The organism is Gottfriedia sp. NPDC058432, assembly GCF_042721555.1.
GTDB lineage: Bacteria > Bacillota > Bacilli > Bacillales > Bacillaceae_G > Gottfriedia.
On the sequence record NZ_JBHXLC010000031.1, the window covers coordinates 1 to 54,430 of the forward strand.

The following is a 54,430-nucleotide window of genomic DNA, read 5'->3' on the forward strand; positions in this document are numbered from 1 at the left end:
TTTTTTATTTTTTATTTAATTCTATAAAAATTAAAATAAAAAAACCTTGTAATTACAAGGTTTTTTAATTATATTTTCTCGACTACTACAGCCGTTCCATAAGCAACAATTTCATTGTTACTCTATTACATCTTATCAACCCGTTAGATTTTCACATCACAAAACCTATCTAATCCGTCCCGAGTACTGGCCCCACCTACGCCAAATACGATGATGGCCACACATGCCATCCAACCTACTATTCAGTATATCAGAAAACGCTTACATTTTCAATATTTAGAATTTTCGTTTAAAATATTTTATAACTCATGTATAACTGACTTTCCTTTTTCCTTCATACATCATCAATTACTTGATAATTTTTGTGTGATACAACTGTTCTGTTTCCTTCAAACACCAATTCCGTTTTATTATCGATTATATTTACAATAACTGTATTTTCATTGACCTTTTCAACAATCCCTTTAATTCCATTCTTAAAAAAGACATGTTCCCCTAATTCAGCTATATTTTTTGCCTTGAATTTCATCTTCTTCTCCCCAATCATCATCATTATTTTTCTTAGTTTTACTTCATTGCTATATTTTGATTTTTCTTATTCACAATTGAAAACGCCTTCATCAATATGTAGATGAACATTAGTTCGTACCAAGTTAGCTAGCTTAAATGATAATACGACTAAATCCTTTTTGTAATTCTAACTTATACAAATAACCTAGTGGACATTTTTTTATTCGTTTCATACAATGATGAAAAATTAAGAAGAATGATTTTAATTACTTTTTCTTTCAAACTACTTTTTTATTATATTACCAAAACTTTAGATATAAATATAGTATTTTTTTGAATACTGAAATTTTAGGAGCGTTTAAAGACATCGATATGGTTATTATAAAATTGACTTCAAGCGAAAAGTAAAGGAGATTAAACAAAATATTCTACGATATTTTAAGCTAATTACCATTTAAAACATTGATCAACTAATACCTGTATCTAAAATTAAATATTAATTCGTTAGAATGGGCATATAAAAGATGGAATTTTAGCTCCACCATTTTTGCTAAACGTCAGTTAGTTCATTTGTTTGACCGTATCACCAAAGTATCAACTAGTTTAGAATCATCACCTTATACAACTAATAAAAATAGTCCGTTAGTAACATTTTTTAAACCATTAAAAAAGTGTAAGAAATTTTTACATCCCTACACTTTTCTTAATTGATTAATTATTTTTGTGACACAGTTATTGTTTTTGGACTTGTCGTAACTTTAAGCCTTGTTTACTAATCACTTCTGTTGATACTGTGTTCGTAGCATTATGGTGGTATTGTAAAAGGTTTCCTTTTTTTACACATATTAAGCTTTTACTTTTGAAGAAGATTCATATAAATCTACCGCTTCATTTACTGTGAATCCTTTATGAACGATGGAATGTATCGCTTGGATCATTGCAAGTGGATGTTGAGATTGCCAAATATTTCTTCCCATATCCACACCAGCTGCACCTTGCTCCATAGCATTATACGTAATTTCTAGTGCTTCACGAATTGTATCAAATTTGGGGCCACCTGCAATAACTATTGGAACCGGGCACTTACTTGTTACCTGTTCAAAGTCGTCGCAGTAATAAGTCTTAACAATATCGGTTCCCATTTCAGCAAGAACTCTTGAAGCTAATGCTAAGAACCTGGCATCCCGTTTTTCAAGCTCTTTTCCAACTGCAGTAATTCCAAGTACAGGTATTCCGTAATCATGAGCATCAGTTACAACTTGAGCTAGATTTGTTACTGTTTGAGTTTCATAGTCAGATCCAATAAAAACCGAAACCCCTACACCAACAACATTATGGCGAATTGCTTCTTTTATTGAAGTAACAATCGTTTCATTCGCTAGATCCTTCCCTAACGTTGTAGGACCGCCCGAAACACGAAGAACCATTGTTTTTTCCGTATTTTTCGGAATACATGCTGCAAGTGTACCTCTTGTTAAATATAGTGAATCCGTGTATGGAAGTAAGTCTCTGACAGTTTCTTCAGGCTTTTCTAAACCTCTTATTGGCCCTAAGAAATAGCCATGATCTATCGCAAGCATTACAGCCCTCTTATTTGGTAAGATTTTGTTTAATCGATTTTGAAATCCCCAGCTCACTATCTATTCACTCCTTAACTTGATTTCTGGATTCTTTATATTCACAACATCTCTTTCCAAAATATGCGGAGATTTAATGAAGAGGGCTTTAAAGATTTTGTCAGTTTGATTGATAAGGTAATGTGCATCTCCTGGTCGGCATTGAATCATATCACCTGGTATTGTAGGAACTTTATTACCATTAATATAGAAATCTATCTGCCCTTCTAGGATATAGAAAATTTCTTCGCAAACTGTATGATAATGGTTTTGGAAGTCTTGACCTGGTTTCAATACAACCACACCAATATCTATATTTGGACCTTTTGTTAAATATTTCGGCCCGTTGTCGCCAAACCGATAATCGAAGTCATTTTCGTGAACTTTCTTCATCCCTTCACACCCTTTCACATTATTCCAGACCAGGTGCCTTCCACATATGCGTGGTTAAACCACGATCAGCAAGTTGAAGCTGTTCTAAATATACACTTCTCCACTTTTCATAGATTTTTAGGTATTGTTTATGATTTTCATTGTTAGGTATATGCGTCCTCTCCCACTTTACAACTTGTTTAACTGCTTGATGGATATTCTCATAAATTCCTATGCCAATCCCCGCAAATAATGCGGTGCCAAGTGCTGCTGTTTCTTTAACTACAGGTACTTTCACTGGTACTCCAAGGACATCTGCTAGGGTTTGGCTCCAAAGTTTTCCTTTCGAAGCACCACCAGTAAAAATAACTTCACTTGGATAATAATCAGTTTCTTCTTCTATAATCTTTAAGTTTCCTAGTGTGATAAGCGCAGCATTTTCTTGAATCGATTTAAACATTTCTTTTTTACCAGTCTTTAGAGGATCTAGAGTGAGATTAATAAATGATGGAGATGCATGACGCCAAGCGCTATAATTCATCGTATCTGAAAATATAGGAATAATCCCATTTGCCCCAATTGGAACATTTTTTGACTTTTCTTCTAAAATTTCATACGGGTCTCGACCGGTCATTTTTGCTTCTGTTTTTTCCAAATCACAAAATGCATCACGAAACCATCTCATTACAAGCCCGGGGAAAAAAGCAATGGTTTCTAGCTGCCATAATTCAGGCACTGCATGGCAGTTAACCCGTATACGGCCACTTTTGTCAACTAAAGGCTGTTTCACATTGACTTCCTGTTGCCAAAATGATCCACCTGATACAACAGCTTGCCCCGCTTTTACCGCACCAACACCAACAGAAGCCATTTGAGCATCTCCGCCTCCACAAATAACCGGAGTTCCTGAATTCAAACCTGTGTACGCTGCTACTACATCCGTCACGTAACCGATAACGGTACCAGCTTCATTTACCGGAGGAAATAAATTATTTTTTAGTCCGCACATTTTTACTACATCACTTTCCCAATTCCTTTTCTCAATATCAAATATCCCTGTAGTACACCCATTTGAAGGATCCACTTGAAGTTTCCCTGACAATTTATAAAGAATCCAATCATTAATCATTGTCATGTCAGTGGCTTTTTCATAAATGCCTGGTAAATGATTTTTTATCCACAAAAGCCTTGGCAGTGCCCCTAATGCAAACATTTGACCTGTTAACCTATAAATCTTGTATTCTAATTCAGGATCTAATTCCTTTAATGCTTTGACTTCATCCGAAGCTCGAGCATCTACATTTGCACAAGCCCAAATCTCCTTACCCGTTTCATCATAAAGGACAATTCCTTCCCTCATACTCGTTGCACTTATCGCTTTTATTTTTTTACCGTCTACTCCTGTTTCTTCAATAACAGACTTTACACACTGAACGACTAACTTCCAGTTTGTTTCCCAATCAAAATCCATAGATCCTGGATACTTATCATTTGATAAATGGTTCCATTCTATTTGTGAAAACCCAACTTGATTTCCTAATTGATCAAACAAAACAGCGCGAATACTACCAGTACCAGCATCAAATGCCAGAATGTACGCCATTAATTTATTTCACCTCCATATTGAGTAATGAAATAGCTGTAGCTTCATCTGTAATCAACAACGTAATATACTTTCCTTTTATAGCTCTGTATATGGCCTCAATTTTTTTCTCTCCGTCAACCACGGCTATAACATTTAAAACTCTTAGACTCTTCAAGTCCGTTCCGATTAGCCTTTTTGGGTGTGCCAAATCAATAATTTTACCATTTTGATCGTAAAATTGACCTAAAATATCGCTGGCTTCATTCGGTTGTTTAATAAATGTCAGTTCGTTCATGGTCATTTTTTCTTCCTGAATAATCGTGGCATCAGGATAAATACCGACAATACCAACAATGATTTATATTGTGGATTTAGCCACCTCGGAATGTCTTTTATTTTGAAAGTTTAGATAAAAATTTTCCTGTCATTTCTTCGGTTGAAGCCAAAAATGGAGCAGGAATTATATGTATATCCTGAAATTTTTCCAAACCGCCCTTTTTTTGACGGCGATTATGGAGATAGTAAGAACTACCCCATTTAAGATTACAACTGAAATATGACTAAAGGGTTCCATTTTCAAGTATTCAATCGTTCTGGAAACAGCTCTTCTCCAAACTAGGCCAACCATAAATATTTATTTTGAGTTAAGCTCTCTTTATAGTAGTACCAGGCTACTTTTATCAGCATATTTTCCATATAACCTACTTGGCTCATCTACTACTACACACCATAACGAAAGTTTCTCATTAAAAAAATTGTTCACCTGCTTATTAGAAATATATCCGTAATCTTAATAATAAGACCTTACAAAATAAGTTTCCGAATATTCAAATTTTATTTCAGACTGATAATATTTTTGTAATTTGAACAAATATCGACTTAACTTTATTGATTATTTCATTATCAGTAAAAGAAAGAAAACGAAAAATATATTAAGATATTTCAAAAGGAAATCTTTCATTCAAGAACAAAAGTGTTGTTAATGAGGTAATATAAAGTACAAAAAAGGATAGATGTCAGTAGATATTATTACTTAACAACTATCCATTCCCTTATATTCTAATCTTGATTTAAATCCTACATCTTCTTTTTTAATTAAATCAAATTGTTTCTAAACTATTACTTTTTCTAATTTTTTTTGAAGAATTGTCAGAATAAATCTCTCTTCCAATCCAAATAAAAGCAAGGTCCCAAATGAACTGGAGGAAATCTGCTCTTATAGTGAAGAAAGGCGCAAGAGCCACGGCTATCAAGAGGATCATGCTAAAAAGAGGCAATACACGTTCGATAAGGTTACTGATTCCATAATAGAGGAAAAAGAAGTTCATTATGATAAACATGATGCTACCCGCTGATAAAGATGAATGATGAAAGTAAGATACCACCAAAGGGACTGATATAAAACTCATTATCTCACTTTGTGAGGAATTATGAATAGCGTTCCAAAAATCCATTTCGTTGAAGAAAGAATTTCCGGAATAACACAGGTTAAGTAATAGTCCGATAAAAAAGAACAAATGAGAAATGGCCATGTTCCTACTTGGTTTCTTACTGTATGCGTAAAGAAAAACACTAAAGAAACTCAGTAAAATCAGTATATCCCCAGCCAATTCCGCCAATGTGGTTCCGACTCCCACTTCAAACATCATGTTGTTTTCTTCAACCTTTTCCAACTAATACATTTCTACCCTGTGTTTCATTATTGATCAATCCAATCATTTATGTACCCGTGTTCACTTATTTTCAAATTATCACCAGGAGCATAGCCGTCAAATACTTTTGTGGCGATCATTTCTAAATAAATAAATTTCACTGAATCGTCTTTGAATAATATGTAAATTTTGGAAATTGCATTTTTTTGAAAAAAATTAAAAAATTATTAGAAATTCTTACTAAATTGCCCAATATTATTAGAATGTTTTTAATCAAAAAAAATAATATATGGTTAAAAATTAGTACTTTTTTAGTGAAAAATCTAAAATCGCCTCTTTTTTTTGTATATATAACGTCTTCGATAATCAAATTTATCGATTTATATCGAATGCAAAAAAAAACTAATTTTATCAATATTCCCCCAATATACAAAGTATTTCCGTGACAGTATTATAAAAAGAAGGAATTAATATTACGATTATTACAAAAATTCGTAATATTAGAAAGAAAATTTTCGACAAAAAAGAACAAAAGTAAAATGACGGTGAAGTCGAAGGATCAAGATGCTATCAAAAATAAAGAACCTACTAGTTAAAGAAGATAGACGGAGGAAGCATTCATATTAAAGATTTAATACACCATTAATACATTCATTATTTAAGGGGGGCTTTACTATGCAATCAGAACAAGAAAAAATTTCAACGGATTTAAACTGGATAGATTTGTTATTAGAATGCATCGAAATAGGAATAAGCGCTGAACAAGTTAGGGCATTTCTTTATAATTGTAGTACTAAGATTGAGTCAATATAATTTGGCTCAAAAGACTGAATAGAAATCACTAGATTGACAACGGTTTAACATAAAAAAGACCCCTAAATCGCAAAAATATTTTTTACGAAATCAAGGTCGGACTAGAAAATGTTTATTTTAAATAGCAAAAACAGTTTTGAATTAGACATCTGATTTTATGTCCATTTTGTCTGATAATTCTAGGGATTAGTCTTATTTATTTCACAAAGAATCTATTATTTCTAATATTTCTGTGCAATTTAATTAACCGTGATTGGAGGGGGTTCTAACAATTACAATTAAAATTAAAGCTAAATTTCACCCGATGAGCCATACACAGTTCTGGGTTTGCACTTATTTTTCTTTTTTTGTGAAATAAGTAAGTACGAAAGGAATCAGAGGTACTAGCACAATTAATCTAAACCAATTCTCTGATGCAATAAAAAAATACAGAGTTGGAAGTAATAATACAATTCCACTTATTATTAATGATTTCCAAGATTTTTTCCAAAGACCCCATGCACATAGAACTAATCCAGAAAACATTAATACCCAAAAAATGAGACTTATCCAATCGATAACAATTGGAGCAGGTATTTCCGAAGTTCCACTTGCATCATCTACAAAAGTCACATTTCTTATCCTCATTACTCCACCTCATATTAAAAAGAAAAGTTTGATAATAAATATTAAATATAAATATTAAATAGACCTTCTTCCAACAATACCTAATGTCAACACAACGAAAGAATGTAAAACAGTTCTTAATCATCTTCAACTAAAGCAATGCGTTAGTTGTAAATCATTGCTAATTTTTTATTGAAGGAAAACACTCGTTAAGCAAGATCCTTTGCTCTATCGTCTACATTTAATACGACTTTCTTTTCCTGAGATACCTTATCCAACGAGAAATTAGTGTCCTCTAGATGCACAAGTATTTTTTTACAAAGAAAAATGTCCGGCATCCTAAAAGATGCCAGTTTTTTTTACTAGATACGAAAAGCGTTTCTTAATGGGGATTTTTCGTACGGTTTACTTGTAAACATGTCCGCACTTTTTTTATTTATATTTTATTCTATAAACCTTGAAATAAAAAAACCTTGAAATGACAAGGTTTTTTTAATCATATTTTCTCGACTACAACAGCCGTTCCATAAGCGACAATTTCACTCATGTTTTGCCCAATTTCACCTGAATCAAAGCGCATCATGATAATTGCATTTGCATCCATTTCACTAGCATTTTTAGTCATTCGATCCATCGCTTCTTTTCTCGCATCCTCAAGCATTGCAGTGTATTGTTTGATTTCTCCACCAACAAGACTTTTTAGACCGGCTAAAATATCGCCACCTAGTCCTCTACTACGTACAATTACTCCAAATACAGGTCCTTTTACTTCAACTAGTTTATACCCTTCAATATTTTCAGTTGTAACTACGATCATATTGTTCACCTCAAAATTTTTATTCTTTACACAAATAGATTGATTTAATTTTGTGTATTTATTTCAATACCATTTTTAAACATCATTAGTTAAAAATGGAAAATTTGAAACTTATATTGTATTAATTCTATGTAATAGGTTTAAACCCTTTTTACTAAAGTGAAATTCAATTACTTAAAAAATTATTATAAGTTATTACTTGAAGACCGATTTTTCTACTTCAAATGATGGCTTTTCATTTACATCAATAATAAATGCTGATTTTTAATAAACCCCTCTAATGTATGTAAATAAAGTTTTAAATCATTCCTACTTTGAACAATTGGATAAGGATTTTCATAGATTACTCGAAAACTTTTTAATATATTTTCTAATCTTTTCGCAAGTGTTGTTTTACCGCCAACCATTGGGCCTTGGATCGATATAATCTTTCTCATATTATCCCGTACTCACTTTTCGCTAGTATATTCTTATTTCATCATAATATTTTCTTCTTTTAATTACCAACAATTAGTAAATTGGAATATAATAAAATTATATTATCATTTTATTTATAGTTAGTTAAGGAGAATATATGCTTAGAATTTTCATCATAATCGGGGGGGTACTATTATTAGTATTTATTCTATATGGACCAATCCCGAGTTTACTAACACGTTTATTTAAATTCTTTTCTATCCATCAAGTTTCTTCTAAAAGTCAGAAACGGATTGCTTTAACTTTTGATGATGGTCCACATCCAGTTTATACGAATTTACTTTTAGACTTACTCCAAAGTCATTCAATTAAAGTAACTTTTTTTGTATTAGGTTCAGCGGCAGAAAAGTATCCTACGATCATTAAAAGAATACATGAAGATGGTCACTTAATCGGAATACACAATTTTAAACATAAATGTAATTGGTTTCTAAGTCCAAAATACATAAAAAATCAAATCGAAAAGACTGCAAGTATTATTAAGAAAATAACGAACAGTGATCCACTTTATTATCGACCGCCTTGGGGGTTAGTTTCACTACCTCTCCTATTTCAAAAAAAGCTTAAAATTATTTTATGGTCGGTAATGGCAAATGATTGGAGTAGTAAAGAAGGTAGTGATGGCATTTATACTCGTTTGTTAAATCAAACGAAACCAGGATCAATTATTTTATTACATGATAATGGGGATACATTAGGTGCAGATGAAGATGCGCCTATTCATACAATAAAAGCATTAGAAAAATTTATTGAACATTGTTTACAAAACCAATATCAATTTGTTAGGATTGATCATTAGTTATTTATTCATTCAAAACCAAACACCACAAGGAACTCATTACCTTGTGGTGTTTTTTAAGTATTTATAAAGTTTTTAGTCATAAATCTTCTAAGAAATTGAACTAAAAATATCATTGACAATTAATTGTGAACTAAATCCTTTATTTAATGCAGTTAAAGATGATTTCATTTGTTCTAAATGATTTGATTTGAAAAGAATTCGATTTATATAAAAAGTTAATTCATTTAACGACTTTACTGTAACTGAAGCACCAGCATTTTCAAATATTCGGGAATTCTCTTTTTCTTGGCCTGGTGTTGGTTTATATAGAATTGTCGGTAAATTACATGCAATACATTCTGATAATGTAATACCACCCGGCTTCGTAATTAAGAGATCAGATTTTTTATACAAATTACGTATATTATTTACGTATCCAAATACTTGTAGTCGGTCTTCGTATTCTTCATTTAATTTACTTAATTTATTATAAAGTATGCGATTATAGCCACATACTACAGCTACATTAAGCTTTGTTTCAGTAAGTAACTGCTTGGCCATTTTTTCTACGTCCTTTAATAATCCAACTGCCCCAGCAACTATCAAGATTTGATCGTTTGATTTCGATTTACTTGTACCTTCATTCAAGAAATCTATTTCTTTAAATTCTTGGCGAAGAGGTATACCACTTACAAATATTTTCGATAATGAAACGCCTAAATTCACCATTTGATGGATTAATCCTTCCGTTGCTATATAATAGCGATCGATTTCATTATGAATCCATGAACGGTGAATATAATAGTCGGTAACAACTGTATATAATTTACAAGGATGTGATGAATATTTTTTCCATTTTGCTACTGATCCAACTGGAAATGTCGTAATGATAATATCAGGCTTCTCTTTTTGAAGAATACTTTTTATATTCTTTCCGCATAATTCTAAAAGCCTGTCAAAAATAACTGTACTGAATAATTTCTCAGTTCCATAGAAGAACCATTTATAAATTGTTTGGGCATGTTGGAATAATTGCAAATGAATACTTTTTGCAAATACATTTATTGTTGGATATGCTTCTTCATATATATCAATAATTGTTACATCGTTAAGGTTAATATGTTCAAACTCACTTTTTAACGCTTTTGATACTTCTTTATGCCCATTTCCAAAACTCGATGTAACGACAAGTATTTTAGGCTGCAATACCATACTAATCAACCTCTTTTGAATAGACAAATTAATTAAACGAATGTATGAATTAACATTGAGATTACTACTGCAAATGAAAGATAGTAATGCCAGTTTTTATCTTTACGTTTATATCTTAAAAAACCAAATATCCCCAGTGGGACTAAGAGCAAATAAGTTATTACGCCTGAAATATAAACAGCATCTGTTTTCCATTCAAAAAAAGTCATAATCACAGAGTGTACCGTAATTAAAGCAAAAGTAATTAACGAGATTGGGACATGTATTAACTTGCACCATTTCAATAATTTACCTAAGTATTTCTTAAATTGCTTTTTGTCATTTAATTTTTTAAATCTAATTAAAAAATAAAGTGGAAAGAGAATAAATCCCGCAAATACACCTATTCTACCAAGGGATCCCTTATCTTTCGCATACATTTTTAAAGGATTAATTTTATGAAAACCATGTTGTATGCCATTTTGTATATGAGGTCCCAAATTCGTTAATAATTCAGTTCGATGCGAGACTTTCGACCCTGCAATGATAAAAAGAATAATCGAAATTACTAATGCTATATAAATTAATTTTCTCTCATATTTATTTTTTATCCAATTACTAATCATTTTGATTCGTTCCTTTCAAGTATTAAAGGAAAATTGAAGATAGCACTATCCATTTTTTGAATTTCCCCTTTTTTATACAACTAATGTACAAAATAAAAGTGAAAATTTAATGAAAATTGCATTATGTTTTAGTAAAATTGATTAATTTTGTGACAATTTACTTTTCTTACTTAATTTTTTAAGAACATCGATAATGATTGGTATAATTGAAACAAGAATGATTCCAATCGTTAAGATCCCAAAATGATTTTTAACAATTGGAATATTACCAAAAAAGAAACCAATCGAAACCATCAGTCCAACCCATAGTGTTGCTCCGAAAATGTTATATGAAATAAATTTTGTATAGTTCATTTCACCGATTCCTGCTACAAATGGAGCAAATGTCCTAACAATCGGAATAAACCTTGCTAGTACAATAAATTTAGGCCCTTTTTGTTTGTAAAAGTTTTCAGTTTCATGAATATATTTTGTATTTATTTTATTACTCTTACTTAATTTACTTCCGAATTTATTACCTATAAAATAATTTAAAGAATCACCTAAACTAGCTGCGATTATGAAAAGGATTAATAATCCAAAAAAGTTTAATAAATGTAAGGATGCAAGTGCACCTGCTGTAAAAATTAATGAATCTCCTGGTAAAAATGGTGTCACAACAAGTCCCGTTTCCAATAAAATAATGAAAAATAAGATGATATATGTTAATGCCCCATAGTTGTGCACAAAAGTTAATAAATGTTGATCTAAGTGCAATATGAGATCAATAAAATTTTTTATAATCTCCATATACTCTAACTCCCTTAAAATTTTCTCTATATGTTTTTCTTAATTTGAAACAAATTTGAAATCGGAATTTTAATTTTAAAACTGCTACCCTTTCCGAATTCGCTATTAACAATAATTTCTCCATTTAAAGACTCAATAATCGTTTTTGCGATTGATAACCCGAGTCCTGTATTACCTTCATCTCTTGATCTATGCTCTTCTATTCGATAAAACCGATTAAATATTTTGTCTTGTAGTTCTTTTGCAATTCCAATACCATTATCTTTTATTTCATAATAGAAATAGTTTGTTTTTTTTTCTGATCTCACGTAGTAATTTAACGAAATTGTACGGTCCTCATGTGAGTATTTAATCGCATTATCAACAAAGATATTAATCAATTGTTTTAGACTTTCTTGATTTGTTTTAACAATAAATTTTTGTTCATTTAATAGCTGTATTATTTGATTTTTTTCTGATGCTTTATATTGCCATGCTTTTTGAATTTGTTCCGAAAAGACATCAATTCTAAATTCTTCAATATTAACTTTGGCGATTTGTTTCTGGTCAAGTCTTGCAAGAAACAGTAATTGATGGACAAGATTACGCGTATCACTTAATTCCTTTTTTAAATCGGTTAAGGTTTCCTTACCGAAATCAGATAAGCGATCTTGCTCAACGCTTAATACATCTATACCAGCTTGTAATACAGATAACGGTGTTCTAAGTTCGTGTGAAGCATTTTCCACAAATTCTTGTTGTTCTTTATAAGATGAAATAATTGGTTCCATTGCCTGATTTGTAATTTTCTTGCCGAAGTAGTACGCCATAAAACAAAAGATAATTGAGAGTAGAAATGAGATACTGATAAACTGCTTTATTAAATAAATAACTGACGATAAATCTTTACCACTATAAATTGTACCGAGGTAATGATTGGATGAATCATATACCTTTTCTGCAGCAATCATTAAATTTAGTTCTTCTTTATCATGAGGACTAATTCGTTTAATAAATACTTTATTATGATTAGGATTAATCTGTTTTAAAACTTTTTCTATATCTTTTGTATACCCTGGTGATGTTTCATCATAGATTTCAAATCCGTTCTTTTTATTTAAAAAATAATTAAAATAAACATTTTTGCGTTTATGTTTTCTTTGAGTAATATCATCATTTGGACCTAGAGATGCAGCATTCATTTTTACTTCTTTTATTTCTTCCTTTAATACTGTAATTAGATCACTCTTTTGATCTAAATAAATATAAAACGACAATACACTTCCTACTGAAATATTAAATAAAATAATGAAAATCATTAAAATTCTAAGATTGAAAAATGTTAATCGCTTGCTAATTTGATGAAATAATGAGATTTCATTTTTCGATTGTATATCCAACACCTCTAACACTCTTTATATAGGTTTTTTGATATGGTAGATCAATTTTTTTTCTTAGATTTTTTACATACGCTTCAACAGCATTACTTGTTACCTCAGATTCAATTCCCCAAACTCTTTCAAAAATAACTTCCCTAGTAAGCACAATCCCTCTATTTTTTACTAATAAATCAAATAATTGTAATTCTCTTTGAGTCAAAATTATTTGTTCATTACCTCTACTTAAACTAAAATTTGTCCGATTATATGTTAAGTCTTCAATCGTGATTAATTCATCTTGAAGTGGCGCAAAATTTCTTCGATTGAGTACTTTGATTCTTGCGGCAAGTTCACTAAAATCGAATGGTTTAATTAAATAGTCATCCGCTCCAGCTTCTAATCCTTCAACACGATGATTAATACTGTCTCTCGCTGTTAACATTAAGATAGGTCCTTTAAATCCATCTCGTCTTAGCTTTTTGCATATTTCTAAACCACTTATTTCAGGTAACATCCAGTCCAAAATAAGTAAATCAAAATCATAGTGAGTAGCTAAATCCAATGCCTGTTTTCCATTAGTAGTCCATTCGATTTGAAATGGAGTTTGTGTTTTTAACAAATGGGTTGTCATTTTTCCAAGTTTTTGATCGTCTTCAGCAAATAAAATTTTCAAAAGAAGTCTCCTCTATTAAGTTCTTAATCAGGCACTTAATTTCTTTTTCATATTAGATGGTAACTTGTTTATTATTCTTTCGTATATTTTCAATAATATTTTCATTAATGGTTCCGTTAATGATGATGTTTTTAAAACAATAATCGCTACTATACTAGCCAAAATAAATGCACCAATTATATCAAATGGATAATGTACCCCAACAAAGATACGCGAAATACCAACTAAAATCGCCCACACAAGTGAAACCATACCTAAACGATCTTTTCTAAGCAATAAAATAAGAGCTGTAGAAAATACTAATGTTCCATGATCACTTACAAAAGATGAATCCGATGAATGTGAAATCAGTTTCGTCACATGGTGATTCACAAATGGTCGTGCGTGATAATAAAATTGATGGATTATAAAGTTACCGCCTAGTGCTAAAATAAGTGTTAAAGCGATATAAAAAGCTGTATACTTACGCTCGGTACCTTTTTGAATCCATAAATAACATAAAAGTGCTATTACGATTAAAATGGCAGTTTTAGATAAATAAATCATTACATTATCTAATGCCGGCCATTTTCCAGCAAAATTATTTATTAATTTAAATATTGAGTAGTTCATTAAAATTTCCTCCATTTTTTTGATCGGAAATTATTATATAAAAGTTTTATGAAAATTTGATGAAAATTTTGATTGGAAATATGTTTTTCTAATAAAAAAAGACCTATTATAAAATAGATCCTTTTTTCTTAGACTACAGATATTCAAACAATTTAAGTATGTGGGTGATTAAAAAGTGTATAGTTTAGATTCACTGTTTTTTCATTATTTACCTTAAATAAGTTTTAATACAGGTTCACCAAGTACATGTTTAAAAATTACGTCTGCTAATTCTTTTTCTACTTCGAATCTAGAATTTTTTAATAAATCAAACTGACTTCCGTTCAAGATAAAGATCATGCCGAATTGTTTTTCTTCATGCCAATATAAATTACTGATTAATCCGTATGCTTCACCAGCATGTCCAATCATTTCTTTGTAGCCAGGTAAAAAGTCGTGGCTAATATGAAAACCAAGAGCCATTTTACTAAAGAAATGATTATTTTCTTCTCTAGACCATTGAATTGATTTCATTAATTTTGACGTTTTTTGTTCAAGAATTTGGTGCCCATTTAGACTCCCGTTTAACATATGTGCTCGTAAAAACTTACTTAATTCAACTGCAGTTGTTCTTAGTCCACCTTGAGGTTCAAATAATCCTCCATGGTTTCCGATGATGTATTGATCCCAATGAGTTTCCGAATATCCACTTTGCCTAACATCCTCAATTGTTACTTTATATTCGTTCGTATCTTTATTTTTTTCATATAAGTTTGCTAATTCATGGCTTTTATTAATATTTGAATAGGAAAAAGCTACATTCTTCATTTCTAGAGGTTCAAATATATTTTGATTGATATACTCGTCAAAGCGTAAATTAGTGACTTTTTCAATAATTGCACCGCATATGATCGCACCTATATTTGAATACATCCAATGATCTCCTGGTTTCCAATCCCCCCATATTTCTTTCGTAAAATACTTTCCATTTTCATCAAATAATTCTGAAAGTTGTAAAGAAAAATTAGAATGTCCATCTCTAATAAATTTTGCATACACACTATTTGATGCATCGTCTGAGTTAAGTGAAGATGTATGAGTTAAAATTTGTCTCAACGTAATATGAGATTTTGGGAATTTAGGATTTCTTATTTTAAATCCTAAATAATGACTAATATCTTGATCTAAATCTATTATTTTACTTTCAACTAATTGCATGATTGCTGTAGCAGTAAAAAGTTTTGAAATAGAAGCAATTCGAAACATTGTATTTTCCGTAACTAAGTCTCTTGTTTCTAAATTACGAAAACCATACGCATCAGACCAAATTAGTTTATCTTTTATAACGACTGCTGCTTGACACCCGACAATATTAAATTTGTCCATTATTAATTGAATTTCTCCCGATACCATTTCATTTTTTTGTTGTTTCATATTGTTTAGCATTTTAATCTCTCCAATCTATAAATTTCAAGTGAAATTTATGTAAAATACTGTAAATTTTTTATGTAAAAAATTTTTTTTAAATGAAGCGTTTTCAAAGTTATTTTAATATTGTAATACTCCCTACCTGTTGCTAAAATGAATCATAGAAAATGGAATTAAGGGGATAGAATGGATGATTTTGATCGAGGTTTTTGTTTATGCAGGAATTATAGCTGCTAGCATTTCTGGTACTTTAGTTGGTATTCAAAAGAAATTGGACTTATTTGGTGTTGTTTTTTTAGCAGCTTGTACTGCGCTTGGCGGAGGGTTAATTCGTGATATTATTTTAGGTCAAACGGTACCGAATGCTTTTGCAAAACCTCAATACTTTATCGTAAGTACAGTCGTTTCAATTGTAACATGGTTATTTTATCAACGAACAATGCAGTTCCAATCAACTTTAATCATTACTGATGCAATTGGTCTTGGTGTTTTTACTGCAGTTGGTTCATATTCGGCAATTGATCACGGTTTAAAAGGTTCTTTTTTAATTATTTCAATGGGTTTAATCACTGGAATTGGTGGTGGAATTATGCGAGATGTATTCGCAAGAGAAATTCCATTTGTATTCCGAAAAGAAATTTATGCAATCGCAGCAATTATTGGCTCTGTAACAATTTTGTTTACACATGGCGAATTTACTAAACTGCAATCTTTGTATATTTGTTTTCTAATTACAACAGCAATTAGAATTATTGCTGTACGATATAAAGTAAACTTTCCTATTAGAAATGTTAATGATAAATCGTTTTTACTTTAAGCTTAACAAATATGTTAAGCTATTTTTAATGGTCCTAACCAATAATTGATTAGGACCATTTTTATTACTTAGAAACACTATTTGATTCTATGTATTCTTTATATAAAATTTCTTTTTGTACATATTCTTTTAATTCATCAATTACTTCAGTTACTTTTGCAAAAGCTTCAGGCTTCACAATTGTATCATTTTCAAAATCAACAGGGTCTAAAACTAGTTGTTTTGGTAATGCATTTCCATAAACACCACGAATTACTGTTCTCAAACTATTTAAAGCATTAATACCACCTTTTCCTCCACCAGCTACTGCTAATAAAGAAATTGGCTTTTTCTTGAATGGCTCAGAACCTAATAGTTCAACTAGGTTTTTTAAAGCTCCACTCATCGCATTATTGTACTCCGGCGTACAAATAACGATTCCATCTGCTTTAACTAGTAATTCTCTAACTGCTTTAACTGCTTCTATTTCTTTTTGTTCAGCTTCCCCATTATAAAGAGGAATTTGTTCAAATGCTAAATCTAAATTTGTATAATTATTAGATTCCGCGATTTGTTTTGCTAAGAATCTAGTTCGACCATTTGCTCTAGGTGAACCATTTACTACGACGATATTCATTAAAATTCCCCTCACAATTTAAAATCATTGCCATAATTTTGACATTTTTTTTACTAAAGATTTCTTTAAACTACAAAATATAGTATAAATGAAATCTATTTATTTGACTAATATTTTAAACAGAATTTAATGAAAACTTCGATATTGAAAATCTTAATAGGCGTGGAAAATATATTTATTATGAACTTCTTATTAGTAAGGAAGTCTTAGTTTTCTAGCTTTTTACTTCCTCATGTACCCTCTATGAGCAAGGTATTTCCCTATCCATGATTTATTCGATTGATATAACACTAAAGTTTAGTATATACTTATTTGACAGAATATTGAAATTACACTTGGAATGGATGTGATACATATTGGGGAATTTGGCAGTAAATAAAAAGGCGACAATTAGTATCATTATTGCAATGGCTACTTTTGGAACAGTAGGTTTCGTCGCTCCTAAAACGGGCTTAAAAGCCATTGATTTAGTTTTTATTAGATGTGTTTTTGCGAGTATATTTTTATTGTCTGTTTGGTATTTTTCAGGGTTAGCTAAAAAAGAAATATTTAATAAAAAAGATATATCTCTTTCATTATTTAGTGGAATTTTATTAGTTTTAAATTGGGTATTTTTATTTAAGTCATTTGAATATTTATCAGTTACAATTTCAGTTTCAATTTATTACTTAGCTCCCGTTATTTTATTCTTATTAGGTAGTTCAATTTATAAAGAAAAAATTACGCTAGTTCCATTACTTGGTGTTTTAAGTAGTTTTATCGGATCGATCCTTTTATCCGGGATTAATTCTGATTTTACACTTGATAAATTCCTTTCGTCTGGGGTCATTTGGGCATTTCTTGCTGCAATCTTTTATGGATTATTAATGATTGTGAATAAAGGGATTACACAAACAAGTTCATATTTTACGACTTTACTTCAGACAACATTAGGGTTTCTGCTTTTAATTCCTTTTGTTAAATTTGATTCTTTTCAAAACTTGCATTTAGAAAACTGGACTTTTATTTTGATTATTGGATTTGTTCATACAGGCGTTATTTATGCATTATTCTTTGGTAATATTAGATTTTTACCTTCTAATATGATTGCTGTATTAACATTTTTAGATCCTGCAGTTGCAATTGTGTTAGATACAGTCATAACAGGTTTTAAACCAACACCAACCCAAGTTATTGGAATTTTTATGACATTTTTAGGTATCGCTTTAATTTTGCTCCTGAATTCACCGAAAAAGGTATCGCAAAATTCAAATGAAAAAATTGCAAATTAACGTTTATTCAGTTAAAAAGAACTTTAACTTCATTGTCAAACTATACTAAAAGGACTATAATAAAGTCATAAAGAATATACTAAAAAGGGATGTGCTGCGAACACCCCCCTTCCGAGTAGTAATTGGTAAAGTTGCTTTCCTCGGATTCAGTGAAGAAATAATCACCACAACCTTTTCGAGGGGTAGGGTGGTTATTTTTTTTTGCTAATAGAAATGATTATACCGATTATGCTTAAGATTACAGTTGCAGTAGTTTTTTACTATATTATTTCAAACTGAATGTTGCTTAAAGTACTGGTAATAAAGCGTTATTTAAACCTTTTATAAATATAAAAAATCATATATATTTGATTTAATGTTACCATTTTGTAACCACATTTTTAAATTAAAGGACTCTTTATTAGCGTTTGAACCACTTATTCAAAGTCTTTTTTCTCTAACAACACTATTACCAAATGAATATAGGACCCTTTCAGCACTATTACTGGAAAGGTCCTTTTTAATTGGAGTTTTAATGAATCATATTTAAAAAGCACTGCAATAACACATTAATAATATCATGTATGAAACAAAATAGACTGTCCTTATTTGAAATATCGTATTTCAAATAAGGACTCACACTTAACTCTACTAATATAGTAAAGTATTTATTGGATAATATATACAATAAAAATTCAAGGTGGAGATATTGCATGAAAAAATTATTTAAACAAGCTATTGTTACAGCAATAACAGCAGCAATCTTAGGATCAATCATTCCAATAAAGTCTCATGCTGAGGAAATTTCTAAACCAATTAGTGAAAACAATATTAATCAAGTAAACACGCAAACTAGTTTACCAACACCTCCCATTATTCAAGGTAGAGCAGTAAATGATAAGTATCCCCAACTGCCAGCACCAACAGTTGAGGCATTTTCTAATGATGATGGAAATGGGACAGGATACTTAAATGTTTCTTGGAAACCCGTTGAAGGTATAACAAAATATCAGGTAATCTTATTTAATGGTTCAATACACAGTTACTGGGATGTCCCTGCAGATGAAACAACCTGGACAACTAAAGGTAAGCGAATGTTCCCTACTTTAGAACAAATTGAGGCTGGTCAAGTGAATTTTAAACGTGATAATTCTGGGACTGACTTTTTAACCGACCCTTCAGTTCTGTATAAAAGAGCTTTTGAAATTAATGGAGGGTTGAACTATTCAGAAAATAAAAGTTATTATGTTCGTGTAACAGCAGTACATAGTGATGGTGCAAGACCTATTTCATACGCTGTATCTTCTACAATTCCATTATCAACTCCTGAAGTGACTGTATCATCAGTTGAGACTTATACAAAGTTAAAAGGCAGTATTAACTTAGAATGGCAACCTGTAATAGGAGCTACCGGCTATATAATATGGATGTTTAATGGCAAAGAATATGAATCTTTCGACATAGGTAACCAAACAAGTTGGTCGACAAGTAATAAAGGTATTTGGCCAACAAAAGATGATATATTAAATGGAGTTAATAAACTACACAAAGATGGAACTGGGACGGATTTACCTTTAAATCCTTCAGAATTATATTCACTAAATAATTTTAATGTTGAAAATGACTTGAATTATAAAATAAAAGTTAGTGCTTATAACGAATATGGTAATTTCTCTGAGCATTCAACACCAGCAAATATTAATTTAGTATCTGACTTTTTAGAAGAGTATATATTACTTGAAAATAATCAATATAAATTAGAGATTCCACAAAATATACAAAATCAGTTAAGTTCACAAGCTATTAGTTCTGTTAATTCGTATTTAAGTATGATGAACGATGTAATAAACACTAACAACATAGAAAATGTAACGGAAGAAGGATTTACTTTAGAATTAACTGATTCCCAATTATCAAATAAATTAGAACAACAAGGTTTAGATCCTTTAGACACTTTGACAGATAAAAAAGGGGTTACAAAAATCAAATTTCATAAATGGGGTATGGAAATTTGGATGAGTCAAGCACTTGTAAAAACTTTAGGTGGCATAGGTATTGGAGGGGCAGGTATTATGCTTGGCATAGTATTACCTGGTATAGGTGTTTGGGCTGCTTTAATAATTGGATCAATTTATAACGCTTATGTTCTAGACAGAGCAACAGCTTTATATGTAAAACAATGGTACACAGGAAAGAGAGTTGTCTCTAAACAATAAATGAGGTGAATTTTATGAAAAAAAGGTTTAGTACTTTTTTTATGCCCTATAAAAAAATGCCTATTAAAACAAGGTTTTTATATAGAGTTATAGCTATTCCTATTTGGTTAATTTATTTAATAATATTCTGGAATTTAGATTATACCCAAAATGCTAAAATAATTATGTCCTTAATGATTGTTATTTCTTGGTCTATTGTTTTAATTTATGACTATAAAAAATTAAAGAGAGAAACTTAAATTTATTTTAAACAGAAACGTTCATTTAATATGAACGTTTCTGTTTGTAGACAAAGTGGTATTTTACCAACTGTCTACAAGATGAGCTACTGTTTCTAAGTTGTTATCTTAGGTTCTATCATTCCGATGAAGTCTTATTCTGAAGAAATTCCAGCATATATAAAAAAAAGAATATACTAAAAAGGGATGTGCTGCGAACACACCCCTTCCGAGTAGTAATTGGTAAAGTTGCTTTCCTCGGATTCAGTAAAGAAATAATCACCACAACCTTTTCGAGGGGTAGGGTGGTTATTTTTTTTTGCTAATAGAAATGATTATACCGATTATGCTTAAGATTACAGTTGCAGTTATCCCAACACTTTGAATAATTAAATTTGCAATCTCATAACCAGTCACATTCTCACCTCCCTTCTTTACGAAGAAAGGCACCTACCACAACTCTACTCTACCTAATTTTACCATAAGTATATTCAAAATACCAGAATGTATGTTCTGTTTTTGTGATATTTGATTACAACCCATTTCGTCAATTTATGAAGAGTAACCATACCTCAACAGCATTTTTTGAACATAATAAGGGTACTAGAATAATGGATTAATGAAAAACCTTCATTCCTGAAGAACGTTCAATAAGAATCAATTTTACATAATAATTTCAGTATAATAAAAAGAACACTTGTTTTAAGTGCTCCCTAATTTCTGCTATTAATTATTATTAAGTGTAAAATTCCATATAAGTTGGCTATTATCATTCCAACGACAAAAGCACTGCGAAATCGCTAAAATGTAATATTAGCTCAAATTTCGAAATACCATTTTTTAAATTCTTCTATTTTTTCACTTACTTTCTTTCGTAATGAATTCTTTTCTTGAGTGGCTGCCGTTTCTAATAACAGTTGTTGATCTTGTTTTCTTTGTTCTCTCCATTCTTCTAACAGTAAGCTAGTCTGCTTTTCTCGTTGCTTTAATACTTCTTTATGTTGTCGATCCATCTTTTTAGAAAGTCTTTCTTCCATTTCATTCATTAGTTTTTCAATTGTTTGCAACTGGTGTTCATTGTTTATCTGTATTAGGTGCTCTGTTAAGTTTAAAGACTTTTCTTCGACTATCATGTCAGTATGAGGTATTAATCTATTGGTTTGCTCTTTTATCATTCTCGCAGACTTCTCTAACGTCATACCATCATGCTTACTTAATTCAATTAGTTTTTCGAAGATCAAGACATCATAATTTGAATATTGTCGATGTCCTCTACTATTCTTTTTGATTGTATAACCAACATTCTCTAAGATGTCCTGATATTTTCTGAAGGTGCTTGGTTTCAACTCCAACTGTTCTCTTATTTGAGTACTAGTTAATATTACATCTCCGTCTATCATACCCCTCACACTCCTTACAATGCTTATATTCTATACTGGCATGCTATCTCCTTTTTGCATTGCAAAAGGTTTACCGAATTTAGCACCAGAGTTTATTGAAAGAGGAAGTTTTGATAAGCAAATAAATGAACTTTTAGAAAAGAGGACCACAACTTAATTGTGATTCTCTATTTAATTTCTACTAGGATAATTTATTAAAAGTAACGTACATTTGTATGTATGTTATCTTTATATAATCTTGATACATTGTTCTAATTTACAGTTCTATTTTTATACGAATGAAATGATCTAATAGTTTCTTTATTTTTAAAAGAAATATAATAAAAAACTCATTTGTATTTTTACAAATGAGTTTTCAAATCAAATTATTATGCAAAATACAATATTTTAGTTTAAAAGATATGTCATCAAGAATATTACAAATACTGTTAAACCCGCTGATATTTTTAAGTTCCTACCTAAGTTTAAATGATTCATCATATCTCCTACTTTCAATTAAAATATTGGTTGAAATATTATCTATTAATAATATATTTTTAGAAAATTCGTTTTTTCCTACAGAATAATCATACTAAGTATACTGTTTTATTTCCATGTATAAAGTGTGAACATTATTCTATGAAAATTTTTTAACAATTTTAGCTGTTATATTGACACGTATATAAATGCTCCAAAATAAAAAACTCATTTCAAAACAATCTTTGAAAATGAGTTTTTTTATTGTTAATTATTTTGAATCAAACACTGATAAACTGCCATCATATCACGTTTATTGAGTTCTCTTATGCGATTAAATATCAGTATATCTTTAACTTCCTCAGTTAGTAGGTTTTCAGGAACTATTTCACTTACTTTACCAGTGAGCCATGTTTGAACCGCAATGCCCTCAACAAGCTGTTGACGTCCACTCTCATTGATTCCACTAGCTAAACAGCTAACACAAGGTATTGTTAATTTATATACTCCGTCATGTAGATTATCTTCAGAAATTACTTTCTTTCCCTTACAGAACGGACAAGGGTTACTCGCTTTTACTTTATTAATTAGTGTAACGATTTTTTTATAGCCAAATGCTTCATAAACATATGTTAGTTTTTTGAATTTACCATTTGTAAAATATTTGTCAATAATGTCTTCTCTAGTCTCAAATATATCTTTAAAATCAGTTATCGTTACTAAGTTTTTATTACTTACGTCTTCTATATTTGACTCAACACGATCCCAAAACGGTAAGGCATTTTGTAATACTACTTCATATCCAACGAAGCTTGCTTGTTTTATTTCTAGCATTTTTAAAGCAACTTGTTGCTCTCGGGATAGTAAAGAAACTTCTACTGTTAATGTTGTTTCTCCACCAACAATTGATTTTATTTCCTCTAGGACTGGTAGCTGGCCAACTGTTTTAATTACTTGATCTACAGGTTGATTGATGATTTCACGAATATCAAATTTGCCAAACATTAATTTTTTGTGGTGGTTTAATACTGTACCTTCGCAAATAGGGCATATAATTTGCTCTTTGGAAACCTTCATTTGTTCTTTAATAGGAGATTTTGAAATTGACATATATCGTCCAATAATCGTATTAAAACCTTCCCATAATCTTTGCGTCTTTCCAGCTTTATCGTAAAAAGTTTTTTCATAGTATCCATATAAAAAAGTATGCTTTTCTGCTTCTGACATTTCATTAAAACTTTTACTAATGTCTTGTCCAAGTTCATTTTTTATTTCATCAAATAGGAATTGTAATTTAGGATATTGGTAATATTTTAAAACTTCCATTACATCTGAATGTAATAAACCTTCCCAAAAAGGTACTATTTTATCTTGTATGACTACATCAATATCAAACTTTTCAATTACTCTACGGCCAGAGCAGGATGGACAATGATTTTCTTGGTTATAAAAGTCAAAACTTCTTGTGTCTTTATTAGTCGGATGTGAAGCAACGATCTGATTAATAAGTCCGCCGATTTCAAATAAAAATGTATATTGACTATATAAATGTCTTTCTAAATCAATTGCAATTACAGGAAGAATAGCATCAGATTCATATTCTCCATAAATAAGTCGTGCCATCGATGATAAACTTTTTAATATACCACCTTTATAAATGTTTTCTGCATTTTTGAAATAATTTATATTATTTTCTTGTAAATATTGAACTCCCTTTTGTACTTTTAGTGCTGATGAGATATGCGCATGAGGCTTTTCAGAATCCTGTTTTATGTGATTAAAATAATCATCATGACTTATAACTTCAAGATGTTCAACAGGGGTAATCTTTCTTTTCCCAAAATCAACAATATAATCCGAACTGTCTAACATGTATGCATTATGTTCAATCATCATAATAGAAATTGATTCATCTTTTAGAATTTCTCGAACACTATCTATAAATTGATTTAATATATTTTGTGATAATCCTTTTGAAGGTTCATCAAAAATGAATAGTGTATGAGGATTTCTTGAATTAGTAAATAGTTCAGAAACTAAATGTACACATTGAAATTCACCGGTTGATAGTGTTTGTGTTTTTCTTTCAAGAGTAAGATAGCCAAGACCAAGTTTAATTAATAAGCTTAATCGTTTATGAGCAATGTCTTCGTTCGGTAGTTCATCAATGATATCCTCGATTGAACGCAGGAAAATATCATCTATTTCTTCACTATATTTTGTTAACTTTCTTTTTATATCTAGGAATGTAGCAACTGTTGATCGACTCGTAATCGATTGGTTTCGATCTTGACCTACCATCACTAATTTATCTTTTGGGTATCGTTTTAAAAAGTCTTTTGACATACATTCATTTACTAGAGTTGATTTACCACATCCAGATTCGCCAGTAAATGTTACTAGTCTATTTTTAGGGATTTGTATTTCTTGAATTTGGATATTACGACAATGAAGATCTTTAAACTCATAGAACTCTTTTGGCAAACTCTCATTTCTTTCCCAAAGAATCGGTTTAGGTCGTGGTGATTCTTCTACAATTTTCCCACCGTATTTACCACTTCCAGGTCCGAAAAATACTTGATCATCTGTTGCATCTAACACATTGTCGGAATGGTCAATTAACCATATTTGATTTTTAAATCCTAATTCTTTTATCTCGTCTAATATTTTATTTAAAGTATCATGGTCAAGACCAACCGAAATTTCATCGATGATAATAACAGTATTTTCACTAGTTGCCATAAATTCGGCTAAATAAAGTCGAGTTATTTCTCCACCGGATAATGTACCTGTTATTCGATTTAAGGATAAATAACCAATATTCATTTTGATTATATTGTTGAGTAAATGCTGTTTAGCTTCACTAATTTGTAATTCTTCTGCTAGTGATAAGATTGTTTCTACACTTAAGTTATTAATATCTGAAATAGTATGTGGACGATCAAATAACTCAATTGTATATTCTTCAATTTTTTGATTATATCGGTTTCCTTTACACTTTTTACATTCAATATTTTTTGTAATTCCGCGGCCTTTACAATCCGGGCACCAGCCTAATTCATTATTAAATGAAAAAACTTCTGGAGAAAGATTAAACTTTTCTGCAAGACAAACACGAATGTCCTTAAAAACACCAGTATGTGTTCCAAGTGTTGAACGTGGATTCGTAGAAATGGATGATTTGCCAAGGAATAGTACTAATGGCATTTCTTCCATATTAATCGCACTAAAATTTGTTTCCATTATGTTTGGAAATAAATATTGATATTCAGCCTTTGGAAGTAAAGACACTAGTCGTTTCTTCGACTCCTCACCAATTGTTTGACAAAAAGTTGTTTTACCAGAACCAGATAAACCTGCAATTCCCAATGATTGATTCTCAGGTAAAATTGCATCTAATTTATTAATATTATTTGCAATTAATTGGCTTATTTTCAAATTCTTATCCTCTCTTATCTCGTAAAATTCGAATAAATTATGTATGCTCTTTCCTTATATGACCTTTAATTTCTGCAATTATACTTACAATCAATATTTTACCAATTTAAGACAATCCAAGCTATAGATCGTGAATGATAATATGATTTATTTGAGGGATTTCACAAAAATATCAAACAAACCGAAATTTAATTTCTTAATTTTTTTGATTTTTTTGAAATTTTATTTCAAAAACCATAGACAATACTTTCCATTTTTGGTAGTTTTATATTATGTAAGCGCTACTAATTTAATAGAAAGTAAGGTGGAACACTTATGAAGAAAAGAAAACTAGGTAAATATGCGATTGCTGCTACAGTAGGCGCATCACTATTATTTCAACAAATTCAAAATGTTCATGCTGAAACTACTTCACAGTCCCCAATCCCGCCTAAGCATGAGCTGCGAGCAGCTTGGATTGCTTCAGTAGTAAACATAGATTGGCCATCAGCTACAGGCTTATCTGAAATGCAACAAAAATCGGAGTTTATTAAACTACTAGATGATGTGGAAAAGATGGGAATGAATTCAGTTGTCGTCCAAATTAAGCCGACTGCAGATGCTTTTTATCCATCTAATTATGGTCCATGGTCAAAATACTTAACAGGTACACAAGGTAAGGATCCAGGCTACGATCCACTTGCATTTATGGTTGAAGAAGCACATAAACGTAATATTGAATTTCATGCCTGGTTTAATCCGTATCGTATTACAATGCCACGAACTGCACCAGGAGATGCGACTTTAGAGGATTTAAATACTTTAGCAGAAAACCATCCTGCAAGAAAACATCCTGAGTGGGTAATCCCATATGGAAAGCAATTATATTTTGATCCAGGTAATCCTGATGCACGTCAATTTATTATTGATGGGATTATGGAAGTTGTAAAAAAATATGATATTGATGCAGTCCATTTGGATGATTATTTTTATCCATATCGCATCGCAGGTCAAGAATTTCCAGATCAATCCTCGTACGAAAAATATGGTAAACAAAAGTTTGCTAATATTGATGATTGGCGACGAGACAATGTAAATGAGTTCGTCAAAATTCTTCACAATTCAATAAAAGATGAAAAATCTTATGTGAAGTTTGGGATTAGTCCTTTTGGAGTCTGGAGAAACATCGCAAAAGACCCTACTGGTTCAAATACTACTGCTGGACAAACAAATTATGATGATTTATTTGCAGACACAAGGGAATGGATTAATAAAGATTATCTAGATTATATTACTCCGCAAATCTATTGGAATATAGGATTTGAACCTGCTGCGTATGATATACTTGCGAATTGGTGGACGAAGGAAGTAAAAGGTAAGAATATTGATTTATATATTGGACAAGCTGATTACAAAATTAACGATAACAATGCAGCTTGGGCTTTACCTGATGAATTACCAAAACAAATTGCCTTAAATCGTACAATTCCTGAAATCAAAGGTAGTATGCATTTTTCAATTTCGGACTTAAATCGTAATCCACTTGGTATTAAGGATCGTTTAAGCCAGGACTTATATAAAACAAAAGCATTAATTCCTTCAATGCCATGGTTAGATGACCAGGCTCCAAAGAAACCAAAATTCGAAAACGCTCTTCGTACAAAAGATGGAATCCAACTCACTTTGAATACTCACCCTAATGATCAAGATGTTTCCTATTATGTTGTATACCGTTTTGATGGATTACAAAAAGATAGCATAGATGATCCAAGAAACATCTTAACTACCGTTCGTAAATCAGATAATGGCAAAACAACATATCTCGATTCAACAGCAAATATAGATAAAGACTACACATATGAAATAACTGCTGTCGATCGACTTCATAATGAAAGTAAAGAAAGTAATCAAATAAAGGTTAAAGCTAGTAAGAAATAGGTATAATAAAGAGCTTCCAATTCAATATAGGAAGCTCTTTATACTTTTAGTGCTATGTTGCAGATTTCATAATCACTGCTTTTATCATAAAATAACTAATTTCAGTTGGTAATTCATCTTTAATAGGTCGAAGTTTTTCACTTCCAACTGTATTAATCACTTCTTTAATTTGTTTTTCAATATCAAAAGGCACTATTTCATCCCAATCAAAATGATCATCTTCCATTGCACTTTGCAGAATATGGTTTTCAACGGTAGTCGTATTTAATCCTCTCTCTTTTGCAATTTCAGAAATAGTAAGTCCGTTTTGATAAGATTCATATGATATTTTGTGTGAAGGTACTTTATTAATTGTAGTCGCTTTTGGTCTCGTAGTTTCTACTTCAATTTCGTTCTCTTCTTTATATTTCTTGATCACTTCTATAAATTGCATACCAAATTTTTGTTGTTTTTGTAATCCGACACCTTTTGCTTGTAGAAACTCTTCATCAGTTGTAGGGAGTAATTTACATAAATCTCGTAAAGTACTATCTGCAAATACGACAAATGGCGGAACTCCAAGTTCTGTAGCAATTTCTTTACGTAAACTTCGTAGTTGATCAAATAAATTATTATCAACGTTTGTCATTTCAGTAACTTGGATTTCTTCTTTTTTCATTACGTTTATTTTATTTAATAATACTTCTCTTCCCCTATTTGTAACAGTTAACAGTGGGAATTTACCGCTTGTAACGCCAATAAATTGTTCCGATGTTAAATAATCAATTAAATCACCGACACTTTTTAATGTACGATTTTTAAATAAACCGTATGTCGTTAAAGTATGAAAATTTAAGTCTATTAATTTTTTATTCATTGATCCTGTTAGTACGGATGCAACCATCGTTTTACCAAATCTTTCGCCCATTCGGATAATGCAAGATAAAACGATTTGAGCATCAATTGTAATGTCTATTGCAGTCCGCTTGTCAATACAATTACTACACTTACCACAAGCATGGTCACTTTCATCACCGAAGTATTTTAAAATAAATGCTTGTAAACATGTTTCGCAATAACTGTAATCTTTCATAGATTGTAGTTTTGAGATTTCTTGTTTTAGTCGATTAGGTTCGAATGTAGATTGCTCAATTAAAAATCTTTGTATTTGAACATCTTGTGCAGTAAAAAGTAAAATACATTCACTTTCTAATCCATCTCGCCCTGCTCTCCCAGCCTCTTGATAATAGCTTTCCATATTTTTAGGCATTTGGTAATGGATTACATATCTAACATTACTTTTGTCAATTCCCATACCAAATGCATTTGTAGCGACCATTACATGAATATTATCTTGTAAAAATGCATCCTGTTGTTTCGAACGTTCTGCATCGCTTAAGCCTGCATGATATTTACCGACAGAAATGCCAAGGTTTTTTAATTTATTCGTAACATTATCTACTTCTTTTCTAGTTGCGGCGTATATAATACCTGATTCGTTTTTATTTTGATTTATGTAATTACAAATATAATCTAATCGGTTTTGACCTCTAATGACTTTAAAAGATAAATTCTCTCTTTCAAAGCCTGTAATGATTGTCGTTTCCTCAACTATTCCTAGTTGATGACATATATCAGATTTAACTTGTGGAGTTGCTGTTGCAGTAAGTGCCAATATTGTTGGGTTAGTAGGCAATTCTTGTATTAAGTTTTTTATACGTAAGTAACTTGGTCTAAAATCATGTCCCCATGAGGATATACAGTGTGCTTCATCTACTGCTACTAGTAAGATCGGCAATCTTTTTAATTCATTAATAAAGCTTTCTGATTCTAATCGTTCAGGTGCAACATATAGAATTTTGTATTCACCATAGCTTAAATCCATCATTCTTTCATTTACTTCATTATAAGAAAGTGAACTATTAATAAATGTGGAAGGGATACCTACATGGTGCAATGCATCTACCTGGTCTTTCATTAAAGAGATTAAAGGAGAAATGACGAGGGTAACTCCTTGGAGAATTGTCGCTGGAATTTGATAACAGATCGACTTTCCACCACCTGTAGGCATGATACCAGCTGTATGCTTTCCTGATAAAACTCGTTCAATAATTTGTTCTTGTCCAGGTCTAAAATTTTCATATCCAAAATATTTTTTTAAGTTTTCTCTTGCAAGTGTTAACATGCTTGCCTCCTTTTTTATTTTATTTGTACAATTCTATTTTACTATAAAGAAATTGAAGAAAGTAATTTTCTTAAGCCGTTTTCGAAATTTGCATTATCAAGCTTCTGACGTTTTTTTGGTCCCTTCACTCGTCCACCTGCATTTCGAATTTTCTTTGAAACATATCGAGTATGTAAAAGTGAGTCAATATTTTCATTTGTATATTGAAAACCGTTTTGATTTAATACATAAGCTTGCTTTGATAAAACCATTGCAGCAAGACCATAATCTTGAGTAATGACGAGATCCCCGTTTACAACTCGATTTACTAAAGCAAAATCAACTGCATCTGCACCTTGTGAAACAACGATCGTTTCAGCGCCCTCTCTTTGCATTATATGGGCAGTATCACATAATAAAAGAACGTTGATCTTAAATTCTGCTGCAATTTTAATTGTTTCTGAAACTACTGGACAGCCATCTGCATCAATTAAAATTTTCATTTGATTCTTCCTCTTTCAATTGTTCTTTTAAATTAAATAATTCGTTATCTGTTAATTTTCTCCATTTACCTATTTCTAGATTTTCCATATTGATATTCATAATTCGAATTCTTTTTAATTTAATCACTTTAAATCCAAAACTTTTTGCCATTTTCCGAATTTGACGATTTAAGCCCTGCGTTAAAATAATTCGAAATGTATATTCATCTATTTTTTCTACTTTACATTTTTTAGTTAAAACATTTCCAATAAGAACACCATTTGACATGCCATTAATAAAATCAACATCTATTGGCTGATCGACTGTGACAATATACTCCTTTTCATGTCCATGTTCACTATGTAAAATTTTATGTGCAATTGGCCCATCATTTGTAAGAATGATTAATCCTTCAGAATCTTTATCTAATCTACCTATAGGAAAAACTCTCCTTGGATAATTGACAAAATCAATTATATTTCCTTCGACATTTTGTAATCCTGTACAAGTAATTCCTACTGGTTTATTAAGGATGATATAGTCCTTTTCACTCGTTAAGTAAATAACTTCATCATTTACTTGTACAAGATCATCTACTTCTACTATGCTGTTTTTTTCAGCAGTAAGTCCGTTAATTTTAACTTGTCCCGAAGCAACTAGTCGTTCCGCCGCCCTTCTAGAACAATACCCTGATGCGCTAATATAAACATTAATTCTCAAAACTTATTCCTCTTTTACTAGTCTTTCTTTTATCATAACAAAAAGTGCTGTGACATAACAGTCATCACAACACTTCGGGTTAATTATAGAGTCACTTCTTTTATAAATTTGATAAACTCTGAATTTCCACGTTCTTCAGCAATTTCAATTGGCGTTTTACCAGAATTATTCGTTTTAATTTCAGCACCGTTTTTAAACAAACGTTCAGCTATCGTCATATTTCCTTCAAATGCTGCGATATGTAATGGAGTGTGACCTTCACTGTCGCTAATATTAGGATCTGCTCCATTTGTTAAAAGAAAATCGATCACTTCTAAAGACTTAGCACCTGCAATTGCTGCATGTAGAGCTGTGTTTTGTGGAATGAATGAAAGCTTTGAGTGAGAAAGTGCATTGACCTGGGCACCATTTTTTACTAAAGTTTTTACAACCTCATATTGACCGTAATGTGCTGCGATACCAAGTAATGTTAACCCATGCTCATTTTCTTCATGTATCAAATTTGGCTGTTCACTTATTATTTCAATTACAATTTCATTTTCACCTTTTTCCGTCGAATCAAATAATTTTGCAAGTAAATTTCCCATATTCATCTCTCCTTATTTCTACATTCAATTTGTAAATGCTTTAAAAATAAATGAAGCTTTTTATTTAAATGACTCGCCTCATTTATCTCTACAGGTATTAATTGAATTGTAGTTCCTCGTTGCATTTGTACAAGTTTCCAAAGGTCAGAATAAATTACTGTACCAATTGATGCATATCCCCCTGTAGTTTGAGAGTCTGCTAGTAAGATAATTGGTTGACCAGTTGGTAGTACTTGAATCGTTCCAAAAGTAGTGCCTTCTGATAGAATATTTGAATCAAACGGTTCTAAATTAGCATTTTTTGAACTCAAATACATCCCCATTCTATTAAACGTGCCAATTGTAAGTGGTTCAGATAATATTTGTGATTTTATATGGTTTGGTATTTTCTCAAAATGACTACTTTTTATAAAATGAACCAAATTATGCCTTGGATAAACTGGAATATACTTATGTTTTAGTCCATATTTCACCAGTTTATAAGATGGGCTTGAACCATAAATTATTGTACCTTTTTTAACAATTAATCCAAGAGAAGCAGACTCATACGATGACTGACTTTCGAAATGACATTCACTTGTAATTCCGTCTGGTACTGATATATATGAATAAACACCAGTATTTCCCCCGTTAAAAGTTAAAATCTCTCCCTTTGCTATGTCAATTATTTTATTCATCTCAACTAATTTACCGTTAATTGCAGGTTTCAAATTTCCACCTGTAATGATGATTGAGAATTGATTTAATGCTTTTAGGACAGTACCACCAATCGCAATTTCGATACTAGCGGCGTTTAATTTATTTCCTATTAATAGATTTCCAATTTGATAAGCTAATTTGTCCATAGCACCAGAAACAGGTATACCTAAATGTCTAAATCCATTCCTACCATTATCTTGAATGGAAATAGAAACACCTTTTTGTAATACTTCAAAAAACTCTTTCAAAGTATTACGCTCCTATAGACTTAACAAGTATATTATTTTCACTAAATACGTTACGTAATTCCATCGCTAATTTAATTGAAATGTCTGAATCACTATGTATACAAATGGTATCAGCTTGAATTGGAAAATCTTTACCAGAAATTGTAGATACGGTTTTGGTTGTTACAATTTGAAGTGCCTGATTAATGGCATCTTTCGTATTGTGATGAACCGAGTTTAATTGATTACGAGGTACTAATAAACCATCTTCACCATATGCTCGATCTGCAAATACTTCCGAAGAAAAAGGAATATTCATTTCGATCGCTGCTTCTATTAATTTGCTATTTGCAAGTCCATATAAGGTTAGTGAAGAATCGAAGTCTTTCATTGCTTTTGTAATCGCTAAAGCGAGTTTCAAATTTGTAGCTGCCATATTATAAAGTGCACCATGAGGTTTTAAATGACGAAGTTCAACTCGGTTTACTTTGCATATCGAATAAAGTGCTCCAATCTGATAGAGAACTAATTTATATATTTCTTCATCACTGAAATTCATTTCTCTTCTACCAAAACCAAGTAAATCAGGAAAACTTGGATGTGCTCCAATTGATAAATTATACTGTTTTGCTAATTTTACTGTTTCATAAATGACAAACGGATCTCCTGCATGATATCCGCAAGCGATATTAGCTGAAGTAATATGTGGCATAATCTGTTCATCATTTATTTTGTAATTCCCAAAACTTTCACCTAAATCACAATTTAAATCAATTTGAATCAATAAAACGCACTTCCTTTTTAATTGAATAGTTGTCCTCTTTCACTAGCTGTTCAATCTGATTAAATTCTTCGATATTAATCTCCAAAAATTTGACTAGATCTCCAGGTTTAAAGTTTTCTGTGCCATTATTTTTCGTTGAAAATATGGAAATTGGAGTACGTCCAATAATATTCCACCCACCAGGAGATTCAAAAGGATAAATCCCTGTTTGATTTCCCGCAATTCCAACTGAACCTTTTAAGACTGTTTTTGGCTTTGTTAGTCTCGGAGTTGATAGTTTAGGGGTTAACCCGCCTAGATATGGAAATCCAGGTATAAAACCAATCATATAAATAGGATATTTTTTTTCTAAATAAAGACGAATTACGTCATCAGTTTTTAGTTTATTATGTTCTGCTACTTTTTGAAGTTCTGTCCCGAAAGTGGAACTAAAACAAATAGGAATTTCATAAATTGCATGCACTCGCTTTATTTTTGAACCATTATAATGATTAAAATGACACCTTATTTCTTGGATTATTTCTGCGTATGAAAAGTTAAAAGAATCATAAAAAATCGTAATGGAATGATAAGACGGTACGACTGCTGTTATTTTAGTCATTAATTTAATTTTTATATAGTCTGAGAAAGCATGTACTAGATTATTTGTTTCCATTGAGATTGAATCACCTAAATAACATACTAAGCCAGAGCAACCTAATGGAAAAATATCCAATTTGGTGCTAGTCATTTAGACTAATCACTTCAATTGCAAGTTTTATAGCATTCGTCAAATCTGTTTGCGACCAACTTGGCAACTTCCGATCTATTACGGCCATTTCATGTGAAGCTGGAATATGAATAAAGCCACTTGGAATTTGCTTGTTTATTTTTTTTAATTCATTAAGCATTTGATACATAACGTTATTACACAAATAAGTACCTGCAGAATCGGATATTTCAGCTGGAAATTTATGATTGTTTAATTCATTAACAATTTTCTGAATTGGCAGTGTTGAAAATAGTCCATCTGGGCCTTCAGGATCAATTTTAGCTCCATCAAATTTATTCCCTTTATTATCCGCAGCTCCATCATTACAATTTATGGCAATCCGTTCTGGTGTTATTTTATATCTTCCACCAGCTAATCCTAGTGAAATCACTGCGGAAGGATTATAAGTATGGAATAAATTTAGTAATTCATTACCCGCTGTATTAAAATCAACAGGTAAAACTTTGCCGATAATTTGATAAGAACCGACGACCTGATCGTTTAATTCTTTTACTATTTCTTCTGTAGGATTAATTGAAAAGTTCAAAAAAGGTTCAAAACCTGTTAACAATAATGTATTCAAGTGCTCTCAGTCCTTTAGTAAAATTTATATAGTAGAATACTTCTACAAAATCAAGTTGATATCCTTTTAATATAAAAAGTTTAGGTCCTATGTATGACTTGTTCTCTTTCAAAAATGGAACTACTTTCTTAATTTAAAATAGACTTTATTTAGGGTTTGTTTTTCTACTAAAATATGTTTTTTGGCAACTCTTTGACTCTTAATAACTTAATATTTTCGTTTTTTCTAATTTATTACGGTATGTGAAATTTTGTTGTATTTTTTGTTATATTTCTCTCTTCGCGTTTTTTGTCACTAATATTAATGGAATTCTCTAATTAAATAACAATAATAAACAAAGAAAACGGGTAGCTTATTCGCTATCTAATACCGATAGTCGAAGAATGATAGAATTTAGAGCAAAAAAATCCTCAACCAAAAGAATTGTTGAGGATCTTGAAAACGTGTCACATTAAAATTTTTGAGAATGGGAGTGATTGAATTGTTATAACTTAACATTTCAATCATTCTTTCTTTTTAAACAAATTATTGTTGCGATAACAAATATTGAGCATCTCGAAGTAAATACTCTGTGGCCTTATTTGTTATGTGTTTACCGCTTTGTGCCTTAACTTCATTCATAAAGCTTTTCAAATTATTTTGTGCTAATTTTACTTGAAGGCTATTTGCTATTCCAGCATTATCAATCCATTCAGTATTAGCAAAGCGTCTTACTAATCCTTTTAAAGAATCGTTGCTTGCAATTGTTGTAAACTGGATTGTTTTGGTCTCAAGATTCCCCGCTTTATCAACCGCGTTTATGACTAGGAAATGATTACCAAGTGGTAACGTATAAAATGGAATTGATGCTCCAGGTTTGTATGGATAATCATCAAGTGTTACCATCGTTTTATTGTTATCAACACCTGAAAAGTTGTCTGTTAGTGTAAACTCTGGTGTTATTTCGCCATCATTTTCATAAACACTTCCATTCACCGGGACAGATCCTACAATCGTTGGTCCTGTCTTATCGATTCTAATAGAAAGTTGCTTCGAAACCTCTTCATTACCTACATTATCGATAGCACGATACTCAATTGTGTGTACACCTTCAGTTGTCAAAGTTAATTTGCTTTGTTTTACCCATTCGCCATCGTCTATTCTAGTCTCGATACGATCGACACCAGTACCAGTTGAATTGTCCACAGCATTGAACTTAACATTCACATTCCGTGTATTCCACCCCTCATCACCGATAACCCCATCTGTTATTGCCGTAGTGAAAGGAGGCTCAACATCAATGCTTCGTCCATATACTTCAAATTCATAAATATTTGCAGTTCCTGTTTCAGCATAATTTTGAGGTGTCGTAATATAAAGCCTTACATACCTTACAGTGGTTTTGTTAAAATACCTATCTGTGTTATTCGATACGTTTCCTGCAACCGAGTCCAAATCCTTCCAAGTCGTCCCATCGAGACTGCCCTGAAGCTTATAATTTTTTGTATTAAGAGATAAACTCTCTCCACCTTCTCCAGAGTGCTTCACAATCCATCTGCTAATTTCATAGTTTTGTCCAAGATCAACCATCAACCATTTCTCCCCAGTCGTATCTGAGGACCACTTTCTACCAATCTCAGTAGAACCATCTACTGCCTTTGAAGGTTCATATCCTACTAAACTTCCATTAGCTGTAGCTGTTTTGTTCAAAGTCAAATTGATCGGAGCTGGTTCAAATGCTAATGTTGTAACTTTAAGAGCACTACTTTCCGCTGATACATTACCTGCTACATCCTTTGCTTTAACCCTAAACTGGTATGTGGTCTTAGGTTTTAATCCCGTTACTTTAAAGTTCGTTCGTCCTGTTGTCGAACCAATTAAAGTATCACCGTTATATATTTCATAGCCTGTAACGCCTACATTACCTTTAAAATTATCTGATGATCCATCCCATGATAGCATTGCCATCTTGTCTGTTACTAAATTTGTGTTAACATTGACCGGTATAGTAGGTGCTTGTTTATCTGCAAGAAGTGCATCCGGTGTATAATTATTTATAGTCCAAGTTGCGATCGTACTCTTTGTAGCGAAGTCTCTTCCGTTTATTACAATCCGATCGGCATAAATATCAAAAATCAACCCTTGAGCACCTGGCTCTTTAGTATAAGAAGGAAAATACTTTATTGCACCATCTCTTATCATTGAAAAATACTGTTTGTTAAATAAAGTCCCTGGCAATCTTATATCATCATGCACATGTCCTGTTACTAATACGCTTTGAGGATATTCACCTACAATATCCTTAAATTTTTGATCCTGTACCTCATCGCTTTGATAGCCGTCCTCAGACTTTGTCATTGACACTGTATTCCCTAATGGTTGGTGAATGAATAAAAAGATTGGTTTTGATTTATTTGCACCCTCGGCCAATTTTACTTTCAACCAGTTAAGTTGAGTATCCGAAAGATAAGCACTGTCCTTATCATCCGTCTCAGTTGCTAAATAGATAAAATGATATCCACTAATCCATTTATCAAAGTACACCGCTGGCATGCCTGTATGGGATAGAAATCTATCTTTTGCACTATCAAATCCAGTCATCCATCTTACATCGTGGTTCCCAAATACATAGTTGCGGTCTAATTGGGGATATTTATTCATAGTTGCCATAAAAGTGTCATACTGTCCATCTGTTCCATATTCAGTAAGATCCCCACCAACACTAACTGATTTCACATTATTACTTACCGCATCTTGCATTGCCTCATTTAGGATAATATCATTGGTATCTCCTTTTGTATTAGCATGTGTATCAGATATTGCCATAAAACTGAATTTATAGCTTGTATCCTTCTCTGGTGTATTTGAAGCAAGAACTGTTACATTGATTTGTTTTGATAAGGCTACATTATTCGGATTTGTAACCTCTACAGGAGGATTAGCTGTTCCCATTACTGTAAAAATCTGTTCATTTCTATTGGATGGATCATAACCTGAAGCGTCAATATTCCATTTCACAGGAGCATTAACATTTCCACCATCCGTAACTAGAACTAAATTACTAGGTAACCCTAAGGCAACACTAGTTGGTGCTGTACCGTTTTCCACACCCGTAATCGATTTAGGTGCTATAATACTTTCTAGAATTTTGGGCTTTATTTCTACTATGAAATTAACTTTCTTACCAAGTACTGTTACAGTTAAAGGCTGGCTTTGTGTTGGCGAAGAACTGTTAAAACCACTTATATCAGATGCTCTAATTTCTTCTACACGTGTAGTACCATCAATATATGTACCAGTGACTACTATGCCTGTGAGATCAAGGCTTTCACCAATTCGGTATGTAGTTTTCGTTGGTAGTTTCGTAAGAGAGATGCTGTTCAACGTTTTCGAAAACTGAAACCAGTTAATGTTGGCTACATATGTTTTTCCAGGATTAACTTTTAATACAAGGTATACTTTATGAACTCCAGTAACCTGAGTAATTTCAGTTGACATTGTTTTATAAACATTCCAGTTGTCTGTTGCAGTAGCAGTAGTTGAAAGTGTACCTACTTTGTTTCCATTTGTACTATTAGGACCATCAATCCATATTTCAATATCCCCACCGGCATTCGAACCCTTAACTGAGACTCTTGCACTGAAATTTGTAGCACCATTGATCCCGCTGCCAAAATCAATATTGGTGTATTCTAAATACTGGTTATCATTAGTTCCTCCAATGCTTTGTCCACCATCTGGACAAGATTCAACTTTAAGATATGAACCTGACTTGGAACTAAAATTTTCTGCTTCAATCTGACTATACCCATCAGTAGCTGCATTCACCGGAATATAGCCAACAAAATTTCCGAGTATGTATGAAACGATCAATATTAAAGAAAGTAATGATTTGTTAAACCTCGTTAAATTAACCATAAAAAAAATCCCTTTCTCAAGCAGAATACTAAGTAAATTTAATGTAATAAATCAGACTACAACAATTAATACACTGTGAAGATTAATTAAATATCAGTTAAATATCGTTCCTCCTTTTTCAAAATAATCCCTAACTTTCCTTACGACTTCTTCACCTAGTGAATTCAACTACACTTTAAAATCTTAATTTCACTTTTTTCAGTGAGAAGGTGCAGAGTATTACACGGACAATTATATTTTCACTATGTAAATTAAACATTAATTTTATATTAAACAATTATTCTTGAAATCATTGTGTTAAGTAATCCGTAATGATATTTGGAACACTCACTTAGATAATATTTGAATTTACAATTTTTCCTTTTAAGTGATTTCCTGCAGGAGGTAATATAAATATGAAGTACAATACTAACTTAACATCAAGTATCTATTCCTCCCATTTCCATATCCTTAAGCCAGAATGGTTATTCAATTTTCGAATAAACACAAAAAAAGTTCAAAAACATTTACGTAATTGAACTTATATAGATGAATTTTCAGTCGTGTCTGCTAGCTTTTTTTCAGGTTTATTATATATTACGGATCCTTCAAGATTTAAAGAACTGTTAACTAAATTACTTAAAATTAACCATTAATTATACAGTTTAATTGTTAAACATATATAAAGGAAACATACTTTTTATGTTAACCAATAAATACTATTAAGATATTCTTAATGATGATTTTATTAATTTCTACATCATCTACAAATTGAACTACCCTCTAATTTGGAAAAACACAGCATAGTCTGTTACACAATTTCTATCTACTTTCTATAAAATCTTATGAAAAAGATTCAATCCAGGTGTAATCCCAATTTGAATTTGCTTCAAAAAGTTTATTGATTTTTATAATTTGAGCGAACTATAAACATTTATTTATATATTTTCTTTTTCAACTAAACTGCTATTTTGCTCCATAAAAAAAATCGACTTTTCAGCCGACTGTCTTGTTAAACTAAAGCAATGGGTTAATTCAACAAGCTATTTTTCTTTTCTTCCAATCTGTCACTTAATTTGTTAAAGTTCTGAACTACCTCAGGCATTGATAATTTTTTTGCTAACAAACTCCCTTTTTCAATTGATTTAGATGCTTCTTCGAATAAATTTGATTTAATTTGAGCATCTGCAAGACAATACCAGTAAAACCACGCATTCATTTTTGAAATTTTATCACTATAAAACTTTTCAATGAAAGGATAGTATTTAGAATATAATTCTTTATCATAAACTAATTTTTCACTATTCCATTTTAATACATCTACTAAATAACTATCAGCAATATACGATCGCCAAACTGCCAAACCTTCTTTTTGATTTCCATTCAAAAGGTCGATTTCATGATAAGGAACTTCTGCTATATTTTTAAATGAGTTATCAATCCACTGAAAAATTTCAAGGTTGCTTCCTGCTGCTGCCCCAATTGTAACACCAAATAAATATTCTTTTACACCATCACCAGTAATATCAGCTAAACCCGAAAAATCTAAATCTACTCCTTGAATTTTTGTCTCCCAAACCTTTTCCCACTCATTATTAATCTTCTTAAATACCATTACTCCATATAGGGAAGGAGAAGGTTGTACTTTTGCTTTAATTTTAAATGTTACGATTAATTCTTTCTGCCCATCCTGGTTAAAGTCATAGGGTTGAATTGATGATGCGTACAAAGGTTTTTTAGGAGTTACAAGTAAAGCGTTCGACGGAGTAAACTCTTTAACAATCTTCATTAGCTCTTTATTTGGTTGTTCGTCAGCAAGAACAAATATCGGTGATAGATTTAGTGCCACGAATAGTAAGGTAAATTGTATTATTTTCTTCATTAAATATGTCCCCTTATACTAGTATAGGTATATAATTCCCTATTATCGATTTGTATATTTTGGACATTATTTAGAAAACCCTTTTTTACTGTTAAAAAAAGAGCTTAAATTTCTCTTTATTTAAAGAGAAACCTAAGACTCAAATTTAACCTCTTACCTTAAGAAGAACCACCAACAGTTAAGTAATATTTATAACTATTGAATATCACGAAAAGAAATTTAACAAATACATATAAAAATCAAATGAAATCGAACTTTGGTTATGATGTAAGACCATATTCCTATTATTATTAATTGAATAGTCTCGTTGCCAATTCGATAATCCCGCCAATTGTTTAAAATTCGGCCTTGTAACTGAATTAGTGAGGTAGGCAGAACGATATGCTCCTGGCCATCTCATTCTATTTAGGTTAAAAATCATTTGTTCAGCCGTCATTATTCCTAATCCATGTCCAAAATACGTACCATCTCCTAGAACAACGGCATTTTCTCCTCTCCACTCAGGGGTTAGTGGACTAAATTCTGGATTATTAAAATAAACGATATCACCAGGTAAAATTCGATCAGAATACTGGGCACCTATTCCTAAGTCAGGATTAGCATGCCAGCCGTATAAATAGATATTTTGAAAAATTTGATTAAATAAGTTTTCACCAATCAGATTTAAAACCGCATGGTAATAAATAATGACCATTGCCGTTGCACATTCAAACGCGTAGAGTGAACTATTAAAGTAAATATCATTAATCGCGTCAGAAGGTTTTACACCTGGCCTTAATTGGAATGCTCCTGATCTCATTAATTGCCAGTACATTGGATTACATCGCGATCTTTCAAATACGGCAAAGCTCAATCTACTTTGAAACATAGTTCTCGCACTTAAAGTGATATTATTTCGCAACATACTTTCAAACTCATCAAGGGATCGAAATTCATGAACCGTCGGATTTTCATTCATCTGTTGAATTTCCATACTTATAACACGATCAGACGCCCCTGTGTCATTTTGTTGAACTGGCATCCTCGATAAATGATTCATAATATACCTCATTTCTGCATCAAGCATTATTTTCCATATATACCCATCATATTCAAAGATCGCTTTGAAGTGTATATTCGACGCAGAACCTTTCTAAGTGGTTCTTTTTTTGTTTTATACAACTTTAAAAGTGTACTGAAGATGGTAAAGGAAACTTAGCCATGAAGATACTGCATCTCCAATAGTTAGATATTTTTAAATTCACATTGTTAATCAGAAATGAATAGGAACTTTGAAGTACCATAAGCACAAAAAAGTACCATATATACCTATGAGATTGGTAAATGTATAATAAATCTGACTTACCTTTATATTGCTTATTTTAATTAGTTTGCTGTAAAAGTAAGTTTATGAAATTACGTATGTATTATTAAACCAATTAGAAAAAGGCAATAATGTTCGAAGGAAAATTAAATTAGGATAAAGATATCTATAAATACTATTTTTGATAAAAGTGAGGAATTGAAAAATGAAAGAAAAACTTGCTATTGATGTTTATCATGCAGAAGAAGCTAATGTAAATGCTTATATTTTTTCAGATAATAAAGGTACCTTTATTGTAGACTGCACACGAAACAGCGAGGAGGCACGAAAAGTTGCGGCACTTGCACTGTCAAAAGGTTCAATACCAAAGACAATGCTAATTACACACGGACATCCGGATCATTATCTCGGTATGGGGGCTATGTTACAGGAATTTCCTGATCTTAAAATTGTCGTTGCTTCCCAAGAAGTAAAAGATGATATCATCAATTTTACAGAATGGATGGATTCTGTTAATTGGCTTGAGGGTGAACCGCAAATGAAACCAAAATCCGAACAATCTCCAGATGGATTTGATTATAATATGCGATTGGAAGTATTAGAAACAAATGAAATAGTTCTTCCTGGAGGAAGCGTACTCGAAGTCAAAGCAGATTATCCACCAACAGAGAGTGCCCATGTGACAACTCTATACTCTCGTGACCTAAATGCGCTAATCAGTTCAGATCTTTCTTACAATAAAGTTCATATTTGGCTAGGTGTTGGGGTTGAGCGTGAGCATATCAAAAACTGGCAGGAAGAGTTATTACTACTTAAAGAGAAATACGGACCACTCGAACCGACGATCTATCCTGGACATGGTGACCCGACGGATGTTTCAATTTTTGAAATCGATAAGAAGTACATGGATGATTTATTGAATGCAGTCCAAACATCTGACTCGGAGGAAGAGGCAAAACAGAAAATGATGCAACTGTATCCGGACTGGCAAAACACCGAGTTCCTTTTAACTGAGAGTATTAAGAATCAAATAGAATTATCTCGTAAGTAAAATATCATATATGATATTTTACTCAAGTCCTATTACACTTCCTAACCGTTATTTTTATGGCGTTTCATATTCAGTCCATATTGAAATCACTATCTTTGGTAGAGACTTTATGATTGAATAGGTTAATGCCTATTGGTTTTAATTGATTTCAAACAATTGTGTAAATGTACTAATATTTAATTGTTTATATTTAGTGTCACACATAAAAATGAAGGATAGAAAAGCAGATATGATATCTACTATTTCTATCCTATTTTTCTACTACATATATCCTCTTTTGCGTTCTTTGTATGTTCTAGTAAGCATTTTTTGTTTTAGTAATTTAAATGAACTACTTTCGGTAAATGAAATTTCTTCATTTAAAATATTAAAATCCTTTGTTACTAAAAGGTAATCACTAAATCCTTTTAATGGCTAAACAATTAACATGAACGAAACAGTCCACATCATTTGCTTTTTCTCGGTCTAACAATTAATTTTTGGGGTATTTAATTGTTTATAAATAGATCCTCTCTTTTTTCTTACCTGATTCATAGATTGCACAAATCATTTTTTGAGTTTTCATTGCTTCTTCACCAGTAATATGTAACTGAGAATGATGTTCCAATGATTCATAAAAATTATTAATCTGTTTTACATGACTAACGCCCCAGTATCCTTTCGCACCATTGCCGTAGTCAAATGTTTCATTTGGATTGTTATCAGAGGCGAATTCTCTTCCATCTTTTAAAGAGACAACTCCCCGGTCAGCAACCATTTTCGCAATTCCATTTTCACAATGCAGTTCAATCGTAACTGGTGCATCATATGAATAATAGTTTATCGTATGAAATGCCGTAACTACTCCGTTTCTATACTTGATAACTCCTTCTGCACAGTCCTCAACTTCAATAATTTCATGTGCCCTATTACTAATTGTTGCGTCGATATATTCAATCTCATCATCAACAAACCATCGCATTAAATCCATCGTATGAATAGCTTGGTCAATGACTACCCCTCCACCTTCTTTTTCCCAAGTCCCTTTCCAATCACTATTCAAATAGTACTGGTCAGAACGGTCCCATGTTACTGATAGTTTTCCAGATTTTATTTTTCCTAAAGTACCATTTTGTAACATTTCTTTAATGAGAACTGATCCTGGATTATATCTATTTTGAAAAATGACACCTAATGTTACTCCATTATTTTTTGCTGTTTCTACCATTTCTTGTGCATCAGAATAATGGATAGACATTGGCTTTTCAGTAAGAACATGTATTTTTCGCTTCGCGGCTTCAATTGCAACCGGCGCATGTAAATAATGCGGTAAGCAAATATGGATAACATCTAAACTCTCTTTCTCAAAAAGCTCTAGATAATTTGTATAATAATTACAATTGAATTGTTCAGCTTTCTCTTTTGCTCGCTCTTCTTTATTATCACAAACCGCTACTAATTCTACATTTTCTCTAATAAAAGCAGGTTGCGCATGCATTAGAAAAATATTTCCACAACCAATAATCGCAACTCTTAATTTTTCCATTATTTCACCATCTTTTATTGGATTAGTTTCCTATTTAGATCAAGTCCACCACATTTGTGATGGCTCTTCATTTATTAATACAGACTGTAAATTTTTAACGGCACGTGAAAAACCTTCTTCTATCGACATGATTGGGTCTTCATGTTCAATACTAACTACATAGTCATATCCAAACGTACGTAGTGCACTCATCATATCTGACCAATCTTTTAAACTATGTCCACAGCCTACTGATCGGAATGTCCAAGCTCTTGTTTGAACTTCACCATATGGTTGCATATCAGTTAAACCATACATATTTACATTATCTTGATCGATATAAGTATCTTTTGCATGGAAATGATGAATCGCATTTTCTTTTCCAAGTATTTTAATTGCTGCTACAGGATCAATCCCTTGCCACCATAGATGACTTGGATCCAAGTTAGCACCAATTGCCTCACTAGTTTCTTTGCGTAACTTTAATAATGTATATGGAGTATGAACTAAAAAGCCACCATGTAGTTCTAACCCAATTTTCACTTGATGATCTTCCGCAAATTTGCCCATTTCTTTCCAATAAGGAATTAGCTTTTCTTCCCATTGCCAATTTAGTATATCTCTATACTCATTTGGCCAAGCAGTTACAGGCCAACTTGGGTATTTTGCTTCTTCATGGTCACCACTTGTTCCAGAAAAACAATTTACAACTGGTACCCTTAATAACGAAGCAAGTTTAATCGTTTTTGCAAGTACATCATGAGATTCCTTCGCAAATTCTTTATCAGGAGATATTGGATTACCATGACAACTAAAAGCGCTAATCGTTAATCCACGTTTCTCAACTTTTTCAATATACTCTCTTCTGAGTTGCTCAGTTTCTAATAAACGATCTAACGGACAATGAGCATTACCAGGGTAACAACCAGTTCCTATTTCAACAGCCTTTAGTCCGGAGTCTGCAACTTTATCAAGCATTTCTTCAAATGATTGATCCGCAAATAATACCGTAAATACTCCTAATTTCATCTTTTTCTCGCTCCAATCTATTATTTACGTTAGTGCCTCTATGGCCTCTTTATGTCCATATGAAGGATATTTTCTTTTTGATTTATTCGCCCAATTTACTGCATTAATGATGATTTTTTGAACTTCTTTATGATGATAAGTTGGATAAGTTTCATGACCTGGTCTGAAATAAAAGATTTTCCCATTCCCTCTTTTAAATGTACAACCACTTCTAAATACCTCTCCACCTTTAAACCAACTAACTAAAACTAGCTCATCTGGAGTAGGAATATCAAAATGTTCACCATACATTTCCTCTTGATCAATCTCAATATATTGGCCAATACCATCTACTATTGGGTGAGACGGATCAACAACCCAAAGTCTTTCCGTTTCCGCTGCTTCACGCCATTTTAAATCGCAGCTAGTCCCCATTAATTTTTTAAAAATCTTAGAAAAATGTCCAGAATGTAGGACAATTAACCCCATTCCTTGCAATACTTTTTCATAAACTTTTTGAACAATTTGATCTTCCACGTCATTATGAGCAATATGTCCCCACCATATTAATACATCAGTATTTTCTAGTACTTCATTCGTCAATCCATGTTCGGCCTGCTCTAATCTAGCCGTCGTAGTATCGTAACCTGCTTCATTTAAGAAAGTAGCAATGGTTGTATGTATTCCGCTTGGATAGATGCTTTTTACAGCTGGATTAATTTGTTCATGTCGATTTTCATTCCAAATCGTTACTTTTACCATATAACTCACCCATCTCTATTTTTTTACTTAAATTTTTGCGTCTTAAGCTTCAGCTAAAATCAATCTTAAGTTATTCAATCCAATTTCAACACTTTCTAATTGTGGTTTAGTAAAAGCCTCTTGCTCGACAATTAACCATTCGGCTGAATTTAGTTTTGCTTGTTGTACAATTCCTTTAATATTCATAATTCCATTTCCTACTTCGGTACTTTCATCTTTGGATGGAGCCATATCCTTCACATGAATTAATGGAGTTCTTCCTTTATACTTATTCATGAATTCAACAGCATCTACTCCAGCAAATTCTAACCAATAAGTATCCAACTCTGCTTTTAAGAGATTAGTTGGAACTGAGTTTAATAAAATATCTAGTATATATTCGCTTTCTAATCTGACTAATTCATGAGCATGATTATGATAAACTAAAGAAATTCTCGCTTCAGCTAACTTGTTTGCAGATTGTTGTAAATGTTCCGCGAATTCTTTCCATTCTTCTATACTAGTAAAATTTGCCCAAGGACATACAACATATTTGTTTCCTAATTCTTTTTCGAAAGCTATTACGTCATCAATATGATGAATAATTTGATCTGCACTTACATGGGCTCCAGCTATCTTTAATCCTAGTTTGTTTAAAACAACTTTTATTTCCGAAGCATTTTTACCATAGTATCCAGCGAACTCGACACCGTCATAACCCATTTGTGCTACTTTTTCTAAAGTACCGAAAAAGTCGATTGCTGCGTCCTCTTTTACACTCCATAATTGTAAGGCGATTGGTAGTGTCATTTAGTTCATCCTCTATACTTTTTAGTTAAAATATACGGGTTTCTTTGATTTTGAAGATTCATAGATTGCCTCTAAAATTTGAGTTACAACTAATGCTTGCTCAGGTTTAACGGTTGGTTCTGTATCATTAATAATACTGTCAATCCATTGTCTCGCTTCTAACACTTCAGCGGAATCGGTTGCACTTTCATAAAAAGCTACGCCACCAGTTTGAATATCAATTGTTTTATCGTAAAGTCGCCCATATGCTTCCCCATTAATTCGGAGGCCATCTCTCATATCAGCTCCACCTTCAGTACCACAAAGTGTAGTTTGAGCTTCACCTATTTCAAGAGTATTTAAAGCCCAGCTCGATTCTAGGATAACGGTTGCACCATTTTCCATTGTAATAAAACCAAATGCAGAGTCTTCCACTTTAAATTCATTTGGATCCCATGGTCCAAAAGCATTTGCAGCGTTTTCTTTATGTGATAATTCGTGGTAAACGTTTCCAACTACAAATTTAGGTTTATAATTATCCATTAGCCATAATGTTAAATCCAAAGCATGAGTACCAATATCAATTAATGGTCCGCCACCTTGCTCTTCTTCATTTAAAAATACGCCCCAAGTAGGTACCGCTCTTCTTCTAATCGCATGAGCTTTTGCAAAATAAATTTCACCAAGTTCATTATTTTTACAAACTTCGCTTAAATATTGTGAATCGTTTCGAAAACGATTTTGATATCCGATCGTTAATTTTTTTCCTGTACGTTTAGAAGCTTCTACCATTGCTTTTGCTTCAGCTGAAGTTTTTGCCATAGGCTTCTCACACATAACGTGTTTACCTGCTTCCAAAGAATCAATCGTAATAAATGAATGAGATTTATTTGGTGTACAAACGTGAATTACATCAATTGATTCATCAGCTAATAATTCCTTATAATCTGTATATGTCTTTGCTTCCTCAACACCAAATTGTGCCTTAGCTTTAAAAGCGCGTTCTTCAATAATGTCACAAAAAGCTACCATTTCTACATGATCTAATGCTGCTAAACTTGGCATATGTTTACCATTAGCTATTCCGCCACAACCGATTATTCCTACTTTTAATTTCATTATGATAACCTCCGGAAATGTTATTTACATTCCCAGTTTATAGAAACATTCCAATTCAGTCTTCCTTACACCTTGCCTAAAACTTCTCAAATATTGTCTTTTTTATATTGGGTGGGGGATAAACCAACCTCGTTTTTAAATAATCGATTAAACGTTTTCACATTGATGAAACCAACATTATAAGCAATTTCTGTAATTGGTAAATCTTCATTAAATAGATACCATTGAGCCTTCGTTATTCTATATTGATTTACAAAATGACAAAATGTTGAACCAGTGTATTTTTTAAAAAACTTTGCAAAATATGAATTCGTAAAGCCGATATAATTCGCAACATCATTTAATGTAATATCATTCATATAATTCTCTTCTATATAATGAAATATTTTTTCTAATTTTAAAAGACTAGCCTTCCTATTTGGATAGTTAAGCTTATTATTTTCTGTATGAGGTAGATCTCGATAGATTAGTAGTAACATATCATATAGTCTAGCTCTAATTGCCAATTCGTATCCTTCTTTTTTATCGATAAATTCACTTTCAAGTTCTTTTAAATAGCTAATCATCTTCTGTTTAACTTCTTTATTCCAATAAACACTAGATTTTTGAATACAATTAAACAATTCGATTAGTTCCATATTATTTTTTTTCAAACACTGTACATCTTCGAAAATAGTAAAATCAAATTGCACGACCAATCTCATACTATTTGGTGAAGATAAAAAATAATGTATGTCACCACTATTAATGATATAAAATTCTCCTTCTTCTAAATGAAGTAATTCATCATTTACACCAATCTTTAAAGTGCCTTTTTGTACATAAATGATTTCTACGAGTTTATGCCAATGATGACCAACTAACGTCAATCCATCATTTGAAAATAAACAAAATGGAAAATTTCGATCTAATCTCCTTACTTCAAGAGTGGCGCTCATTTCTAATTCCCCCTGTACAACTATACTTACTATGTATTTATTTTACATTAACATTAATTATAGATTTTTTCATAGATTTACTATTTTTAAGCTGGAAAATAAAAAGATGCTTATACCATCTAAAAAAGTATAAACATCAATATAATGAAAACGTTCATTTTTTCACAAACTTATTTCCAATAAATCATTTGATTCTCAAGGTTTTCCTTATTAACATAATTTCTTTGCATTGGAAAAGGACAGCCTAAGTTATATTTCTTAATTTCATCATTTACTTCCGTGATCATTTTAGCTATTTCTTTACTATTTTCATCAGAATTGATCTTCATCAAAATCGTTTCAAGTTTCTTAAATATTTTCTTTTGTTGTATAACCCAATCTGGTTTATAACCCGACTTCTTAACAACAGTTGTTAATAGATCATCTTTTAAGAGCTCCTTAGGTAATGGTTTACCTAATCCAGGTAAATCTTCAAATCCACCTTCTTTTTCATGACGCTTTACAATTTCACTTAACCAATCTACATATTTTCCATTATTCGTCATCGTTTTAGCCACCTTTTTGGTAAGTCTTATATTTAGTATTCGTTACTTTTTAACTATTTCCTTTCTATAAATTATGCAAACGAATGCTTTAAGTTAGTTTCTAACTTTGTACAAATAATGAACTTTTTTTGAATAAACAAAAAGAGAAACTGATTAATCTAGTTCCTCTTGGATTTAATATGTATTTTTTAAACCAAAATTCATCGTTATATTAGATTTAATGAAAAAATCTATGCTCGATGTCTTTGAATAAACACATTCTCTTTATAATTTTTTAACAAGCCTCTTTCTCTCAAATATTCCTTAAAATACAAGTTCGCTTCTTTTCGCTCATCATAAGGATTCTTAGAAAGTACAAACCCTAACTTATCTTCTTTTTGAAGTTCAACACCTGACATATATAAATGAATTTTATTTTGATGATAAATTTCTTTTAAGGGTTCCATGAAATTAATAGCGAAAGCAGAAAGTAACTTCATTTCAGTTTCGAATGTAAACCTTGTAATATAGGATAAATCCACAAAAATGACGCCAATAAATCCTGTATTTGAAATTTCAGCCCTTATTGTTTTTTCATTATTTAAGTGACCAATCTCACGAAGATATTCTATAAAATAACGAATTCCTTCTTCTTTTTCGAATGGCTTTTTTGATAAAATTAAGCCTATTTTCTTTTCTTCACGTAAATATTCACATGCGATATATGCTGGAATATTTTGTTTCTGAAATAATGCAGATGCAGCTTGTAATAGACCATTTAATACTTCATGTATAATTAAAGGATGCTTCCTTGTGAAATAATATTGATTTTCTTGCAATTCTTCCATATCAATGAAACTTGCTCCGATAAAACCTGTATTGGATATAATAGGTGTTTTTGAATTCCTTTTAGTGGCTCCATTTCTTTTCATCATGCAAGTTCCTTTCCTTCTAAAATCTATATACAGAACATTAGTTCGCTTTTTATATTTTAATCATACACAATAAATTTTAAAATGTAAATCTCAAAAATGAAAAAAGGATACGAAAATTTTTCGCATCCTTGAAATAATTCTTATTAAGATCGGTAGCTTAAGAAACAGTTTCTTCCTCAATGTCTACATAACAATCCATTGTATGTACTTCTTTATCTTCATGATTTCCAAAATAAATAGTGAAATTCATAGTCTAACACCCTTTCACAAAGGATATAATTTTAATTTAAATTCTGTTTAATTATATTATTATTACCAAGAAATAACAATACTTACATCATATATGAAAGAAGATGTTTAGGTTAGTAGATAATCATTTTAATTATTTACTATACTTTATAACATTTATTAAAGTAACAAGTAAGTTAAAGTGTACGATTTTTAACCGGCACAAATAAATGAACTTTAGCTTTTCCCTCTGGGTCTTCTGCAGGATTATTCATACTAAATTCTAAGTTAAAGCGGTCGTAATCAGGTTCAAACTCACTATTTGGTAACCATTCTTCATACATAAATTTATAACCACTATTTAACATATTAGGAGAATCGTAATATTGATACAAAGCGTACTGCCCACCATCTAATTTTCTAAATTGCATATTTTCATGTTTCTCTTTATTAAAATTATCAGGTATGGTTACACATGCATCATGACGACAATTATGACTTTCTACTAGATTTGGATTATCTAAAGAAATTCCTATGAAAGATTGTTGAGGTGGAAAAAGTCCATTATTTATTGCCCAATTTAATAGCTTATCCCAATGTTCCTCATTTTCTTCAATGTATGAACCAACTCGCCTGAAAAACGCAACCTCATATTCAGGTAGTTCTTTAATTAAAATTTTCATTTTCTCAACTCCTAAGTAGTAATCAAGTCCTTTATTCTCTATCCTTTATTCAAAGTCCTTTTCTTACAAAAATTAAATTCAGAGCATATAAATCGACCGAATATGATATTAGTGAAAAGCAACAAATTCTTCTAGTTCATTAATTCTTTTGTCCAATAACCTTCTACATATATAGAATAGAGTAATATGTTCTACCTAATAAGGAGGATGAGTTATAACAATGATTGTACCGATAAGTTATATAGAAACGCTGTCAGGAAATGCTGCACATTTATTTTTGTTTAGTGATGGTAATCGTTATGCAGTTAAATGTAAAAATAATTTCCATGGAACAAGGGAACTTGTAAACGAATACGTTGTCGCTAGATTAGGTCAACTGTTGAATTTGCCTGTTGTACCATTTGAAATTGTAAATATGTCTGAAAAGCAAATTCAGCAAATACCCAAAAAATTTTCTTCTCAATACCAACCAGGCAAACAGTTTGCTAGCCTTTTTATTGATAACTGTACTGGCCTTGCGAAAAAACCTCCGCGCCCTGCAATACATGAAGTTAATAATCCCCATGTTTTGGCTGGAATTCTCGTTTTCGATTATTGGGTGCATGATGCAGATCGCACTAAAAGCAATATACTTTTAAAACGAGTCCCAGATGGACGGTATGACATTCATATGATTGATCATGGAAAATGTTTTCCAGGAGGTTACAAATGGAATGCAGAAACTCTTGAAAAATCCAAAAAGTTTAAAAAGGATTCAATCGTTCATATTTGGACGGTAGACATGTTAAATGACTTAAACATCATAACGTCTTATATTGAAAAAATCCTAGCATTATCAGAAGCCTCAATTGATGAAGTAATTCAGGATATCCCAGAAGACTGGAATGTTTCATACGAAGACAAAGTAGCACTTTTTAACTATCTGAAAGAGCGCAAAAAAACATTTGCTGATTCAGTTTATACATTTGTAAAAAAATATTTAAACTAAGGTACGTCGGAGTCAGATGTATTTTTCGTAATGGTGTGAATCTATTTTAGAAACGAAAATACCCTTCAGATATTTTTCTGAAGGGATTCTTTATTATTATAGTTTCTTTTATTATATATTCGCCGAAACTTGAGAAATGAAACAATTCTCCAAGGGCAAATATATCCGATTGCGACAGTCATAAAAAGTGCTGCCTCAGTCTCATTGCCGAGCCACTTTAAATAATCGCGAAGTAGGAATCGGATAATAAAGATTATAACAAAGACGATGATGAAACTTCTGTTCTTTGTAGCGTAGATTTGTCGATCGGATCGAAGTTCATAGTTAGTCGTCCAAATAAGTGGAATAGATAAAATAAATCCAAAGAGAAGTGCATAAATCCATTCCCAGCTAGCTGCTTGAGCCTTCGGATTCAAAACAATGGGAATACTAGGGATCAGCAAATATAGCATTGGGAGAAGAAGGCGAACTCCTCTTCCTTTAATAGGGTGATACATAGCTCTCGTTCTTCGCCATAATACCAAAGCAGCAACCACAATAACAATCATGTAAAAAGAAGAAGCTTTCATATATTCCCCCGCAATTATAATATTTTAAGAGTTGAAAAACATTAAACATCTTAATGTATATTCCCCAGATAAAGAGATAAGAAGTGAAATCGAAATTGAGAAATGCTTTTGGAAATTCAAATATTAGGAGAAAGATTTATTTTTGAAAATGATATTGTCATATTTTATGTATGCTAAAATATCGAAAATTTGTTAGTTGAATATTAAAACTCTATATAAAAGGGATGCATGTTTTCATTCAAACAATATTCAATTCTCTGCTTGAAGTTTTTCCAAGTTACCATCGTTAAAGCATTCTCAATTGGAAAATATCCCACTTCTAAACTTTCTGATGAAGTTGTCAACTTTCCCCCAATTGGTTTAGCTAAAAACAAAGTGTTACAAATCGAAGCACTAACATTTTGAAATACTCCACAAAATTTCAAAACTTCAATATTAATCCCACTTTCCTCTTTTGTTTCCCTAATTGCAGCTTCTTTTAATGATTCGCCCTCTTCAACTTGCCCACCTGGCATTTCCCAACCTCTAAGCGGACCTTTAATTAATAAAATTTCATTTTGCTCATTAATTACAATTGTCGCAGCTGAAATAATATGTTTAGGTGGCAAAAAAATATTTTCTGTATTTTTTTCCGTAGATATCAAAAGAATTCTCCTTTCTACTTTTAACTCTTATATAATACTTTTTATAAATTCTATTAATATTTAGAGAGTCCTTTCTTATTAAACTAATGAATGAAAATATCAATTATTCCGTGCAAAAGGCCAGCTGGATTTGAACTCTTAATTAGAAATGCTAATTTAAATTTGTACAATATTTCTTGATTTCATATTAATTCCCGACTTTCACTTAGTACTGTTCTAAATAAGGATATAAAAATAAAAGAAGTAGGCACCGGAGTCCCTACTTTTAGAGTTAAGCTGCACGTATTTTTTTACCAATGCTAATTTCAGATAGCGTATTTTACCGTTTGGTAATTTTCCCACCGCTCTTTCTTTCCTATACAATTGTAGAGTAGAGAACTGATTTCAAAGGGATAGCTTACGCTATCTCTTTTAATTTCAGCTCCCCCTCATCAAACCGTACATGAAGTTTTCCCTCA

Annotated in this window: 50 protein-coding genes; 9 read left to right on the forward strand and 41 right to left on the reverse strand. The window is 31.5% G+C overall.

Annotated features, from left to right (window positions below; all coding sequences use genetic code 11):
- Positions 1-334: 334 nt before the first annotated feature.
- The 6 genes from ACFWM3_RS21900 to ACFWM3_RS21925 all read right to left on the reverse strand — a co-directional run bounded on the left by ACFWM3_RS21900 (position 335) and on the right by ACFWM3_RS21925 (position 5,756).
- Positions 335-529 (reverse strand): DUF2187 family protein, encoded by a 195-nt coding sequence (locus ACFWM3_RS21900; protein WP_056465451.1) that lies wholly within the window; start codon positions 527-529, stop codon positions 335-337.
- 826 nt (positions 530-1,355) lie between these two features.
- Positions 1,356-2,147 (reverse strand): 3-hydroxy-5-phosphonooxypentane-2,4-dione thiolase, encoded by a 792-nt coding sequence (gene lsrF, locus ACFWM3_RS21905; protein WP_390312923.1) that lies wholly within the window; start codon positions 2,145-2,147, stop codon positions 1,356-1,358.
- 3 nt (positions 2,148-2,150) lie between these two features.
- Positions 2,151-2,519: a cupin domain-containing protein gene (locus ACFWM3_RS21910; RefSeq protein ID WP_056465448.1), complete on the reverse strand. Its 369-nt coding sequence runs from the start codon at positions 2,517-2,519 to the stop codon at positions 2,151-2,153.
- Between the two features lie 19 nt (positions 2,520-2,538).
- The gene (lsrK, locus tag ACFWM3_RS21915; RefSeq protein ID WP_390312924.1) at positions 2,539-4,101 is read right to left on the reverse strand and encodes an autoinducer-2 kinase; all 1,563 of its coding nucleotides are present in this window, start codon (positions 4,099-4,101) and stop codon (positions 2,539-2,541) included.
- Positions 4,102-4,105: 4 nt separating this feature from the next.
- The gene (locus ACFWM3_RS21920; protein WP_390312963.1) at positions 4,106-4,441 is read right to left on the reverse strand and encodes a sugar-binding domain-containing protein; all 336 of its coding nucleotides are present in this window, start codon (positions 4,439-4,441) and stop codon (positions 4,106-4,108) included.
- A gap of 742 nt (positions 4,442-5,183) precedes the next feature.
- Entirely contained in the window at positions 5,184-5,756 is a 573-nt protein-coding gene (locus ACFWM3_RS21925) for a hypothetical protein (protein ID WP_390312925.1), read from the reverse strand.
- 654 nt (positions 5,757-6,410) lie between these two features.
- Here ACFWM3_RS21925 and ACFWM3_RS21930 point away from each other — a divergent pair.
- Positions 6,411-6,548: a hypothetical protein gene (locus ACFWM3_RS21930; protein WP_390312926.1), complete on the forward strand. Its 138-nt coding sequence runs from the start codon at positions 6,411-6,413 to the stop codon at positions 6,546-6,548.
- 333 nt (positions 6,549-6,881) lie between these two features.
- Here ACFWM3_RS21930 and ACFWM3_RS21935 read toward each other — a convergent pair whose 3' ends face one another.
- The 3 genes from ACFWM3_RS21935 to ACFWM3_RS21945 form a co-directional block, all read right to left on the reverse strand.
- A complete protein-coding gene (locus tag ACFWM3_RS21935; protein ID WP_390312927.1) occupies positions 6,882-7,175 on the reverse strand; it encodes a hypothetical protein in 294 nt (97 codons plus the stop codon).
- A 475-nt stretch (positions 7,176-7,650) separates the two neighbouring features.
- Positions 7,651-7,971, reverse strand: a complete 321-nt coding sequence (locus tag ACFWM3_RS21940; RefSeq protein ID WP_088011817.1) for a YbjQ family protein — start codon at positions 7,969-7,971, stop codon at positions 7,651-7,653.
- Between the two features lie 239 nt (positions 7,972-8,210).
- A complete protein-coding gene (locus ACFWM3_RS21945; protein ID WP_390312928.1) occupies positions 8,211-8,408 on the reverse strand; it encodes a nucleoside/nucleotide kinase family protein in 198 nt (65 codons plus the stop codon).
- 137 nt (positions 8,409-8,545) lie between these two features.
- Between ACFWM3_RS21945 and ACFWM3_RS21950 the strand changes: the two genes are divergently transcribed.
- The gene (locus ACFWM3_RS21950; RefSeq protein ID WP_390312929.1) at positions 8,546-9,247 is read left to right on the forward strand and encodes a polysaccharide deacetylase family protein; all 702 of its coding nucleotides are present in this window, start codon (positions 8,546-8,548) and stop codon (positions 9,245-9,247) included.
- Between the two features lie 90 nt (positions 9,248-9,337).
- On the opposite strand, the gene ACFWM3_RS21955 is transcribed toward ACFWM3_RS21950, so the two are convergent.
- The 7 genes from ACFWM3_RS21955 to ACFWM3_RS21985 form a co-directional block, all read right to left on the reverse strand.
- Complete coding sequence (locus ACFWM3_RS21955; RefSeq protein WP_390312930.1) at positions 9,338-10,441, reverse strand: MGDG synthase family glycosyltransferase; 1,104 nt, start codon at positions 10,439-10,441, stop codon at positions 9,338-9,340.
- A 32-nt stretch (positions 10,442-10,473) separates the two neighbouring features.
- Positions 10,474-11,046, reverse strand: coding sequence for a hypothetical protein (locus ACFWM3_RS21960; RefSeq protein WP_390312931.1), 573 nt, complete (start codon positions 11,044-11,046; stop codon positions 10,474-10,476).
- Positions 11,047-11,187: 141 nt separating this feature from the next.
- Positions 11,188-11,835: a VTT domain-containing protein gene (locus tag ACFWM3_RS21965; protein WP_056465391.1), complete on the reverse strand. Its 648-nt coding sequence runs from the start codon at positions 11,833-11,835 to the stop codon at positions 11,188-11,190.
- Positions 11,836-11,861: 26 nt separating this feature from the next.
- Entirely contained in the window at positions 11,862-13,214 is a 1,353-nt protein-coding gene (locus ACFWM3_RS21970; protein ID WP_056465389.1) for a sensor histidine kinase, read from the reverse strand.
- Positions 13,192-13,866, reverse strand: coding sequence for a response regulator transcription factor (locus ACFWM3_RS21975; protein WP_390312932.1), 675 nt, complete (start codon positions 13,864-13,866; stop codon positions 13,192-13,194). The genes ACFWM3_RS21970 and ACFWM3_RS21975 overlap by 23 nt, the downstream gene beginning before the upstream one ends.
- Positions 13,867-13,893: 27 nt before the next feature.
- Positions 13,894-14,478, reverse strand: coding sequence for a phosphatase PAP2 family protein (locus ACFWM3_RS21980; protein WP_056465384.1), 585 nt, complete (start codon positions 14,476-14,478; stop codon positions 13,894-13,896).
- 213 nt (positions 14,479-14,691) lie between these two features.
- Positions 14,692-15,903, reverse strand: coding sequence for a serine hydrolase domain-containing protein (locus ACFWM3_RS21985; protein ID WP_390312933.1), 1,212 nt, complete (start codon positions 15,901-15,903; stop codon positions 14,692-14,694).
- Between the two features lie 172 nt (positions 15,904-16,075).
- Between ACFWM3_RS21985 and ACFWM3_RS21990 the strand changes: the two genes are divergently transcribed.
- A complete protein-coding gene (locus ACFWM3_RS21990) occupies positions 16,076-16,702 on the forward strand; it encodes a trimeric intracellular cation channel family protein (protein WP_056473142.1) in 627 nt (208 codons plus the stop codon).
- A gap of 64 nt (positions 16,703-16,766) precedes the next feature.
- On the opposite strand, the gene ACFWM3_RS21995 is transcribed toward ACFWM3_RS21990, so the two are convergent.
- A complete protein-coding gene (locus ACFWM3_RS21995) occupies positions 16,767-17,318 on the reverse strand; it encodes an NADPH-dependent FMN reductase (RefSeq protein ID WP_056473145.1) in 552 nt (183 codons plus the stop codon).
- 356 nt (positions 17,319-17,674) lie between these two features.
- Here ACFWM3_RS21995 and ACFWM3_RS22000 point away from each other — a divergent pair, with 356 nt between their 5' ends.
- The 3 genes from ACFWM3_RS22000 to ACFWM3_RS22010 all read left to right on the forward strand — a co-directional run bounded on the left by ACFWM3_RS22000 (position 17,675) and on the right by ACFWM3_RS22010 (position 21,023).
- Positions 17,675-18,589 carry a DMT family transporter gene (locus tag ACFWM3_RS22000; protein ID WP_390312935.1) on the forward strand — a complete coding sequence of 305 codons (915 nt, stop codon included), beginning with the start codon at positions 17,675-17,677 and terminating at the stop codon, positions 18,587-18,589.
- 692 nt (positions 18,590-19,281) lie between these two features.
- The gene (locus ACFWM3_RS22005; protein ID WP_390312937.1) at positions 19,282-20,784 is read left to right on the forward strand and encodes a fibronectin type III domain-containing protein; all 1,503 of its coding nucleotides are present in this window, start codon (positions 19,282-19,284) and stop codon (positions 20,782-20,784) included.
- A 14-nt stretch (positions 20,785-20,798) separates the two neighbouring features.
- Positions 20,799-21,023, forward strand: a complete 225-nt coding sequence (locus ACFWM3_RS22010; protein WP_390312938.1) for a hypothetical protein — start codon at positions 20,799-20,801, stop codon at positions 21,021-21,023.
- Between the two features lie 797 nt (positions 21,024-21,820).
- Here the strand turns inward: ACFWM3_RS22010 and ACFWM3_RS22015 are convergent.
- Both ACFWM3_RS22015 and ACFWM3_RS22020 read right to left on the reverse strand, forming a co-directional pair.
- Positions 21,821-22,402 (reverse strand): MerR family transcriptional regulator, encoded by a 582-nt coding sequence (locus ACFWM3_RS22015; RefSeq protein ID WP_390312939.1) that lies wholly within the window; start codon positions 22,400-22,402, stop codon positions 21,821-21,823.
- A 723-nt stretch (positions 22,403-23,125) separates the two neighbouring features.
- Positions 23,126-26,296: an ATP-binding cassette domain-containing protein gene (locus ACFWM3_RS22020; protein ID WP_390312940.1), complete on the reverse strand. Its 3,171-nt coding sequence runs from the start codon at positions 26,294-26,296 to the stop codon at positions 23,126-23,128.
- A gap of 315 nt (positions 26,297-26,611) precedes the next feature.
- Here ACFWM3_RS22020 and ACFWM3_RS22025 point away from each other — a divergent pair, with 315 nt between their 5' ends.
- Positions 26,612-28,213 carry a glycoside hydrolase family 10-like protein gene (locus tag ACFWM3_RS22025; protein ID WP_390312941.1) on the forward strand — a complete coding sequence of 534 codons (1,602 nt, stop codon included), beginning with the start codon at positions 26,612-26,614 and terminating at the stop codon, positions 28,211-28,213.
- Positions 28,214-28,265: 52 nt separating this feature from the next.
- Here the strand turns inward: ACFWM3_RS22025 and recQ are convergent, their stop codons facing one another.
- The 11 genes from recQ to ACFWM3_RS22080 all read right to left on the reverse strand — a co-directional run bounded on the left by recQ (position 28,266) and on the right by ACFWM3_RS22080 (position 41,987).
- Positions 28,266-30,377, reverse strand: a complete 2,112-nt coding sequence (recQ, locus tag ACFWM3_RS22030; protein ID WP_390312942.1) for a DNA helicase RecQ — start codon at positions 30,375-30,377, stop codon at positions 28,266-28,268.
- Positions 30,378-30,418: 41 nt separating this feature from the next.
- Positions 30,419-30,859, reverse strand: coding sequence for a YaiI/YqxD family protein (locus ACFWM3_RS22035; protein ID WP_056473159.1), 441 nt, complete (start codon positions 30,857-30,859; stop codon positions 30,419-30,421).
- Entirely contained in the window at positions 30,843-31,559 is a 717-nt protein-coding gene (locus tag ACFWM3_RS22040) for a pseudouridine synthase (protein WP_390312943.1), read from the reverse strand. The genes ACFWM3_RS22035 and ACFWM3_RS22040 overlap by 17 nt, the downstream gene beginning before the upstream one ends.
- 83 nt (positions 31,560-31,642) lie before the next feature.
- Positions 31,643-32,146 carry an ankyrin repeat domain-containing protein gene (locus ACFWM3_RS22045; protein ID WP_390312944.1) on the reverse strand — a complete coding sequence of 168 codons (504 nt, stop codon included), beginning with the start codon at positions 32,144-32,146 and terminating at the stop codon, positions 31,643-31,645.
- A 2-nt stretch (positions 32,147-32,148) separates the two neighbouring features.
- The gene (locus ACFWM3_RS22050) at positions 32,149-33,093 is read right to left on the reverse strand and encodes a 5-oxoprolinase subunit C family protein (protein WP_390312945.1); all 945 of its coding nucleotides are present in this window, start codon (positions 33,091-33,093) and stop codon (positions 32,149-32,151) included.
- A 4-nt stretch (positions 33,094-33,097) separates the two neighbouring features.
- Positions 33,098-33,856 (reverse strand): 5-oxoprolinase subunit PxpA, encoded by a 759-nt coding sequence (locus tag ACFWM3_RS22055; RefSeq protein WP_390312946.1) that lies wholly within the window; start codon positions 33,854-33,856, stop codon positions 33,098-33,100.
- Complete coding sequence (gene pxpB / locus ACFWM3_RS22060) at positions 33,843-34,586, reverse strand: 5-oxoprolinase subunit PxpB (protein ID WP_390312947.1); 744 nt, start codon at positions 34,584-34,586, stop codon at positions 33,843-33,845. Before pxpB ends, ACFWM3_RS22055 begins: the two co-directional genes overlap by 14 nt.
- A complete protein-coding gene (locus tag ACFWM3_RS22065) occupies positions 34,579-35,190 on the reverse strand; it encodes a pyroglutamyl-peptidase I (protein WP_390312948.1) in 612 nt (203 codons plus the stop codon). Before ACFWM3_RS22065 ends, pxpB begins: the two co-directional genes overlap by 8 nt.
- Before the next feature lie 525 nt (positions 35,191-35,715).
- Entirely contained in the window at positions 35,716-39,087 is a 3,372-nt protein-coding gene (locus ACFWM3_RS22070; protein WP_390312949.1) for a carbohydrate-binding protein, read from the reverse strand.
- A gap of 1,009 nt (positions 39,088-40,096) precedes the next feature.
- Positions 40,097-40,948: a hypothetical protein gene (locus ACFWM3_RS22075; protein ID WP_390312950.1), complete on the reverse strand. Its 852-nt coding sequence runs from the start codon at positions 40,946-40,948 to the stop codon at positions 40,097-40,099.
- 205 nt (positions 40,949-41,153) lie between these two features.
- Positions 41,154-41,987, reverse strand: coding sequence for a protein-glutamine gamma-glutamyltransferase (locus tag ACFWM3_RS22080; RefSeq protein ID WP_390312951.1), 834 nt, complete (start codon positions 41,985-41,987; stop codon positions 41,154-41,156).
- Between the two features lie 469 nt (positions 41,988-42,456).
- Here ACFWM3_RS22080 and ACFWM3_RS22085 point away from each other — a divergent pair, with 469 nt between their 5' ends.
- Entirely contained in the window at positions 42,457-43,302 is an 846-nt protein-coding gene (locus tag ACFWM3_RS22085; protein ID WP_390312952.1) for an MBL fold metallo-hydrolase, read from the forward strand.
- Positions 43,303-43,798: 496 nt separating this feature from the next.
- Here the strand turns inward: ACFWM3_RS22085 and ACFWM3_RS22090 are convergent, their stop codons facing one another.
- From ACFWM3_RS22090 to ACFWM3_RS22130, 9 genes are all read right to left on the reverse strand, one after another.
- Positions 43,799-44,827 (reverse strand): Gfo/Idh/MocA family protein, encoded by a 1,029-nt coding sequence (locus ACFWM3_RS22090; RefSeq protein ID WP_390312953.1) that lies wholly within the window; start codon positions 44,825-44,827, stop codon positions 43,799-43,801.
- Between the two features lie 39 nt (positions 44,828-44,866).
- Complete coding sequence (locus tag ACFWM3_RS22095; RefSeq protein ID WP_390312954.1) at positions 44,867-45,835, reverse strand: sugar phosphate isomerase/epimerase family protein; 969 nt, start codon at positions 45,833-45,835, stop codon at positions 44,867-44,869.
- A 24-nt stretch (positions 45,836-45,859) separates the two neighbouring features.
- Positions 45,860-46,576: a ThuA domain-containing protein gene (locus ACFWM3_RS22100; protein ID WP_390312955.1), complete on the reverse strand. Its 717-nt coding sequence runs from the start codon at positions 46,574-46,576 to the stop codon at positions 45,860-45,862.
- Between the two features lie 42 nt (positions 46,577-46,618).
- Positions 46,619-47,365, reverse strand: coding sequence for a sugar phosphate isomerase/epimerase family protein (locus tag ACFWM3_RS22105; protein ID WP_390312956.1), 747 nt, complete (start codon positions 47,363-47,365; stop codon positions 46,619-46,621).
- 21 nt (positions 47,366-47,386) lie between these two features.
- Positions 47,387-48,463: a Gfo/Idh/MocA family protein gene (locus ACFWM3_RS22110; protein WP_390312957.1), complete on the reverse strand. Its 1,077-nt coding sequence runs from the start codon at positions 48,461-48,463 to the stop codon at positions 47,387-47,389.
- An 86-nt stretch (positions 48,464-48,549) separates the two neighbouring features.
- Positions 48,550-49,401, reverse strand: a complete 852-nt coding sequence (locus ACFWM3_RS22115) for an AraC family transcriptional regulator (RefSeq protein ID WP_390312958.1) — start codon at positions 49,399-49,401, stop codon at positions 48,550-48,552.
- Positions 49,402-49,571: 170 nt separating this feature from the next.
- A complete protein-coding gene (locus tag ACFWM3_RS22120; RefSeq protein WP_056473198.1) occupies positions 49,572-49,946 on the reverse strand; it encodes a DnaJ family domain-containing protein in 375 nt (124 codons plus the stop codon).
- Between the two features lie 230 nt (positions 49,947-50,176).
- On the reverse strand, positions 50,177-50,860 hold the full coding sequence (locus ACFWM3_RS22125; RefSeq protein WP_390312959.1) for a hypothetical protein: 684 nt from the start codon (positions 50,858-50,860) through the stop codon (positions 50,177-50,179).
- 425 nt (positions 50,861-51,285) lie between these two features.
- Positions 51,286-51,771: an AraC family transcriptional regulator gene (locus tag ACFWM3_RS22130; protein WP_056473202.1), complete on the reverse strand. Its 486-nt coding sequence runs from the start codon at positions 51,769-51,771 to the stop codon at positions 51,286-51,288.
- Positions 51,772-51,991: 220 nt separating this feature from the next.
- Between ACFWM3_RS22130 and ACFWM3_RS22135 the strand changes: the two genes are divergently transcribed.
- Entirely contained in the window at positions 51,992-52,759 is a 768-nt protein-coding gene (locus tag ACFWM3_RS22135; RefSeq protein ID WP_390312960.1) for a HipA family kinase, read from the forward strand.
- A 65-nt stretch (positions 52,760-52,824) separates the two neighbouring features.
- On the opposite strand, the gene ACFWM3_RS22140 is transcribed toward ACFWM3_RS22135, so the two are convergent.
- Positions 52,825-53,328: a CcdC protein domain-containing protein gene (locus ACFWM3_RS22140; RefSeq protein ID WP_390312961.1), complete on the reverse strand. Its 504-nt coding sequence runs from the start codon at positions 53,326-53,328 to the stop codon at positions 52,825-52,827.
- A 203-nt stretch (positions 53,329-53,531) separates the two neighbouring features.
- A complete protein-coding gene (locus ACFWM3_RS22145) occupies positions 53,532-53,972 on the reverse strand; it encodes an NUDIX hydrolase (protein ID WP_390312962.1) in 441 nt (146 codons plus the stop codon).
- Positions 53,973-54,430 lie beyond the last annotated feature (458 nt).

Excerpts from the sequence above, each read along its gene's own strand:
- recQ (WP_390312942.1), bottom strand. The coding sequence starts at position 30,377 with ATGTTAACACTTGCAAGAGAAAACTTAAAAAAATATTTTGGATATGAA.
- ACFWM3_RS21910 (WP_056465448.1), bottom strand. The coding sequence starts at position 2,519 with ATGAAGAAAGTTCACGAAAATGACTTCGATTATCGGTTTGGCGACAAC.
- ACFWM3_RS21985 (WP_390312933.1), bottom strand. The coding sequence starts at position 15,903 with ATGCTAAACAATATGAAACAACAAAAAAATGAAATGGTATCGGGAGAA.
- ACFWM3_RS22090 (WP_390312953.1), bottom strand. The coding sequence starts at position 44,827 with ATGGAAAAATTAAGAGTTGCGATTATTGGTTGTGGAAATATTTTTCTA.
- ACFWM3_RS21990 (WP_056473142.1), top strand. The coding sequence starts at position 16,076 with ATGATTTTGATCGAGGTTTTTGTTTATGCAGGAATTATAGCTGCTAGC.
- ACFWM3_RS22015 (WP_390312939.1), bottom strand. The coding sequence starts at position 22,402 with ATGATAGACGGAGATGTAATATTAACTAGTACTCAAATAAGAGAACAG.
- ACFWM3_RS21965 (WP_056465391.1), bottom strand. The coding sequence starts at position 11,835 with ATGGAGATTATAAAAAATTTTATTGATCTCATATTGCACTTAGATCAA.
- ACFWM3_RS22010 (WP_390312938.1), top strand. The coding sequence starts at position 20,799 with ATGAAAAAAAGGTTTAGTACTTTTTTTATGCCCTATAAAAAAATGCCT.
- ACFWM3_RS22125 (WP_390312959.1), bottom strand. The coding sequence starts at position 50,860 with ATGATGAAAAGAAATGGAGCCACTAAAAGGAATTCAAAAACACCTATT.
- ACFWM3_RS22135 (WP_390312960.1), top strand. The coding sequence starts at position 51,992 with ATGATTGTACCGATAAGTTATATAGAAACGCTGTCAGGAAATGCTGCA.
- ACFWM3_RS22095 (WP_390312954.1), bottom strand. The coding sequence starts at position 45,835 with ATGAAATTAGGAGTATTTACGGTATTATTTGCGGATCAATCATTTGAA.
- ACFWM3_RS22035 (WP_056473159.1), bottom strand. The coding sequence starts at position 30,859 with ATGAAAATTTTAATTGATGCAGATGGCTGTCCAGTAGTTTCAGAAACA.
- ACFWM3_RS21940 (WP_088011817.1), bottom strand. The coding sequence starts at position 7,971 with ATGATCGTAGTTACAACTGAAAATATTGAAGGGTATAAACTAGTTGAA.
- ACFWM3_RS22070 (WP_390312949.1), bottom strand. The coding sequence starts at position 39,087 with ATGGTTAATTTAACGAGGTTTAACAAATCATTACTTTCTTTAATATTG.
- ACFWM3_RS21960 (WP_390312931.1), bottom strand. The coding sequence starts at position 11,046 with ATGATTAGTAATTGGATAAAAAATAAATATGAGAGAAAATTAATTTAT.
- ACFWM3_RS21935 (WP_390312927.1), bottom strand. The coding sequence starts at position 7,175 with ATGAGGATAAGAAATGTGACTTTTGTAGATGATGCAAGTGGAACTTCG.
- ACFWM3_RS22025 (WP_390312941.1), top strand. The coding sequence starts at position 26,612 with ATGAAGAAAAGAAAACTAGGTAAATATGCGATTGCTGCTACAGTAGGC.
- ACFWM3_RS22085 (WP_390312952.1), top strand. The coding sequence starts at position 42,457 with ATGAAAGAAAAACTTGCTATTGATGTTTATCATGCAGAAGAAGCTAAT.
- ACFWM3_RS22005 (WP_390312937.1), top strand. The coding sequence starts at position 19,282 with ATGAAAAAATTATTTAAACAAGCTATTGTTACAGCAATAACAGCAGCA.
- lsrK (WP_390312924.1), bottom strand. The coding sequence starts at position 4,101 with ATGGCGTACATTCTGGCATTTGATGCTGGTACTGGTAGTATTCGCGCT.
- ACFWM3_RS21945 (WP_390312928.1), bottom strand. The coding sequence starts at position 8,408 with ATGAGAAAGATTATATCGATCCAAGGCCCAATGGTTGGCGGTAAAACA.
- ACFWM3_RS22105 (WP_390312956.1), bottom strand. The coding sequence starts at position 47,365 with ATGACACTACCAATCGCCTTACAATTATGGAGTGTAAAAGAGGACGCA.
- ACFWM3_RS22075 (WP_390312950.1), bottom strand. The coding sequence starts at position 40,948 with ATGAAGAAAATAATACAATTTACCTTACTATTCGTGGCACTAAATCTA.
- ACFWM3_RS22100 (WP_390312955.1), bottom strand. The coding sequence starts at position 46,576 with ATGGTAAAAGTAACGATTTGGAATGAAAATCGACATGAACAAATTAAT.
- pxpB (WP_390312947.1), bottom strand. The coding sequence starts at position 34,586 with ATGACTAGCACCAAATTGGATATTTTTCCATTAGGTTGCTCTGGCTTA.
- ACFWM3_RS22080 (WP_390312951.1), bottom strand. The coding sequence starts at position 41,987 with ATGAATCATTTATCGAGGATGCCAGTTCAACAAAATGACACAGGGGCG.
- ACFWM3_RS22045 (WP_390312944.1), bottom strand. The coding sequence starts at position 32,146 with ATGGGAAATTTACTTGCAAAATTATTTGATTCGACGGAAAAAGGTGAA.
- ACFWM3_RS22130 (WP_056473202.1), bottom strand. The coding sequence starts at position 51,771 with ATGAAAATTTTAATTAAAGAACTACCTGAATATGAGGTTGCGTTTTTC.
- ACFWM3_RS21930 (WP_390312926.1), top strand. The coding sequence starts at position 6,411 with ATGCAATCAGAACAAGAAAAAATTTCAACGGATTTAAACTGGATAGAT.
- ACFWM3_RS22115 (WP_390312958.1), bottom strand. The coding sequence starts at position 49,401 with ATGAGCGCCACTCTTGAAGTAAGGAGATTAGATCGAAATTTTCCATTT.
- ACFWM3_RS22110 (WP_390312957.1), bottom strand. The coding sequence starts at position 48,463 with ATGAAATTAAAAGTAGGAATAATCGGTTGTGGCGGAATAGCTAATGGT.
- ACFWM3_RS22120 (WP_056473198.1), bottom strand. The coding sequence starts at position 49,946 with ATGACGAATAATGGAAAATATGTAGATTGGTTAAGTGAAATTGTAAAG.
- ACFWM3_RS21950 (WP_390312929.1), top strand. The coding sequence starts at position 8,546 with ATGCTTAGAATTTTCATCATAATCGGGGGGGTACTATTATTAGTATTT.
- ACFWM3_RS21995 (WP_056473145.1), bottom strand. The coding sequence starts at position 17,318 with ATGAATATCGTCGTAGTAAATGGTTCACCTAGAGCAAATGGTCGAACT.
- ACFWM3_RS21980 (WP_056465384.1), bottom strand. The coding sequence starts at position 14,478 with ATGAACTACTCAATATTTAAATTAATAAATAATTTTGCTGGAAAATGG.
- ACFWM3_RS21955 (WP_390312930.1), bottom strand. The coding sequence starts at position 10,441 with ATGGTATTGCAGCCTAAAATACTTGTCGTTACATCGAGTTTTGGAAAT.
- ACFWM3_RS21900 (WP_056465451.1), bottom strand. The coding sequence starts at position 529 with ATGAAATTCAAGGCAAAAAATATAGCTGAATTAGGGGAACATGTCTTT.
- ACFWM3_RS22140 (WP_390312961.1), bottom strand. The coding sequence starts at position 53,328 with ATGAAAGCTTCTTCTTTTTACATGATTGTTATTGTGGTTGCTGCTTTG.